This is a genomic window from Shewanella sp. P1-14-1, from assembly GCF_001401775.1.
GTDB classification, from domain to species: domain Bacteria; phylum Pseudomonadota; class Gammaproteobacteria; order Enterobacterales; family Shewanellaceae; genus Shewanella; species Shewanella japonica.
On sequence record NZ_LKTL01000033.1, the window covers coordinates 1 to 44,542 of the forward strand.

The following is a 44,542-nucleotide window of genomic DNA, read 5'->3' on the forward strand; positions in this document are numbered from 1 at the left end:
GACCCCGCCCATACTTGGCTTCGTGATGAACTAGTGACGATATCCAATAAAATCGCCCATTATCTTCAAGATAATTTTCCGAAGTAAGCATCAGCAGATTACCAGCAAGGCAACGATTTCCTGCGCCTATCGGTAAACAACTAGATCACTAATAAGCTGAATCAACAAAGTTCAATCTATTATCAATTGTTACTTTCTTGCTCACCGCCTTCCTCTCGATACTCAAGCTTCTTCAAGTCGGCATCATACATGGCCGTTAATAGCGGCTCCCCATTGCTGTTAACTCGAAACTCACCGTAATCAGCGGCTTCATATACACTGGCGTGACCTTCTTGAAAGAAGAAAGCGTTGGTGGCAAATTTGATTTGCCCTTGCCTCACTCGATACTGTATCCGTAGCGGATTTGAACTCAGAGTTTGCTCGATATCTTCAGCACTGCTTATACCGCTGCTTTTTGCATTACTCTTGCCGTCATCTGGAGCATCTGCAATAGCCTGAAAATGGGCGATATGATTTTCATCGATTTTGACAATGACATAACCATCACTATTGGGGAGTGATTGCCACTGTTCACTTGTTATCTCAATGTTTTGCTCTTCACTGCTAGTGACTGAATGACTTTGTGTATCTGAAACGCCTTGATTGGATTTCGCAGCTTCAATTGATTGCGCTTGAGCACGCTTTAATGCTGCACGAATATCATCTGCGATTTTAAACCGCAGCGCCATGTAGTCACCCTGCATAAGTGAGCGAGGATCAACAGGAGCTAACTCAAGATAGACTTTGGTGCCATGAGCAAGATGTTGCTCTTTTTGATAAATTTGCCAATTCACTAACCCTAATATGATGACTAAGGTGCCAAATAACAGGGTTTTGTGTAAGCGTGTCTGATGATGACTCAACAATTGGATTAACTTATTCACTCACCGACTCCTTGACAACATTATTGATACTCGCCTCAGCACCGTTTAGCCAACTGGATTTAAGTAAAAACCAACGTATACCTAGCAGGACTAATCCCATCACGATGAGGGTTATCGACTTTTCAAAAAGGGTGTAGTGTAAAAAGTAATAGTAAGCAGATATAAAGCTCAGTAGAGCGGTAATCCCTACTCCCATTAATAAGTAATTACTGGCTGAAAAACCTAAAATGAGCAACAAGATACCAACGTTAATTCCTGGCGCTTCAAACGATAGCACCGAAATAATAACGATAACGGCGAATATCCAGTAACGCAGTTTTTGGGATAATTCAGGATGACGACTCAGTATCGTTTGCGCCACATACAGTGACACGAATGCCAATAGTACATTCCCCATCCAAGGAGCGGTGTAAAACCCTTGACTGACCGAAGCGCCGATATCCTTATACCAATGGTATTGAAATGCCATTAAGCTAGACTGCAAAACTTGTGATAATAACAAGCCATATGCAATGGGACGTTTATGACGTGATAACCCGGCAAACATTGGTTTTTTTGATAGATTGAACTCATTTAATAATAACCAGCACGCAACCATCAGCACCACACCGCCACCAATAAACGGCAGGTGAAACAAGGCTAACGTCACCATCAAACAGCATCCTGCAATAAATGCTGAGCAAAAACGATGAATATCATTCGGCATCATGAACAGTAAACTAAGCTGTAACACTGTGGCCATTAACCAACTAACATCATCGTTAGTATGTTGAATAAAGCCATATACCAATAATATTTGCCCGCAAAAACTCAACGCTAATGCAAGATGCTCTAAAAACTCATTTCGAATTTTTAAAAGTAATACATAGGCCACCAGCACCAACACGGCTCCCATTATGTAAGGGCCTGAATCTTCATCGAAGATAAACTCTAACCCCAATGCGACAAACCCTAAAAAGAATGATGCTGCAAACCAGCCCGCTATTGCGAGTAATAACTTCACAAACCAAGGTGATGTAATTTCAGGTTTTTCTGGCGCTTCCCCCATAACCAATTGATGCTGTATGAGTAATTGCCAAAGCCCATGGATTGGCTTATTAGTATTAGAGAGTGACTGCTTCATGATTGCCACTCCTTATTGATATTTCGTAGCCACATTGCCGACCCCGCCGCCATTCCAATCGTGGTGAACGACATCAACAAAAAGCCCAACTCATGAATATCATTTAGTAGGTGCGTCGTTAAAAAGCTGATAATAATGATGTTGGCCGATAACAAGGTGCCAGCTAGCATAAATAAATCCTGCCGAAAGCGTCGATAGGCGATGTACATTAAGCCAACCCATATTGGCCACACAATCACAGGAACGAGATTTTCACCACTCAAGTCATAGCGACTTACACCTATATAATTGGCATCTACGATAACCAATAATGTCAGCCAAGTAATACTGTAACCACTGACTGACGCTAATACTCTTGGTGCCCAGCGAACAGTTAACCAAGTATATCGGCGGCTCATAAGCTCCCAACACAATAATGCTATGGCATTGATACTAAAGACGCTCCAGAGCGCATTTAAGTCTTGATGCCCAAAAAGTCCTACCCCGCCAAACTCAAGAAAATAAAGTAGTACTGCTAAATTGAGTAAGCCTACCCATACCATCCACAATGCACTTAAGCGACCTATGATGACCCAAGGAATAATCAGCAATGCCCAATTAAAAAATAACTGCCAAGGATCGGCACCTGTTTGATATGTCTGCCCAAACAACGCCAGTAATACCCCGAAGAAAATCGACGCCATTAACAAAGGGATTTTGGCAACAGTATCGCTGACTTTAAATTGGCTTACGATTGAAAAAGGTGCCTTGGAGGGTTCTGAGAAAGCGGAGCCTTCAGTTTGCTGAGTTTTTCGCGCTTTTTTATCTAAAAAGTAATAACCAATAACAGATAAAACAATCAGCACTTCAACAAGCATGAATTTGGCGAATCTACCCATTTCATGCCAGTTATAGGCAATAAAAAACAGCACAGAAAACATCAATGCTAACCCGCCAAACCAAGCGAGTAATTGATTCACGAATTGAAACCAGCGTTGAGTGTTAGGCGTTACACCACTTAGCTGCAACGCCTGATTGAGATGATTTTCAGCTATTTTGTCTTGCTCGATTAGCTCAATCATTTGAGTACGATTTGAGGTCATATTGAGTCCATTCTTATTTCAATAGCGGCAAATTTGACTAATCAGCCCACACTTCAGGAATGAGGGTCATTCTTCTGATGCTAGGATTATGATTACAAATATGTTGCGTTGGGTTTTCAAGAAAAGCCTTTACAGCATTTGTCTCACATCGCCATTGTATACCTTGTCCAAACTGACTTGGTTTGTGATGAATAACAGTGCCTGACTCAAATTGCGAATCTAGCACTAATACAATTCCTTTCTGGCTCGAAATAAAAGCATCTCTGACACCAATTTCAGACTTTAATCTATTTAACATTGTACTGGCTTCTTTATTACTTTCTGGAAAACGATGATTTTGATAATAAAATCTATCAACATCTCTTCTAGCGCTTAACACTTGACGATTTAGGCTTTGAAATAATGACTTCAGTGCCGCTTGTTCAGAATTCAGCTTGATTGTTTTGGTTTGGGCTGCAATTTGCTTTTGCATGTTTTCAAGAATGCTAGCTTTATGCTTTTCCTGCTCGCTCATTCTTTGCTGAATCTCGATTTCCAGCTTTTTATTCACCTGCTTTGCTTTCAAACCGTTCGTCAAAATATGCACAGTGACGGCAAAAAGTATCAATAAACTAGAAATAATAAGCAATTTGTAAATAGAAAAGCCTTTAGTGAAGTCTTTTAAGAAAACAGAAAATGATCGGTGCTCTTGATGTTGCCAAATATCTTTCTGTCTTGCTTGAAGCTGTTGTTGTGGTGAGAGCTGAGGGGTAGGCCCTCTTTTATGTGCCGCGATCACTTCTTTGGCAATACGCTCAATTTCTAGTCTATCGAGCTTGGTAACACCATCTAATACTTCAAGGTAATCAATTCCAAGAGGTGGAATATTTCGCCTTTTTATACCATAGAGCTCAAAGTCTCGAGCCAAGACTTTAGCCTTGATCTCATTAATAATGACATCACTTGAGTTACTCCAATAGTTTCCATACCCACTCATATACTTTCATCCTTGACACACAACTTAATCAACCCAATTAAGCTGAAATGCTGTTACAACACCATTTTGTATTCAATCACATTCAAATCCTTAAATGTGATTGAATACAATAGCATTTATTCTTTATATGCACATTAGTTTAGCGATTTAAGATTATCAATTAGCTACAGCTCAGCTCGATAAGGAATACCACGTTGAGCGCCATGCCTAGTCACCGCAATCGCCGATGCTTGATTGGCAAAACTCACCGCTTCAATCATGCTTAGCCCTTCATCTAATGCCACCATTAACGCGCCATTAAAAGTGTCACCTGCAGCGACGGTATCAATTGCAGTGACAGGAAAAGCGGCTATTAGTCGATTGTATCGCTCAGAATCAGTTTGCACACTGACATAAGCGCCCTGACTCCCTAGAGTGATAATGACCGTGCCAATGCCATACTGATGCAACTTGTTCGCCGCAAGAGCGGCAGAATGTGTATCAGTAACCGTAATACCCGTAAGCGCTTGTGCTTCAGTTTCATTAGGCGTAATGATGTCTACCAAACTCAGTAATTCTGATGGTAAAGTCGCTGCAGGCGCAGGATTGAGTATGGTGGTGCAATCGTGCTGTTTAGCAAGCCTTAACGCTGTCGCCACAGTATCTATTGGAGTTTCAAGCTGAATGAGTAAATAACTGGCAAGGTCAAACAGTCTTTGTTGCTGCACAATATGCGCAGGCGTTAAGCAAGCATTTGCTCCAGCAACCACACCAATACTATTTTCACCTTTCTCACTGACAAAAATCATTGCTGTACCAGTATTTTGTCCAGCAATATCATAACAGCCAGATAATATCACGCCGTCACTTTGCCAAGCATCTCGCATCAACCTTGCATTACCGTCATCACCCAGCGCACAGATAAATTCGACCTGCTGCTTTGGTGTTTTTAATCTAGCTGCAGCAACAGCTTGATTAGCCCCTTTACCGCCAAGTTCTAATCGATATTGCTGGCTCATCAAAGTCTCGCCAGGTTTGGGTAGCGTACTAAACGCTAATACATGATCGGCATTAGCACTGCCCACAACTAATAATGTGTTCATCAAAAGGTTTCCTCAGTGATTGACATGGCAAGTCACTGATCATTGATAAAAAATAGTGACAATACCTTGCCTATTTTTAAGAATATTTACTTAGGCAATTGATAATAAAATCTACAAATGCAAGTCGGTCAATATCAAACATCACTTTAGCATTGTGTGGATTACTGGTTAAGTGGTAGCGATCAACCACAGTCATTCCTTGGGTGTACTCGCCTTTAGTTTCAATGCCGACCCAACAGTCAGTCGCTGTAAATAATTCAGGTTGTAACATCCAAGCAATGGTACAAGGGTCATGAAGTGGCGCCCCAGTAAACCCCCATTTAGGATCACGGTGGTAAATCATAAAGAAATCTAATAATTCGGCCACGCATTGAGATATCGGGTTACCAATGTCACGTATACGTTCAATATCTTCATCCATGATTTGTGCTTTATGAGTCACATCTAACCCACACATCACGACAGGAACGCCAGCTTTAAATACAATATCAGCCGCTTCAGGATCAACAAAAATATTGAACTCGGCTGCAGGCGTCCAATTGCCTTCGCTAGCAGCCCCGCCCATTAATACAATCTCTTTTATGTTTGTGTGCAGCTCTGGGTGCGCCGTTAAAAAAATGGCAATATTGGTCAGAGGACCTGTTGGTACTAAAGTCACTGGCGTTGCTGATTGACGGACTTTTTCAGCCATCAATTCAATGGCGGTTTGCTCAACGGGAGCAAAACTAGGATCGGGTAATACTGGCCCATCTAGCCCTGACTCACCATGAACATTGTCAGCAATAATGAGATTGCGCGCCAATGGCTTAGGTGAACCTGAGGCAACAGGAATATCTTGGCGTCCTAACAAGGTTAAAATGCGTAAGGTATTATTGAGCGTTTTGGCTTGAGTTTGATTACCAGCACTGGTTGTCACTGCGAGCACATCTAATTGGTCAGAACTTAATGCAAGGATCAGCGAGATGGCATCATCATGACCAGGATCGCAATCGAGAATGACGGGACGTTTCATGGGGGGACTCCTCTTTAAGATGTGCTCAAAATTAGCATGAAATAAAAAGAGGATAGGTGACGACTCTCTAAAAACGATAAAGATACTGATGCTAATGAGCCGAGCTAATCTGCACCCTAAAAAACAAAAGGCCTCACATTGCTGTGAGGCCTTTAGTTAAATTAGGTGAGTTGGCCGATAAGCCGGGTCCTGTCGTGGACAGTTATTCATCTAGGCCTGCAATCGCTCACAGGCTCAAGCGACCTACCCGGTCCCAACGCGAGCAGCGCCATACGGGACCCTATTTGGTCTTGCTTCGGATAGAGTTTACCTTGCAACCAACTGTTACCAGTGGCCCGGTGCGCTCTTACCGCACCCTTTCACCCTTACCAACCGAAGTTGGCGGTCTTCTCTCTGCTGCACTTGTCGTCGGTTTACACCGCCCAGGCGTTACCTGGTATCCTGCTCTTTGAAGCCCGGACTTTCCTCCCCGTTCTTGCGAACGCAGCAACTGTCTGGCCAACTCGGCGCGGATTATAGCCTAAGCATAAACAACACACCAACTAAAAATGGCTGTGTTAACCCATTTGATTAACAGCAGCCATTTTTAAGCAAGTTTTATAAAGTAGCTTTCGTTATAAACCGATTTCTAAACCATGCTTATAAAGAGCGTTTTTCTTAATGTCATAAATTTGCCCTGTTAATGCCGCCGCTTTTTTTAAGGGCAATTCTTGGCAAAGAATTTTAAGGGTATTTATGACAGTGGTTGAAAACTCTGACTCGGCTTCTGTGCGATGGCCATGACACATTAATACAATTTCACCGCGCTGCTGATTAGGATCATCTTTGACGTTCTGCAACACATCGGCTGCTGGGCCGGATAAAAATGTTTCGAATGTTTTAGTGACTTCACGTGCCATCACAATTTCACGCTCGCCGCCTAATGCTGTCACGATTGATTCCAAGCTGTGCACAATACGATGCGGTGATTCGTAAAAAATTAATGTACGCGGATCTTCTTTGAGCGCTGCCAGTTTATCTAATCGCCCCTTTTCTTTTGATGGTAAAAAACCTTCAAATGAAAATCGATCTGACGGAAGTCCTGATGCACTTAATGCAGTTATCGCAGCACAAGGACCTGGAAGTGGGATCACATTAAAACCTGCCTCTCGCACTTGTTTAACTAAGTGGTAACCAGGATCGGATATGAGCGGTGTGCCAGCGTCAGAAATTAATGCAACGGCCTCGCCGTTACCTAATTTTTGAATAATCCACTGAGCTCGGTCACGTTCGTTATGGTCATGCAAGGCTGTTTTACGTGTTTCTATGCCAAAGTGACTTAATAGTTTTCCGCTGTGGCGTGTGTCTTCACAGGCGATTAATGAGACATGATTTAATACCTCAATCGCGCGGTTGCTAATATCCCCTAAGTTACCAATAGGAGTGGGAACGATATAAAGTGCGACCGATAGGTCCATAACTACCTCTGTATTGAATCTCATCTGGACTTTCGCCAAGTGAAAGAGCAGGTTAAACTAGAGACAGCATCTTACCAGAGTGAAGCCCTGTGTTAAAAAGACTGATTACAACAAAATTCGTTTTCGCAGCTATTTTATCAAGTGTATTATTTGGCTGTGCGACTCAAACTACTGAAAATAAACAAGCTATTGATAGTTCGTTAGCAACAGTAACGCAAACGGCTAATACCTATTTATCTGAGGCAAGTAATAGTCAGCAGCCTCAAGAGCGAGATAGGTATTTGCTTTTAGCAGCTCACGCTTACATTAATGACTCTAATGTAAGTGCTGCTGATAAGCTTTTGACTTCAATGAAGCCCAATTTACAACCTGAGCCAACACTTCAGGCTGAGTGGCTTTACTTGTCTGCAAGAGTGGCTGAGCTGAATCGCTCAGATGCTGATGCACTAGCAATATTGAACTACCCTGAACAATGGCAATTACCGAACTGGCAACGTGTTACTTATCATCAATATAAAGCACGCTTATTTAATCAAACTAAACAACCGATTGATGAATTACGCCAGCTTAGCTCTCTGAGCCTTTATCTTCCGAAACAGCAAGCCTTTGAAGTTAATGACACCATTTGGCGTACGTTGCAGCCTTTGCATGAAGAAACCATTAAAAGCTTTATGCGAGATGGTAAAAATCCAACCTTCTCGGGTTGGTTACAACTTGCCTATATCGCTAAACATTATGCGATCGATCCATCCCAGTTAGTGCGTTATTTAGGCCAATGGCAGCAATCTAACCCAAATCACCCTGGGGCGGCAAAATTACCTTCAGATTTAGAAAAAGCGTTGAATGCTCAACCTTATAAACCGCAAAATATTGCAGTGTTACTGCCATTAACCGGGCGCCGCGCCGCAGTTGCCGAGCCAATCAGGCAAGGCATACTTGCAAGTTACATGGCCGCTTATGACGATCAAATCACGCTACACTTTTTTGATACTAACTTAGGGGTTGAACAAGCTTATCAAGAGGCTGTTGCCGCCGGTGCAGAATTTGTGATTGGGCCACTGCTACCCAATGCTGTTGAAGAAATGCAGGCATTAAACGAGCAAGGTTTGATGACGATTCCACAACTGTATTTGAATCAAACAGAAACCTTTACACCGAATAACGACCAATTTTATTTTGCGTTGTCGCCAGCCCAAGAAGCCAGTGATGCCGCACAACGCCTATTTGATGACGGAGTTAGCTTACCTTTATTACTGGTAAGCAACGATTCAACGGGTAAGCGAATGGCTGCAAGCTTCAATGAAAAGTGGTTAGCGCTAACGGAAGAGAACGCCGAAATCCATTACTATGATGGCGGCGATCAAATGAAAGTCACCGTGCAAGAAGCCTTAGGCGTTAAAGATAGCCAAGCTCGTATAGCAAGAATGAAAGAGCTCATTGGTAATACCTTAGAAGCGGATTTTCGTTCGCGTCGTGATATTGATGCCATTTATATGATTTCGGCAGCTAAAGACTTAGCCCTACTTAAGCCCTTCTTAGATGTTAACTTCAGCGTCTTTGCTGATCCTGTTGCCTTGTATACCACCAGCCGAAGTCGGCTCAGTGGTAATTCGACTCAATCAGCACAAGAACTCAATAATTTAATGATCAGCGATATTCCTTGGTTAATGAGCTCAAATGCTGAAACCACTATGGTTAACACATTATGGAGCCAGTGGAATAATGGTCAAAAGCGTTTATATATCATGGGCTATGACTCATTGGATTTGGTTAATCGTTTAGCCCAAATGCGCGCTTTTCCTGGGTATCAGTTTAATGGTCGAAGTGGCGCATTATCTGTCGACAAAGACGGCGTCATAGAACGTAAATTAAGCTGGGGCAAATACCAGCGAGGAAAGCTACGTCCGCTATGATATCGATGAAAAAACAATGACATTCATCAATCCAGGTCAGCATGCAGAAACACAAGCGCGAACTTACCTTGAGCAACAAGGTCTACAGTTTGTGACTCAAAATCAGCGCTATCGTTTTGGCGAAATTGATTTAATTATGCGTGATAACCAATATTGGGTGTTTATTGAAGTGAAATACCGTTCATCCACTCAGTTTGGAGGTGCTTTAAATGCTGTATCTACAGCTCAAATATCACGCATTAGAAAAGCTGCTGAACAATATTTACAAACACATAAAATCAATGCGCCATGCCGCTTTGATGTGATTGCCATCAATGGAGCCGATATCCAATGGCTCCAAGGGTGTTTTTAACTTATTAAATTTAGCTATAATGCTGCCAGAATCGAGATTATATGTAAGCAGCATCACATTACCGAGTAAGGATTTATCATGTTAGAGCGTATTAAAGACAGTTTCACCGAATCAATTCAAACTAAAATTGATGCAGCTGAAGCCTTACCAGAGTCGATTGAGAAAGCGGCTGAAATGATGGTTCAATGCTTATTAAGCGGTAATAAAATTTTAGCATGTGGTAACGGTGGTAGTGCTGGCGATGCACAACATTTTTCTGCGGAACTATTAAACCGCTACGAAATTGAACGTCCTCCTTTACCGGCAATTGCACTAAGTTGTGACACTTCAACCATCACAGCAATCGCTAATGATTATAGCTATGATGAAATTTACTCAAAGCAGATTATGGCATTAGGCCAACCTGGTGATATTTTATTAGCCATTTCAACAAGTGGTAACTCAGGTAACGTCATTAAAGCCATGGAAGCTGCACTTAGCCGTGATATGACGATTGTTGCACTAACAGGTAAAGATGGTGGTGCAATGGCCGGCTTAATGAGTGCTGGTGATGTAGAAGTACGTGTACCATCTAACGTTACTGCTCGTATTCAAGAAGTGCATTTATTAGTCATTCACTGCCTATGTGACAATATCGACCGCACTCTGTTCCCGCAGGACGAGCAAGCATGATAAAAGCAGTTCTTATCATAGCAACATTATTCCTGCTTCAAGGTTGTGCTGGTGTTGTTATGGTTGGTGCTGTCGGTGGAGCCAAGATGGCCAATGATGAGCGTAGTATGTCTACGCAAATCAGTGATACCAATGCCGACTTTGAAATCACAAGTGCATTAGCTAAGCATCAAGATATTCATAAACAAACCAATATTACTGGCGTAGTATTGAACAGTAATGTATTGATGATTGGCCAGTCACCTAACTCTATGTTGCGTGATAAAGCGGTTAAAGTCGTTCAAGAGCTTGAAATTGGCGGTAAGTTACATAATCAAATTCGGATTGGTAACCCAACCTCATTCACAACTCGCAGCAATGACACTTGGATCACCACCAAGGTAAAAACTCGTATGTTAAATGAAAAAACATTAGACATGACGAGAGTAAAAGTCGTCACAGAAAATGGGGAGGTATTTCTATTGGGCATCATTCCCCGAGATCAAGCTGATCTTGCAGTGGAAATCACCCGCAATACTTCTGGTGTAAGGAAAGTGATTAAGGTTTTCGAATATATCGACCCTTAAATATGAATTGACTCCTAGAACGACAGAGCACAATAAAATCACCGCAAATACGTTGCGGTGATTTTTTATCTATAGGGTAAACCCATTCGATTAATATTGGTTAATTTAATACAGATACCGACTTACGTTGCTGCCTACGAACACAGGCAAGTATTAAAGGTAATAGTACTGTCGGTAGTACAATTAAACTGGCCCCCAGCCAACTCATCCCATCGAGCCATTCATCAAACCATAACCAGCCAAATAGCACGCAAAATAGTAACCCTGAGTATTCAGCTACGGCAATATCACTCGCTTTCGCACTACGGTAAGCAACAATACAGCAAAAGTGATACGCCAATAAAAAGCTGTTACTAATCAGCGACAAGCCAATTAATGCCATCGTCACGTCCCCAAAGCCGATACAGGCTCCCGCCACACACAATACTGGAATACTCAATAAATTATAAAGCAGTAATGTCACTAATGGTGATTCTTGCTTTGGTAGCTTTCTTAATGCAATTTGATTCATTGAAAACGTCACTGCAGCAACGAGAACTAGCAGGCCTGCCCATTCGATATTTGATGGCCGTAACAAAATCAGCACGCCAACAAATCCCAGTAAAGTAATCCACCATTGGGTCAAACTGATCTGCTCTTTAAGCCAAACATAGCCTAGTACAGTAATCATAATCGGCGCTGAAAAAAATAATGAACTGACGGTAGCTAATGGCAATGAAACTAAGCCAACCACTAAGGTAATTGACGTTATAACCCCTAAGTGAGAACGCACTAACTGTAATTTAAAGTGGCCTGTAACAGGCTTTCTCGCCATGAACCATATTGGCAATAACATCAATACGCTGCCGCATTGTCGTAATAATAAAAAGGTAATGATATCTGCATTATCTGGTAACCACTTGATGGATACGTCATATAACGCGCTAAAAATATTGCCAAGCACCAGTATGATTAGTGCAAAAATGACTGGAGACTTCATCGTCACCTCACCGCTTCTCAAAATGGCATAATAACTAGACCTTTACATGATTAAAAATGATGAATACTAAACAATAATGAATTAAGGTAATAAATAAGATTCAATTTTCTAGCTAAGTAAATGAGAAAACTACCACCATTACGTTCATTGCAAGTGTTTGAATCTGCTGCTCGATTACAACACTTTTCCCGTGCAGCAGAAGAGCTTTGCATCAGTCAAAGTGCGGTATCTCATCAAATTAAACAGTTAGAATCTTATTATGGTGAGCAATTATTCTTACGCAGTACAAGGCAATTACAGCTAACAGACAAAGGAGCCCAATTATCACTACAATTGGAAAGCACCTTTAATGCTCTTGAAGAGGTCAGCTTACAAATTACAGGTGACGGTAACCAGCAGTTACGATTAGCCGTTTACAGCTCGTTTGCCATTAAGTGGCTTATTCCTAGACTGAGTGAATTCCGTCAGCAGCACCCGCATATTCAAATCCGTTTGGATATGATCACCAGCGACCCACAACTCAGTGATAATGTCGCCGATATGTTTATTACTGGGCAATCAAATCAAAATGGCTATATGCACCTTACCTTGCATAAAGAGCGATTAATTGCTGTAGCCAGTCCTGATTACCTGCAACAATGGCTAAATAAACCCAATGCATCACCTCAAGAGTTAATCGCCGCTTTACCTTCAGCAACCTTACTCACCGTCGATGAAGGAGAATTAGGCATTGATTGGCAGCGCTGGCATACCGTCAATAAAGCCGACGACAGCGACAAAAAACAACAACATATTTTTAGCCACGTTTTGATGGCCATTGAAGCTGCGATTGCTCATCAAGGAATCGCACTTGCCTCTGACTTTATGGTTAAAGGAGATATTGCAGCAGGAAGGCTTGTTGCATTGGATTTACCAGACATTTTAACGGGTTTTAATTTTAACTTTAGCTGTAAACAACGCAGACAACACGAACCAGCTTTAGCAAGCTTTATTCAATGGCTAAAAAGGCAATCTCACTCTGGTGGCTAACCAATAAAAAAGCCAGCATTAAGCTGGCTTTTTTATTAATCGATTGAACGTTACACAATCATTCCGATTTTTTCGTAAACTTTTTTGATTGTTTCTTCAGCTCGAGCCTGCGCTTTTTCAGCTCCCGCTTTAAAGACTGCATTTAGGTAGTCTTCATCCGCTCTGATTTCACGAAAACGTGCTTGAATAGGTTCTAGCATAGCAACAACAGCTTCACCTGTTGCAACTTTCAAGTGTCCATACATTTTGTCTTCAAAGTCTTTTTCAATTAACTCGATTGACTGACCGTTACAACCTGACATCAAGCTCAATAAGTTTGATACACCTGGCTTTTCTTCAACGTCAAAACGAACAACAGGCGGCTCTTCACTATCTGTCATCGCTTTTTTCACTTTCTTCATAATCGCTTTAGGATCATCAAGTAAACCAATCACGTTATTACGGTTTTCGTCTGACTTAGACATTTTTTTCGTTGGCTCTTGCAGCGACATGACACGAGCGCCGGTTTCAGGAATAAATGGCTCAGGCACAACAAATGTGTCGCCATAAGCATTATTGAAACGCGTTGCAATATCACGTGTTAGCTCTAAATGTTGCTTTTGATCTTGGCCTACAGGCACTTCATTTGCTTGATAAAGCAAGATATCTGCCGCCATTAATACTGGGTAGTCAAACAAACCAACATTAATGTTATTAGCATGCTTTTGCGATTTATCTTTAAACTGTGTCATGCGGTTAAGCTCACCCATTTGGGTGTAACAGTTTAATGCCCAGCTCAACTGCGTATGTTGTGGTACTTGAGATTGTAAAAAGACGGTACTTTTTTCAGGGTCGATACCACAAGCGAGATAAATGGCTAGTGTGTCTAAGCATGCCGCTCGTAACTTTTCAGGATCTTGGCGAACGGTAATCGCATGTAAATCAACAACACAATAAATACAATCGTGGCTGTCTTGCATACCAACCCATTGACGTAGCGCGCCCATGTAATTACCAATACTTAGCTCGCCTGATGGTTGAGCGCCACTAAACACGATAGGTTTTGCAGTCATTTGTTTTATTGCTCCATTGATTTAGCTGTGAATTCTGCCGAATTAGTTAATAAGGCTAAAATTTCATTGAATTGTTCGCATACCGCAGTGGGTCCGCTCAGACCAATATCTTCACCGTAGTTGTACCCATAGGTCAAGCCTATTGAGGTTACGCCTGCGGCTTTCGCTGCTAATATGTCATTTTTTGAATCCCCTACCATCAACAGCTGTTGTGGTTCGAGCTGCCATTTGTGCAAAATATGCGTTAAAGGCAAAGGATCGGGTTTCATTTTATCCAGCGAGTCGCCACCTAACACCAGACCAAATAAGTCGGCTATACCAAATGCTTCTAACAACGGGATAGTAAACCGATAAGGTTTATTTGTCACAATCGCCAGTGGGTAGCCTGCAGCATTAAGTTTGCTGAGCACGGTTAATACTCCAGCATATAACTTACTGTGTTTTTGTAGGTGTAATTCGTAATGCTTCATAAAAATAGGCATGACATTTTCAAGTTGTACACCTATGTCACACCCTTTTTGTTGCTCAGCATTGAGTAACGCACGCTGCATTAATACTTGAGCACCATTGCCAACCCAGTTTCTCACTTGCTGCTCGGTGCAACTTGGCAATGCTAACTCAGCAAGTGTCGCTTGGGTCGCGGCGGCTAAATCGGGCACACTATCAATTAGCGTGCCGTCTAAGTCAAACGCAATGGCTTTTATGCTAGAAAAATCAGCCATACTACGCGTCTACTTTTGCAAGCTCGGTACGCATTTCATCAACCACGGTTTTATAATCAGGCTGATTAAAAATAGCAGAACCTGCGACAAACATATCTGCGCCTGCCGCTGCAATTTCGGCAATATTATCCACTTTTACGCCACCGTCCACTTCAAGACGAATATCAAATCCACTGGCATCAATTTTTTCGCGAACTTGTTTAAGTTTATCTAACGTAGATGGGATAAATGATTGACCGCCAAAGCCAGGATTGACTGACATAAGCAGAATCACATCTAATTTATCCATTACATGGTCAAGATAATGTAATGGCGTTCCAGGGTTAAATACTAAGCCAGCCTTACAGCCTGATTCTTTAATTAATTGCAAACTACGATCAAGATGTTCCGTCGCTTCTGGATGAAAAGTAATAATTGAAGCACCTGCTTTAGCAAAATCTGGAATGATACGATCTACAGGCTTAACCATTAAGTGCACATCAATATCAGCGGTAATGCCATAATCACGAAGCGCCTGACAAACCATAGGACCGATTGTTAAATTTGGTACATAGTGGTTATCCATTACATCAAAATGAACAACGTCAGCACCGGCATCTAAAACGGCTTTAACATCATCACCTAAACGGGCGAAATCGGCAGATAAAATAGATGGGGCAATCAAAAATGGACGCATAGTCTTCTCGAAGCAATTAAAAGTGACCGTATTTTACCCCCTGAAGCTTATTCGCTCTAGTCGCAAAGCGTAATAAAAGGTTGTTATTGTCAATAAACGTAAATTTTCATAATCTGTAAGTATTAAATTGATCCAGATCACATGAGAGTGATGTTCATTAACTATACAAATTTGCTATAATGCGACCTACGTCACTGTGTTTTTCGCGATGTTATAGTTATAAAGCGACTACCAAGTCAGTTGCTAAGTCTCTATTAGAACGTCACTAAACATTTTTTATTGTGTTAATTCTGAAAGTATAAGACAAGGATAGCCCTTATGATGTGCAGTCAGTCAAAAATGAGCACCCACCAAACAGGTAAGGTGACGCTAAAACCTGTAGTAAGCTTATTTTCAACCAGCGCATTAATGTTAGTTGCCTATTTTGTCATGTCGGATAATAGCAATCCATTGTTGGCTGACAACTGTGCTTGTACAGAAAACGTTACCTACAATTCCAGCCTACCTAGCAGCCACCCTAATAATCGTTGTGCTGTCGAGTCTGACAATGTGAGTTGGGGAGATTGGGTTACGGGTAAGAGTCGCTCAAGCCAGTTTCATTTTTTAGATTTACTCGAGTTACTACACAACAGCGACAAGAGTAAACCGATTAGCGACATGCCCACTAATAATCCGAATAGCATTTAATGTCTTTTTGGCGGGTATTTTCGAGTACTGTTGCAGCTTTCTTTGGAGTGCAGACAGAAGATAATCGCCAGCGAGACTTTCAACAAAGTAATTCACCATTACCTTTTATTTTTATGGGAATTGCTCTGGCGATCATTATGATTCTATCTTTGATTTTTATCGTGAACCAAGTATTAGCTTAATCCTATTCCAATTACCCTTCATGTCCTTTCTATAGCAATACCATTCCCATGCTTTTCATGAATCAATAGCAGAATAATTAATACAATACTTAATCAATCACTTCTTGGTAGTGGTGATCGTACAAGGCCATAATTTCATCCACTTTCTTTCTGCCATTGCCCTTTTGGCTTATATTACGCTGCACCGCAATAGAGGCCAGTTTGGCACCGCGGTATAATTCGCGTGTTAGCGGAATATCATGGTTACTGATTAAAACAGGAATGTCTCTTTCAAGTGCGGTATGACGCGACTCTCTTGCAAGTAAGGCTTGATCATCTAAGCTGAAACCTGGCCCTGCATATGTAGTAAAGCTTGCCGTTGTTGATAATGGCGCATAGGGAGGGTCACAATAAATCACGTCCCCAACAGTCGACATCTCAAAAGCTTTTTCATAACTTACACAATGAAAACTCGCTTTTTGCGCCTTCATTGAAAAATGCCTAAGTTCATCTTCAGGAAAGTATGGTTTTTTATATGAACCAAAAGGTACATTAAAGCCGCCTTTGCGGTTGTAACGACATAAGCCATTAAAACCATGGCGATTCATATACAAAAAATATACTGAACGCTTGAAGGGATCGTTAGTTTGATTGAATTCAGTGCGAATACGGTAATATTGCTCTTTTACATTCATCTCTGGCACAAACATCGCTTTAGCTGCTGCGATATAAGTATCAGGATCATTTTTGACAATATTGTATAAATTAATCAAGTCTTGGTTTATGTCGCAGAGTAAATACTCATCATAATCAGTATTAAGAAATACTGATCCAGCACCGACGAAAGGTTCGACTAATCTATTACCTTGAGGTAAGTGTTTTGCAAGCTCGTCAACGAGTTTAAATTTTCCACCCGCCCACTTAAGAAAGGCTCTATGCTTTTTAGTCATGAATACCGTTTGCTAGCAAAATTAAAGCAGATGATTGTACTCTTTTTATTGGTAATAATCATCGTTTGAATTATCGAATCTAATGGCTTTTTAAGCGGTTAATCTATTTTGAGTTCATATCCAGTCAAATCACTCCATTTGCGCACCCAGGGCGCGGATAAACCTAGTGACTGTTGTAATTCATCAGCTTGCTGCTGTGCCTGACTTACTGTGTCATATTGCCCAAATAACACAATATGGCGCTGTTTATAACGAGCTTGTTGGGCATAAGCTAAGTCTGTTTGAATCCGTTCTAGTTTAGATAATATTTGAGTGAGTGACTTAGCCTCTCGGACACTGGCAATTTGCAATGTATAACCAGGTTTATCTAACAGTGATAAACTCGCCGTATTATCATTGTTAGATAAACCTTCAGCGACTAATTTGTCGCTCTCGACAATCGGCTTGCCTTCTGACACTTCAGATAGCTGGACATCTTGATTTATGTCTTGAGAGCCTGCTTCGGGTGATTGATGAGTCATTGGGTCAGCGGCTAATTCATCTTCACTTATTTCAACGTTTTGCTCATCTTCTGTCTGTGGGATGTTGCTGTTTACATTGTGCTCATCAGTCATCTTACTGTTATTACCTGCACTGTTTCGTAGCATAATATCCACAAAATTGAATTCGGTAAGAGTAGGCTTGAGCGCATCTAGCCTTAAACCAGCCTCAGCCTGATTCAAGCCAGCCGTGTCGTTAATGACTGGTTGCAGTAATAATTCAGCGTAATTATAAATAGCCCACTGCGCAGGCGTTTCTGGTGGCGAATAAATATTATTAAACTGTACCTTATCTGCTGGCACTTCTGCAGTTTCTTTAAGCATAAACCAGCTGGCTAAAACAAGAGTTAATAACAACACAACAGACCCCATGACCCAAGGCAAAAATTTAGGCCACTTTTTGACGTCTTCAGGTTGGTCCTCTAATGCTTTATTCAATAAATTGATCACTTCGGTAGGCGTGCCAGATTGTTTTTCAATTTGAGCTTGAATAATTTCACGCGGAATAAACGGGGTTTTATTACTTCTCACCAAAAGTGTGCGATATAAGCCTTCTCGCTCAGCCAAGGATAAAGGCTCTAACTCAACATGTAGCAGCAAAGCTTGCATTGAGTCTGTGAGCTCGTGAGTCAGTTCGGCAAGTGAATCAGTTTCGATGGTAAACGTCATCGAAATGGGCTTACCCGCACATTGCAACTGAGTCAAAATCAAGCATTCTGCCCAAAGCTCTTTTGGCATGTATTGCGCGTCATCAATAATGATGTGTAAAGGCTTAGTTAAGCTAGATTGTATTCGAAGTAACGTATCAGCTAATGGAAGCGCATCATCAAAGATAGGAGATGAAATGAGTTGAACAAGGATTTTACGTCGAATTTCTGCGCTATCTGCATGCATTGGGCAGATTACGAGTGCAGAATTATAACTATCCAGTTCACTTGCAAGGGCTGTAACTAAGGTTGTTTTGCCAGCTCCTTTAGCACCGGACAAGAGTACCAATTGCTCGCTGTAGCTAGCAATGTGCTGTAATCGCTGTACTAGAGATTCTTGAGAAGGTAACAATAGCGTTTGTTGAATGTCCACAAGCCCACCATTAGACTCACACGTTACTTAGACTTGGCTAATCACTTCTGCCAATAATGAAGTTTCAACATCTGAAAAAACGTCAGCGGAGCCAATTGACGTGGGTAACACTAACCTAATTTGACCAGCAAGGACTTTTTTATCTCGCTGCATATGCGCAATGAATTGATCAAATGTCATTGAATCTGGTGATGCAACTGGCAAATCAAATGCTTGCAGTAAAGCAACGACCCTATCGAAATCTTGTTGTGAGATTAAATTGAGTTTTAATGACGTGAGTGCCGCCATAACTGTACCAGCAGATACCGCTTCACCATGAAGCCATACGCCATAACCCATTTCAGCTTCAATGGCATGTCCGAAGGTGTGGCCTAAATTAAGCAAAGCTCGTACGCCACGCTCTGTTTCATCTTGTGCAACCACATCAGCCTTAATTTGGCAGCATCGAGCTATAGCATAAGTTAATGCATCATTATCAAGCCCTTTAAGTGACTCTACATTTTGCTCTAACCAACTAAAAAACTCAGCGTCCCAGATAATGCCATACTTAATCACTTCAGCCATACCAGCAGCAAACTCTTTAGCCGGTAAAGTTGATAAGCAATCGGTATCGATGATCACGGCTTGAGGCTGATAAAATGCCCCAATCATGTTTTTCCCTAACGGATGATTGACTGCTGTTTTGCCACCTACAGAAGAGTCAACTTGCGAAAGCAGTGTGGTTGGAATTTGTATAAACTCAACACCTCGCTGGTAGCAAGATGCAGCAAAGCCAGCCATGTCACCAATGACACCGCCACCTAATGCAACTATGACACAATCGCGGGCATAGTTATTTTCAAGCAAAGCTGAAAATATCAAATCCAGATGTGTGAGATCTTTATATTTCTCACCATCAGGAAGCACAACAACACCCACGTCAGCACAACTCGCCATCGCTTGTTGTGCCGTTGTAAGGTACAAGGGAGCGATAGTGTCATTGGTGACTATGAGTGCTTTTTTACCGGAAAGGTAATCGGAAAGGTAAGCATTTTGCTGCAATAAATTCTGGCCAATAAAAATGGGATAACTTCTTATACCTAATTCAACCTGAACTTGTTGCATAAACCTACCTAGAATCCGAGTTGCTCAATAATTTGATTTGCGACTATTTTAGCGCTTTGCTCATCTGTCTTAACAATCACGTCAGCAATCTCTTCGTATAAAGGATTACGAACATCAGCAAGATTCTCTAGCACTTCGCGCGGGTCATCAACCTGCAAAAGAGGTCGACGCTTATCGCGTTGAGTACGAGCGACTTGCTTATCGATTGTCGTCTCAAGGTATACAACGATACCGCGAGCTGACAAATGATTACGTATGTCTTTACTTTGTACAGATCCGCCGCCAGTAGCAAGGACAATACCTTGCTTTTCCGAAAGGTCAGCGATGACCTGAGCTTCGCGACGACGGAAACCTTCTTCGCCTTCAACGTCAAACACCCAGGCAATATCTGCACCTGTGCGTTGCTCAATCTCATGATCTGAATCGTGGAAATCTAAATGCAGCATTTGGGCCAAATGGCGACCAATTGTGCTTTTGCCTGCGCCCATTGGGCCTACCAGAAAAATATTGCGTTTTTCAGCCATTTTATATACGTCTGAATCTTATATGAAAAGTATGCCTTATCGACTTAAACTCAAGCCGACCTATAATTTAACCTTGCTCTAATGAGACTTGACGGAGGATTATCTCAGTTATGCACCAGTTGTTGCAAGTCATGTTGACGAATTAAGCTGAGTTTCTTAAAAATAAATTCTACTTCTCCTTATTAATCAGAATAACGTTTCCTGAACTCTAGTGCAGAAGCTTTATTTTTATAGCATGAAATTAATAACTTAATTGAAGTTAACCTAAAGAACAGGCAAAAAAATACCAGCGAGAACGCTGGTATTTTTGATTCGCAATTTTTTACAACTGCTCAGTCACAATCTTAGGTGTAACGAAAATCAGTAACTCTTGACGCTCATTACTATCAGATGTGTTTCTGAACAAGAAGCCAACTAACGGAATATCACCTAAAACCGGCACCTTACTCACACGGCTAATTAAGTTTTGCTGATAAATACCACCTAACACAATGGTTTCACCATTATCCACAAGTACTTGAGTGCCGATACGCTGAGTATCAATAGACACTGCTTCACCTGTACCAGTTTGAACTGTTTCACCACGGGTATCTTGAGTTATTTCTAAATCAAGAATCACACGATCATCCGGCGTAATTTGCGGTGTAACCTTTAAAGAAAGAACCGCTTTCTTAAATGAAACAGTTGTTGCACCACTTGATGCAGACTCAACATAAGGAATTTCTACACCTTGCTCAATATAAGCAGACTTTTGATTAGAGGTGGTAATGCGCGGGCTGGCAATAATCTCACCTTTATTCTCTTGCTCAAGTGCACTTAACTCTAAATCAAGTACGGTACCATCGGCCATTTTAGCGACACTAAATGCAATACTAGCAGCGTTAGTTGCCGAAGAAGGCAAATTAACATTTAAGCGATCACTTAATGCAGGTACAACACCAGCAACGATATCATTTGCGCCTTCAAGCGAACCAGAGGTTCCTTTATCGCCTTGTTGATCTGTTATGCCCCAGCGAATACCTAAATCTTCAGATACGTTGTCCTTGACTGTCACCATTCGCGCTTCAATCAACACTTGTTTAATTGGAATATCGAGTATTTCAACTAAGCGATGAATTGTTTCTAACGACTCTGCAGTATCTTTTACAAGCAATGTATTCGTCCGTTCATCAACAGCAACACTACCCCGAGTTGATAACAAACTAGAATCTGCACTTTTCATTAACTCAGCAATATCTGCAGCTTTAGCATAATTAATTTGAATGTACTCAGAATATAGCGGAGCTAACTCCTTCACTTCTTTTTGATTCTCTAAATCTTGCCTTTCACGTGTAGCCAACTCTTCACTAGGCGCCACCATTAAGATATTACCTTCAATACGCTTATCAAGCCCTTTAGTTTGCAAAATAAGATCAAGTGCTTGATCCCAAGGTACATCATCTAAACGTAACGTGATATTGCCTTCAACAGTATCACTCGTTACAAGGTTGAAATCATTGTAATCGGCAATAATTTGCAGCACAGTTCTGACTGAAATATTCTGGAAGTTCAATGAAAGTGAGCGTCCATTGTATTTCTTTTCTTCAGCAGCAACGGCAACACGCTCAACTTTATTAATACTAACCTTAAAAACGTTACCTTCTTGCTTATAGTTATAATCGTAGTTGCCATCAACATCGACCATAATGCGTGAAGTTAAATCATCCTTAAAAGTTTCAAAACTTGTCACAGGTGTATTAAAGTCCTGCACATCCATAACATATAACAGCTCATTATTAATTGCTGTGTTATAAAGCTTAACTTCTAATTTTGAGCCAACCTGAGCCACATTTGCCGCAACAGAGCGGTTATTCAAATGAATCAGTAAATCACCACCACCAGTTTTATTGCGTCTAAAGTCAATAGTATCAATACCATTAACAAACGGGTTACTGGCATTATCAGGCCCAGACATTGTGTCATTCACAGTTAAGCGATAGGTATTACCCACAACTTTACCTTGATAAGGCTTAACCTCTGCAAGATCGACAACAATATTTAAAGCGCCATCAACCTGTGTGGTTTTAAGCCCTTCAACACCTACACGATCAATCGTAATGTTCTCTTTTTCAAGGTTTGAAATACTGTCTTCAAAACTTAAAATTATTTGCGCAGGAGAACCTGACAAATCAACTTCAGGCTTATCTAGCGCGGATTCGAATACCAGTTCGAGTTCTAATTGATGATCGACAACAGAATGGTATTTAACATCCATTAACTTATTGGCGGCGAAAGCACTTGGAAGTGCGCCCAACATTAAAACAACACCCAATACCGTTTTAATTAGTGAGACTTTTTTTGTCGATGTTTGCATCGCGGCAGAAGATTTCATTATTCCCTCATCCTTCGCACATTAGTTACCAGATAGTTCTAAGTTGCTTGCTCTTTCAGCCCAGCAACCAGAACCATCTGGAATTAATTCTATTATTTCAATATATTGCGGTGTCACTTTACCTATTTTCCCATGGTAAAGACCGAGATACTCACCGACCCCTAAACGATATACATTGGCATCAGAAGACTCGACCAAAGCCCAAATAGTGTCATCTTCTGTTAATGTACCGCGCATTCTTAAATTGTCTAAAGCATATGTTTCTAAACGACCTTTACGACGCTTTAAGTCAGGCTGTAGACAATTTCTACTTGTATCAACCACTTCTTCTGTAAGCTCGCGTGAAGGTGGTACAAAAGGACTGCGCATTAATTCTGCTTGATAAGCAAAATGTTCAAACTTAGGAGTTTCTTTTAACGGAGGAATACGAGCAATGTGCTGCGCTTTAGTTGTCGTTACAAACAACTCTAAATCACTGCGATCACCAATACAGCCAGTTAACATTAACACCATCATTAATACAGGGAGGAATCTCATTACTTATTCCCCTTATTCTCAGCAGGCAGCTGTGCACCTTCTTTAAATCGATAGGTTTTTGCTAAAATGTCCATCGACAAACTACCGCTATCATCTCGTGTAATAACAAAATCATGTAAGCTAACAATACGAGGTAATTTTGCTACACCACTGACCATATTACCGAGTTGATGATAATCACCCACTACAGCAATTTTAATTGGGAATTCTAAATAGAAGTCACGCTCAATCTCAGTATCCCAATCTAAGCTATTTATTCTTAAACCTGCGTCAGTTGCTACAAATGTAGTGTCGTCTAATAAGCCCGGCATTTCATTTTCAGAAGGCAACATTTTAAGTAACTCAGCAAATTGCGCTTCCATAACAACCAGCTGTTCACGATATAGCTTTAAGTTTGCGGCTAAACGATATTTAGATTGAAAATCTTCTCGTAAAGTTATTTCTTTTCTTTCTTCATTATTTAAAACGTCAATTGCATCGGAGACAAATAAATAATAACTTGCCCCCATAACACAGATTGAAAGAAATACTGCGAAAACAACCTTAACTAAAGCAGGCCAACTACCGATATTTTCAAAATCAATATCATTAAACTGATCTAAGTCTAAATTCATTATTGACCTCCTTCAGTTGCTTCAACTGACTCAACATCAGAAATCGTCACTTTTAATCTAAACTTTTGAAGTTGTCGTAAGTTCTCATTTTGGCTAATAATGGACTGCATACTTGGATCATTTAAGTATTGTGATGTTTTCACCTTACGCATCATATTAGCCACGTTATTATTCGATTCACTGCGGCCTTCAATCCAGAGTAAGCTACCTTTTTTCTCAATACTTGAAAGGTATATTCCTGGCGGAACAATTCGCACTAATTCATCTAAAACATGTGTCGGCAAGTTTCGAGATTGCTGAAGGTTTAATATAATCTTAGTACGTCTTTCAATATCTTTCTTTCGAGCTGTGATTTTTCTTATTTCGGCAATTTGTGCATCTAATAGTGATATTTCATTTTGAAGATAAGCATTTCGTTGGCGTTGATCATCAGTAACAACCTCAATAAAGCTGAGTGTTAAAAATACAGCTAAACAGGTCACTAAAAAAACCAATGCTAATATGCCAATATAATCTCGTTTTTGTTTTTCTCTGGCCTCTTCACGCCAAGGAAGTAAATTTATGTTCGCCATTGAGCGTAACTCCTAAGCGCTAAACCACATGCCACCATATATTTACTAATACTTGGCTTAAGCTGGTTTTTAATATCGTCCTCAGCATGCAAACAACCTTGGAACGGGTCTGCGACAATAGAATGTACACCCAATTCATTAGTTAATAATGCAGTCATGCCTTCAAGTTTTGCGGTACCACCACAGAGCACAATATAATCAACTTTATCTTTACCACTGGCAGTACAATAAATTTGAAGTGTACGTTTAATCTGCTGTAATAATTGTGTTTGAAACGGTGATAACACCTCAAACATATAATTACGCGGTAACTCGCCTGTTATTTTGGCGTTCTCAGCTTCGTCATATGGCATGCCATAAAACGATAAAATAGATTGAGTAAATAACTCGCCACCAAACGCTTGCTCACGAATAAAGGTTGTTTCTCCATGCTCAACTACGGCAAATGTCGTCATATTGGCACCGATATCAACCAATACTACAGATTTCTCATTTGCACCTTCGGGTAATTGTGCAAGGATTAATTCTGATGACCGCCCTAGTGCATAAGCTTCAACATCCACCACTTTGGTATCGAGCTCAATCGCATCTAAAGAATCCATACGAGTATCAATATTATCTGTGCGACAAGCACTTAACAGCACATCAACTTTTGTCGGGTCAGTTGTGTTTGCCTGAAGAGTTTCAAAATCGATACTCACTTCATCTAGTGAATAAGGGATAAGGTTATCTGCTTCAATCTCAATTTGTGCTTCCATTTCTTCTTCATTTAATGAAGCGTCCATGTAAATGACTTTTGTCATGACAGCAGAGCCAGAAACCGCGACAGCTGCAGACTTAATACTCTTAGGCAGTCCTCGCTTAATATGTCTTAAAGATTCAATAACAGCTTCTGAATCGCGGATTTCGTGATCGACAACCGCACCTTTACGTAGAGGTGCAGATATATAGTTTTGAATTTTATATCCATCAGCGGTCTTACTTAGCAAAATGGCCTTAATCTCATGAGAACCAATATCGATCCCGACCATTTGCGGAGCTTGACGCTTCCAAAATTTAGAAAGCATATTCCATCATCGCATTTATTTTTTTATATTTTAAAATAGATTAGCACAAAATCAACTCGTTATAAGTATTTGTATTAAATGTTTCTAAATTTTACAACTTGTTTTTTTCTGTTTTCATGTTTTTACTTCACCAAAAACCTTCCCCCTTATATACTAGCGAGCATATTTTTGATTTTTGGAATATTTCGGTGAAGTGGTTTAAACGAATACTTATTGCTACATTTAGCTTAACTTTATTAGGAATCGGCACTATTGTCGCAGCCTATTATTATGTTTTGCCAGATTTACCGGATGTAAATTCCTTAAAAACGGTAAAATTACAAACCCCATTGCGAATATACAGCGATGACGGTTTATTGATTTCTCAATTTGGTGAAAAAAGACGAGTACCCATTGAATACCAAGATGTACCCGAACAATTAATTAATGCAGTTTTAGATACAGAGGATGCTCGTTTCTTTGAACATAAAGGCATTGATCCTATCGGTATTGTGCGTGCTGCTATTATTTTGGTTACCACTGGTAAAAAAAGCCAAGGTGCAAGTACCATCACTCAACAAGTCGCTCGCGGCTTTTTCCTTTCACGTGAAAAAACCTATATTCGTAAAACAAAAGAAATCTTTTTAGCACTCAAAATCGAAAAAGCGCTTTCAAAAGAAGAAATTTTAACTCTTTATCTAAACCGTTCTTTCTTGGGGAATCGTGCCTATGGCGTAGGTGCTGCTGCACAAGTTTATTATGGTAAAGATTTAGAACAACTGAGCCTGCCTGAAATGGCAATGATTGCTGGTTTGCCGCAAGCTCCATCCGCCGCAAATCCGATAAGAAACCCAGAACGTGCCAAAACCCGCCGTAACTGGGTATTAAGCCGGATGCTAGAAAAACGCAATATCACAGAAGCACAATACCAAGAAGCCATTAACGCCCCGATTACTGCAAGATATCATGGAGCAGAAATTGATCTATATGCACCATATATTTCTGAAATGGCGCGTGAATACATGGTCAATAAATACGGCGAAGAAGAAGCCTATACTAATGGCTATAACGTCTACACCACGATTTCATCTGACTTACAGTTAAAGGCACAAAGCGCCTTACGCGATAATGTTTTTGCTTACGACCAACGTCATGGTTACCGCGGGCCAATTGCCGAATTATGGACAGATGCCCCCATGTCCACCAGCGATATTATCACTAACTTAAAAAGCACTTCTTCGGTACAAGGTATTATGCCAGCAGCTGTACTTGCCATTGAAGAGCAACAAGCTACGGTGATGAATGCTAGAGGGGAAGAAATCACCTTAGAATGGAACGGGCTAAAATGGGCTCGTAAATTTATCACCGATCGCCGTCAAGGCACACCGCCCAAGAAAGCTGAAGATATTTTAGCTGTTGGCCAGAAAGTGTGGATAAGAAACAACGGCGAATATTGGCAACTTTCTCAAATTCCGCAAGTATCAAGTGCCACAGTATCACTTGAGCCAAGTGATGGCGCAATTCGTACGCTCGTTGGTGGTTTTAGCTTTACCCAAAGCCAATACAACCGTGTGACCCAGGCAAAGCGCCAGCTGGGGTCAAATATCAAACCATTTATATATTCAGCAGCGCTTGAAAAAGACTATACATTGGCAACACTAATTAATAACGCGCCAATTAATAAGCCAGATACTCGACAAGGCACCGCTTGGAGACCTAAAAACTCTCCAGATATCTACGGAGGACCGACGCGTCTTCGTATGGGCTTAGCGCAATCTGTGAACGTCATGTCAGTTCGCGCGATGAGGCACATTGGGTTAGATAACACTATCGATAAACTTGTGGAGTTCGGGTTTGATCCAAATGATCTACCTCGAAATGAATCAGTGGCACTCGGCTCTCCTTCTGTAACACCTTTGCAAGTTGTTACTGCGTTTAATGTGTTCACCAACGGTGGTTACTTAGTGGAGCCTTACTTTATCAAGCAAGTCACCGACTCTTATGACAATGTAATTGAAGAAGCCAACCCTCTTTTAGCGTGTACGCCATCAGAAAATGATAATAATGGAACTGATGACAATCTAAGTGATACAGAATTAACGTCTAATTCAGACGCAAATGACCCATTTGCAGCAATGGCAGCTGAATTTGCTAGCTCACAACAAGCTGAAGTTAACCAAGCAAATGACACGACTGCTCAATCAAGTGCTATTAGTCAATGTGGCGATGAGAATAGTCGTTATGCACCAAGAATTATCACTGAGCAAACCGCTTTCCTTATCTCTGAGGCATTAAAAAGTGTTATTTGGGGTGGCGGTAATTGGAGTAAAGGCACTGGTTGGAACGGGACGGCATGGCGAGCTTCTCGCCTAATCAAGCGTCATGATATTGCTGGTAAAACAGGAACAACCAATGAATCTCGTGATACCTGGTTTAGTGGGTTCAATCCAACATTAACGTCAACATTCTGGGTCGGCTTTGATGATCACAGCCGCCGTTTAGGTCGTACAAGCTGGGTAGCTGATGGACCTGAAAATCAGATATCAGGGGCAGAAGCAGGCGCCAAGACAGCTGGGCCTGGTTGGAATGATTTTATGAATCAAGCGCTCAAAGGCACAGAAGAAAAGACCACCATTCCGCCTAAAGGCATTATCTCTGCGCGTATTGATTTAGCTACGGGTTTATTAACGCGTAAAACTGATCACACAACTTCTTTTGAGTACTTTGTCGAAGGAACTGAACCGACTGAATATGCGACAGAAGAAACCATTGATGACGATATATTTATTGAAAATCCAACAGATGATTTATTTCAATAAACCCTAAAATGCATCTATAAAATGTGAATGCTAAAAAGCCCTGAGTTAACTTAACTTAACTCAGGGCTTTTTGTTATTACAGTCAAGGCTCAAACAATAAAGTAAGTGGCTACTTACCTTGCTTTGCAGCTAATGCTTGTTTAACTTGCGCTAATGATGTGCCACCTAACGCTTCACGCTTTTCTAAACATGACTCAATAGTCAAACACTCATAAACATCATCACTGATAATTGGGCTAAATTGCTGTAACTCTGAGATAACCAAATCTTCTAATGGTGTTTGTTTAGCAATCGCGGCGACGACAACTTCACCGACGACATGATGGGCTTCTCTAAATGGCATACCTTTAGCCACTAGATAATCAGCTAGCTCTGTAGAATTAGCATAACCTTGCTGGGCAGCTGCGAGTGTTCTTTCACGGTTAACTTGTAAACCGCTAAGAACTAATGCGGCCATTTCAAGACAAATTGACCAGCTATCCATCACATCAAATAAGCCTTCTTTGTCTTCCTGCATATCTTTGTTGTACGCCAAAGGTAGTGCTTTCATTGTGGTTAAAATGCCCATCAAGCTGCCATAAACGCGGCCAGTTTTACCACGGATCAGTTCCAATGCATCTGGGTTCTTCTTTTGTGGCATTAATGATGAACCCGAAGTCACTTCATCATCTAAGTCAATAAACCCAGCTTCACCACTATTGAAGAAAATCAAATCTTCCGCCATACGGCTTAAATGCATCATACTAATCGATGCATCACTACAAAGTTCAATCACATGATCACGATCAGATACAGTATCTAGACTGTTTAACGTTGGAGCTGAAAAACCTAAAGACTCTGCAATTGCATGCCTATCCATTGGATAAGCGGTTCCCGCTAATGCACCACAACCCAACGGACAAGTATCTGCACGTTTCAATGCATCTTCAAGGCGACTAATATCACGCTCAAACATTTCAACATAAGCCAAACACCAATGACCAAACAACACGGGTTGTGCTCTTTGTAAATGAGTATAACCAGGCATCACAGCATCAATTTCACGCTCAGCCAAATCAATGAGGGCGTTCTTTAACTTGCGCAGTAATGTAAGTGATTGCTCACCCTCTTTTTTACACCATAACTTGAGATCTGTTGCGACTTGATCGTTACGTGAACGACCAGTGTGTAACTTCTTACCTAAATCACCGACTTTGGCAATTAATGACTGCTCAACAAAGCTATGAATATCTTCTGCTCCTGACGCAATGATAGCCTCAGGTTTATCGGCGACTTCAGCCAACAATTCATTTAACGCGCCATGCAGCTGTTCACATTCTTGTTGCGTTAAAATACCGACAGAAGTAATAGCGCTAGCCCATGCAATTGAGCCCACAATGTCTTCTTCAATTAAGCGATAATCTACTGGTAATGAATCATTAAATAATTTGAATAATGCACTGCTTTCTTGACTGAATCTTCCGCCCCATAACGCCATGTCGATACCCTCTTTCAATTCTTATCTGTTTACAAAAACGGGGCTTGCTGCCCCGTTTATTTTTCATATTAATTAACAGGTCTACTTACTATTAAGTGCTCTGATGCGACTTGATAAAGAATAAAGACGGATAAAGCCTTCTGCATCTTTTTGATCATAAACATCATCATCACCAAATGTGGCAAATTCTTCAGAATATAGGCTGTTTGGAGAACGCTTTTTCACGACACTCGCTTGACCTTTGTATAACTTAACGACCACTTCACCATTCACTAATTCCGCTAAAGATTCAGATGCAGCTAAAAGTGAATTACATAAAGGGGTAAACCAACGGCCGTCATACACAAGGTGAGCCATTTGAGCGCCAACTTGCTCTCTCCATTCACGACTAGTTTTATCTAATACCAACTCTTCTATCGCACGAAGACCAGCAAACATCACTGTTCCACCTGGCGTTTCATAACAACCACGAGATTTCATGCCCACTAAACGGTTTTCGGTTATATCAATACGACCCACACCGTGTGCCGCCGCAACCTCGTTTAATTGCATTAATGCTGCGTATGGCGATAACGCAACACCGTCAACGTGAGTCACACGACCATTCTCAATATTTAGTGCAACGTATTCTGGCGTATTAGGCGCATCTTCTGGCGCAACAGTCATAGTCCATACTTCTTTACTTGGCTCGTTCCAAGGATCTTCTAACTCACCACCTTCATGTGAAATGTGCCAAGCATTAGCATCACGGCTATAAATTTTAGTTGCAGAAGCTGTTGTCTCAATATTTCTTTCAGCTAAGTAATCAAGCAAATCTTCACGACTTACCATTGACCATTCACGCCACGGCGCTATCACTTTTAAGTCTGGTGCCAGCGCAGCAAAACAACCTTCAAAACGAACTTGGTCATTGCCTTTACCAGTACAGCCATGACATACCGCGTCAGCGCCCACTTTACGTGCAACTTCAACTTGTGCCTTAGCAATAATAGGACGTGCCATTGACGTGCCTAATAGGTAAGTTCCTTCATAAATCGCCCCTGTTGCAATAGTAGGGTAGATATAGTCGGCCACCAGCTCTTCTTTTAAATCAACGATGTAACATTCAGAAGCGCCTGACGCGATGGCTTTTTCATGTAGGCCTTCAAGCTCTGCATCGCCTTGACCAACGTCGGCACAAAAGGCAACAATTTCACAATTATCATAGGTTTCTTTTAACCAAGGGATAATGGCCGATGTGTCCAATCCACCTGAATACGCTAATACGACTTTTTTAATACTTGGTTGCTGTTCAATAGACATCTTTAATATTTCCTAACATAAACTGGGTAAAGCCGATTCACTTACTGTATTAAAGCCAATCGACGAAGTATTTTTTTAACCTAATAGCGTTACCAGTACTGCATTTTGTGCATGCATTCTGTTTTCTGCTTGTTGCAAAATAAGTGAACCTTCACCGTCAACGATTTCTGCGGTCGCTTCCACTTCTCTATATGCAGGTAAACAATGCATGAAGTAATTAGCACCAACTTGGGTCATTAATGCTGTATTGACTTGGTAAGGTTTAAATTTGGCTTCAATCTCTTCCATTGAAGTGTTATCTCCCATAGAGATCCAAGTGTCGGTGTAAACCGCATCTTGCGGGCCCATTTCATTAATATCTGAGGTTAAAATAAGCTTACCGCCATGCTTTGCGGCTAACGCTTGTGCTTCACACACCACTTGTCCATCAGGGAAATGACCCGGCGGGCAAACCACAGTCATAGTGGCACCTAAAATTGCAGCGCCATACATCAATGAATGAGTCACATTATTACCATCACCTAAGTAAGCTAATTTCACGTTACTGATATCATCAAACTTTTCAGATAATGTCAGAAAATCAGCTAAGCCTTGGCATGGGTGGTATAAGTTACATAATGCATTAATCACTGGCACTGAAGCATGCTTAGCTAACCCTGCGATAGTCGTATGAGAAAATGTTCTGGCAACAATCGCATCAGCCCAACAAGAAATATTAGTAGCAAAATCAGAAACCGGCTCACGTTTACCTAAGGCCCCATTTTGCTGATCTAAATAAACTGAATGGCCACCTAATTTATTAATGCCGATATCAAAACTCACTCTGGTACGTAAAGAAGGTTTCTCAAACAACATCACCACGCTTTTACCTGCCAAGGCTTGGTTATAATCAGCTGGATTTGCTTTAATCTTCTTAGCAAGCGCTAATAAATCAAGTAACTCTGTTTGCGATAAATCTTTTATAGATAATAAATGTTCCATTAGTGTGTTACTCCTATGGCTGAATTTGGGTGCCAACGGATTGTCCGTTTGATAAGGCAATTAATTGTTGAGGCTGTTTCCAAGATGCAACTTGCACCGGCTTCCCCATCCACTGAGCAACTTCTAATGCCGCTTCGACTTTGACTTTCATTCCTTTTTCTATCACGCCTTGCTGAACTAAATCTGAAATTTGTTGTTGATTTAATTGATCAATTAACTCGCCATTACCATCTAATACACCCGGTACATCAGATAGAAGCACTAACTGACCTGCCACTAACTTTGCTAAGGCCGTTGCTGCTTGATCTGCATTAACGTTAAGCATGTCACCTTGTGCTGACACAGCAATTGAACTACAAATTGGCAGCCAGCCTTGTGATAATAAATAAGTTAAGTAACTCGCATCTTTCGGTGTCACCTCACCCACTAGGCCTAAATTTTCATTTTTAACTACTGCATCAACGGTATTACCATCGGCTAAACTCATACCAACGGCCACAATACCCGCCTTAATTGCAGCGGCCTGTAATAACTTGTTTGACGTTCCCGCCAATGCACCTACGACAATCGGAATTTGGTCACTGGGAGTCACTCTTAAACCATCCAGTTTAATGGTTTCTTTACCATTGGCAGTTAATTGCTCATCGACTAAACATCCACCGCCGTGAACAAAAATAACTTTCTGGCCGTCAGACATCATGTTTGCAACAACGCCCATGAGTTCAGCCATTCCTGATTCTGATTGTAATAATGCACCGCCAACTTTTAGTACAATAACTGGGTTACTCTGTGACATGATGATTCCCCGTTATAGGCCAAAGTGAATTTTAATGCACTGCAGGCCTTGGCTTGCAGCACCTTTCATTAAGTTATCAATCGCACTCGCAACCACCAAGTAATTGCTTTGAGAATCATACTTCCAACCGACAATGCAGTTAGGTGTATTCACAACATCGTCCACCTTAGGGAATTGGTTTTGTAAAACGCTAACTAACGGACTGTCATTGTAAACTTGATAAGCTTTAGCAATATCAGCTTCTGTAGTGCCTTTCGCTAACTGAACCGTAATCGTGGCTAAAATGCCCCGTTTAAAGTTACCTAGGTGTGGAGTAAAGATAACTTCTTGCCCTAAATGAGTGGCAATTTCAGGCTGGTGACGATGACCTAATACGCCATACGGCGTTAAGCTGACTTCACAAAAGCTAGTATGAAGCTGGGCTTTTCTGCCCGCTCCAGTAACGCCACTAACAGCATTAATGACAGGGTAAGCATCAGTTAGGTATGGCGTTAAAGGTTTCAGTGCAGTTAATGACGCTGTTGGATAACAGCCCGGAACAGCAATCATTTTACTGCCAGCGATTTGTTGATGATTCCACTCTGCTAAGCCATAAACGGCTTCAGCAAGAACATCTTGCTGGGTATGCTCAAACCCATACCATTTAGGGTACTGCTCGATATCAGCAAAACGGTAAGCACCACTTAAATCAAAAACTGCTAAACCTTGCTTATAAAAATAAGCAGCTAATTCTAAACTTACTGCATGATCAGTCGCGAGCACGACGCCATCAGCTTCCTCTACAATTGATTGCTTAGCTTCTGCCGTTAGCGGGGATAACGATAACTTAATTTGCTGGTATGCAGGATATAGCTCAGCAAGCGCCTTTCCTTTATCAAGACTGTTTTCTGATACATAAAGGCCTTGAATAGAAAGCGATGTATCATTATCAATTAAAGCGGTGATTTGTGCACCGGTATAGCCACTAGCGCCAATTATTGCGATGTTTTTCATTATATTGTCGTCTTTAGGTCAGTAAACTAGAGAAATAATTCGGTATATGAGCAGGGTGCTCGAGATTAAAACTATCGTCGAAGATAGTTTACCTTGGGATCTGTTACAGTGAATTGAATCGCAATTAAATACATATTTATAATCTTTAATCTAATCAAGTTATGGTGAATGCCTTAGCTGTTTGCTAGACTAACACAATAAATTAATTATGCAATAATAATGAATACATATTTATTGCAAGCACTATAAAGGTTGCTATGAATTCATTACCAGATTTAAAAAATGCATTTAAACAGCTAATTGCACTCCCTTCGATCAGTGCATTAGAAGCTGAGCAAGATATGAGTAATCATGCAGTTATTGAGTTACTTCAATCTTGGTTTTCAGATATGGGTTTTAACTGCACTGTTCATACCGTGGCTGACAGCCGAGGCAAACAGAACTTAATCGCAACTATTGGCTCAGGCAGTGGCGGCCTGTTATTGGCTGGACACACTGACACCGTTCCTTTTGATGAAGGACGTTGGAGTCAGAGCCCTTTTGAGTTAACAGAAAAAGATAACCGTTGGTATGGGTTAGGTACCTGCGATATGAAGGGCTTCTTTGCTTTAGTTATGGAAGCGCTGAAATCGTTACCGCTTGATGAAATAAAACGTCCATTACATATTTTTGCTAGCGCTGATGAAGAAACCACAATGAATGGTGCTAAAGCGTTTGCAGATTCAAAAAGTATCGCCCCTGACTATGCAATCATCGGTGAACCCACCAGCTTAAAACCGGTATATATGCATAAAGGCCATTTAGCACAAGGTATCAGAGTGATTGGTAGAAGTGGTCATTCTTCTGACCCCGCTCGTGGCTTAAACGCGATTGAAATTATGCATCAAGTCATCGGTCAACTGATGAAACTCAAGCAGCATTTAAGTGAAAACTACCGTGAAGATGCATTTAGTGTTCCATACCCCACAATGAACTTTGGCCATGTTCATGGCGGCGATGCAGCAAACCGTATTTGTGGCTGTTGTGATTTACATCTTGATATTCGCCCGTTACCTGGCATTGAGCTTGCTGATTTAGAGTTGATGGTGATTAATTATCTTGCAGACATCAACAAACAATACCCAGGCAGTATTGAGATATCCACGCTTTACCCAGGATCAGAGTCATTTGCAGGTAAACTTGATGATTATTGGACAAAAATGGTTGCAGATATCGCTAATACCGAGCCTGAGGTTGTTAATTACGCAACTGAAGCCCCTTATATAAAACAATTGGGCTGCCAAACCTTAGTAATGGGCCCTGGTAGTATCAATCAAGCTCATCAGCCAGATGAATACATAGGATTAGAATATTTAACCCCCACTGTTGAGTTAATGAAAAAGCTTATTTATCAGGCTTGTATTAAATAGTTGTAATAAGTTTCACTATCAGTAGCCAATAATCATGGTGCATGATTAATTATTAAAATAACCCATTGACCAACCCCCTCACAGCTAGCTATTGTGCTAGCTGTAGCCCATTAATGGTAGCGACTAATTAAGTTAAACTTATGGAGTAATTATGGCAGAGCAAACCGCCGACATGTACGCTTCTTTACGTTCTAATGTGAGTAGCTTAGGGCAAATTTTAGGTGATACGATGCGCGATCACCTTGGTGATGCATTTCTTGAAAAAGTAGAGCAAATTCGTATTCTGGCCAAAGAGTCTCGCCAAGGCGATGCCGAATCAAGACAACAAATGCTAGCTCTGCTCAATTCATTACCTGACAATGAACTGGTGCCATTTGCTAAAGCGTTTAATCAATTTTTAAACTTGGCCAATATTGCAGAGCAATTTCATACCATAAGTCGCAACTGTGATGAACTTGTCTGTGTACCAGATCCTGTCGAGCAGTTACTGGGACGAATGCTAAACAGTAATGCCAATGAACAAGAAGTCATCGACTGCTTAAAAACCCTCGATATTGATTTAGTCCTTACTGCTCATCCAACAGAAATATCTCGTCGTACTCTCATTCAAAAATACTCTGCTGTTGTCGACTGTTTAACAGAGCAAGAAAACCAGCAACTCACTGATCGAGAAAAAGGCCAAACACACCTTAGATTACGTCAACTTATTGCACAGATTTGGCACACCAACGAGATCAGAAATGAACGCCCAACTCCCGTAGATGAAGCACGTTGGGGACTAAGCACCATTGAAGCCTCATTATGGCAAGCCGTTCCAGACTTTTTAAGACAACTCAATGACCATGTTGAGTCAAAAACGGGTCAACAAATTCCCGCTGATATTTGTCCTGTTAGATTTTCTAGTTGGATGGGCGGGGATCGAGACGGTAACCCATTTGTGACTTCAAAAGTCACCGAGGAAGTATTACTCCGTAATCGCCATGCAGCAGCCAGATTATATTTAAAAGATATCGTTTCTTTGGTGAATGAATTATCCATGGAAGAAGCTAATGCTGAACTTAAAGCGCAGCTGCCAGACAGTAAAGAACCCTATAGAGACATACTAAGACAACTTCGTCATAAACTACGCAATACAATTGATTACCTAAATGCCCGCCTAGAAGGTCAGCAAATTGACCTGAACTATGACGATGTTGTATGGCAATTAGATGATTTAAAACAACCTCTTGAATTATTATACCGAAGCTTATCAGAATCTGGCATGCGCTTAATTGCTAATGGACTGCTGCTCGATATCTTACGTCGTTTAGCATGCTTTGGCATTCATATGCTACGTCTCGACATTCGCCAAGATGCTGAACGACATAGCGATGTGATTGCCGAATTAACTCGTTACCTCGGTATGGGCGATTATGATCATTGGGATGAAAGCGAAAAACAAGCTTTCCTATTAAGAGAGCTTACCAGTCGTCGGCCGCTTATCCCTGCTGATTGGCAACCGTCAGCCGACGTGGAAGAAGTCATCAATACCTGTAAATTAGTCGCCTCTCAACCTGCTACTGCACTAGGTTCTTACGTTATCTCAATGGCCAGTAAGCCATCGGATGTACTTGCAGTGTTACTATTACTCAAAGAAACTGGCTGCCAACACCCAATGCGTGTTGTGCCACTATTTGAGACTTTGAGTGATTTAAATACCGCTGCTGACTGTATGACACAACTGCTCAATATCGACTGGTACCGTGGATATACAAAAGGTATGCAGGAAGTCATGATTGGCTATTCAGATTCTGCTAAAGATGCTGGCGTAATGGCTGCCGCATGGGCGCAATATCACGCCCAAGAGCAACTCGTTGCCGTTTGTAAGAATGCAGACGTCAAATTAATGCTTTTCCACGGTCGTGGTGGCTCAATTGGCCGTGGCGGCGGGCCAGCTCATAAGGCTATTTTATCGCAGCCACCAGGCTCAGTAGATGGTCGGATTCGAGTCACTGAACAAGGTGAGATGATTCGATTTAAGTTTGGCCTTCCAAAAGTAGCGGTTCAGAGTTTAGCTCTATATACCTCTGCAGTTATGGAAGCGACTTTATTGCCACCTCCAGAGCCTAAACAAGCTTGGCGAGATTGCATGCAACGTATCGCTGATGATTCAGTAAAAGCGTATCGTGGTATCGTGCGTGAAGAACCAGACTTCGTCGCGTACTTTAGAGCAGCAACTCCAGAGGTGGAGTTAGGCAAACTTCCACTGGGCAGCCGTCCAGCTAAAAGACGTGTCGATGGTGGCATCGAAAGTCTCCGTGCCATTCCGTGGATTTTTGCATGGTCACAAAACCGTTTAATGCTACCAGCTTGGCTTGGCTCAGGAGAGGCACTTAAAGCTGCCAATGAACGTGGGGAGTCAGCACTGCTGAAGGAAATGGAACAAGAATGGCCATTCTTTGAAACCCGTATCTCTATGCTTGAAATGGTATACATGAAAGCCGAACCTAATCTTGCTCGATACTATGAAAGCACCTTAGTGCCAGAAAACTTGCATCATTTAGGTAAAAAGCTGCGTGAAAGTCTACAATTAGGCACAGAAGCGGTATTGTCGCTTACTGAATCAGAAGAGCTAATGTCCCACACTCCGTGGAACAGAGAGTCAGTCAAGCTACGTAATCCGTATATTGACCCACTGAACTTTCTACAAGCGGAACTTCTGAGTCGTACACGTAATGAGGAGCAAGCATCGAAACAAGTTGAGCTTGCGCTAATGCTGACAATTGCGGGTGTTGCCGCAGGGATGAGAAACACAGGATAATGCCATTATTTAAAATATGTTTATCTTGCTTAATGCTGCTTCTGACTGGCTGTGCTAGTCAGTACAGCATCTCTGAATCTGAAGTTGAAGATTACCTCAATAATGAAATGCATTATGAGGTTTCACAAGGGAATCAAGTTTTTGGATTGCAGTTAAAGCTCAACGATATGGAAGTTGAGTTAGGTCGTAAGCCTAACACTATTTCCGTAACTGCAATTACCAAAATGGCGGTTAAAAACCCCTTTAAATCAATTGCTGCTGATATGGAAACCACATTTGAGGCTGAGCCTTGGTACGATGTAGAGACCAAAAGTATCTTTTTAAAGAAGCTTGACTTGGTCAGTGTGAAATCCGAACCCGCAGATATTGAGCAAATGCTAAAACCCATTACGCCACAATTGATGATGTTTCTAAGAACCTTTTTAGAGTCCCAACCTGTTTATGTGCTGGACACCAAGGATAGTAATCAAGCATTGATGGCATCGATGACTAAAGCAATTGAAGTTGAAAGAGGCAAGATAGTCATAAAATTTTAAACAAAAAAGCGCCGCAAGGCGCTTTTTTATTAGCGTTACCGATTGCCATTAAAAGTTCTTAACGGGCTCTACAATCAAGGTGTTACTATGCACTGGGTTTTCAGACTGCATATATAAATCACGCACTAACTTAAAATCTAACTCTAATTCAGTAACGTAAAATCCATCCACAGGATAGGTCTTAATGACTTTCGCACCTTTTATTACTCCAGAGACTTTGATTTTAGTCGCAATACTATTAAGGCTTGCTCCTTGCACTGACGTGTTGGAATTCAACTGTAACCCATAGACTTGTTCAGCTAACTCTCGATAAGCCAAAATTTTTGAAGCTTCCATCGCCATTAAAATTTGTTCTGACTTTAACTCTGCTGGTTGTTGATCAATTGGGGCATAACCAACAGCGTTTAAAACTGGAAATTCTGTGGGCTGATAAGGTTCATAATTACTTTGCAAAACCTCACAGCCTGCTAATATCCAGCACAACAAAACAATTAATAATTTCATTCAATACTCATTGGGTAAGATTTAAAATGGATTTGATTTTTTAACAGCCTATAAATAACGCTAAAGGGAATGACCAACCTCACTTTCAGTCAATTCGTCATTATTATTAGAAAGTAAATCGCCAACATCAGTAATATTCATTTCAGGATTACTTTCAGTAAAATATTCCATTGCTAATTTTATTGCTGTCGAACCTACGCCAACATAATCTGAATATAATAAACTACCTGCCAAGGTTGAAGCTGGGCTTATTTTATCGCCCGTTGTTTCTTGGTATATATAAGATAAAATTGGTGTGTGATGTAGAATATTAATAGAATCTATTACATCTTTACTATCAAAACCATCCTCACCAAATGAATAGTAATACACATCATCCACAAGGCTTTCATTTTCTGATGATTGAGCACCAACAATATTATCAGTGGAAGTATTAATTGCTACTCCATCTTCAATATTAACCGAATTTGCACTGATAGCTTGTGTTAGAGCGCTTTCAACAATACTTGTTTGCAGTGATGATAATAAACCCTGTTGCATTTCGCTTACCATGTCATCAGACATACTCAACGAAAGTATCGTCTCATTATCTAAACCTGTACTAGCAAGCATCTGTTGCTGAAGGGTGTCTAGTGAAAACGTTTCAGAAGCCTTTGTTAGCGAAGTTGCTGCAGCAGAGGTATCACTAATTTGGTTCGCCTCATTTAAAATACGACTAAACTGATTCTGCTCACTATTACCATTGAGCTGAAAAATGCTCGTATCGACTTTATTGCCTAGCTTGTCGATAGCCTCATTAACAGTAAGAGCAGATTGACTTTCAGTCATATGTTATAATCCGAATGAGTTGAGAGTAAATAATATATTTATCTGTTGAGCTTATTATAGTCCCATGGCTTATTGTAAAGTACAAATAAAAATATCCTTGCAAATATAATTAAGCATTTTTTAAAACAAAGATAATGCCATTTAAAATTAACAGCATTTATTTTTCACCCTTTGATACGTAAATGGAATAAATATATCGCCCTATAAAAATTGACACCACCAATTAAAACAACAACAAGTTCCAAATAAAGTAATAATAAAAACAAGCTAAAAACTTTACCAATACAATATATAACAATTATTAAAAACAAATAATACGTAATTAGGTAAAATTTCGTAAAGAGAGTGAAGAAACTGTGCAGGCCATAGATCTATATAGGATATTAAAGATACAATTTAAATAACTACTAAATAAATTTAGATTTTTAAAAATGAAAGTTCTCCTGCTTATTGTTTTATTTTTATTCACTATTTCAGGCTGCACGACAACTGAAGTAGCTGAAATAAAAATCCCTAACAAAGAAAACACGACTGTAAATGTTGTTGAACCTTCTGATGAAGTGATGAAAGGCGATCCAAATTACCGCCCTGTTAGGAACAACAACATTCAACAAGCTCAGCAGATAACAGGTTCAATTTTTAATCCTGATAATGTCTACAATATTTATCAAAACAACAATCGTTACGAAATTGGCGACATGATTTTGATAAGGCTCAATGAAGAGCTAACGTCCAAAAAATCCATCAGCTACAAGCGTGATAGCTCTAATGAGTTTGATCTGTCACCCAATATCACTGCTGGTAATATCAATATCAATGAAGACAACCTCAGCGCGGATTATTCGCAAGATAAAAGCTTTGATAGTTCATCTGCAAGTAACCACAATAACTCACTCACTGGAACGATTACCGTTGCAGTAAGGGAGAAACTTGCCAATGGAAACTTAATCGTTGCCGGAGAAAAGTGGATAAAATTGAATAAAGGCGATGAATATGTGCGTTTTTCAGGTGAAATTAGGGTGACTGATATTGCGTCAGATCATTCAATTAACTCCAGTATGGTTGGAAACACTGTTATTGAAGTTAGCGGTAAAGGTGAGCAACAAGATAACCAAGATCCTTCTTTGATTAGCAAGCTACTTAACGTATTCGGATAGTCGATGAAACGGTTTTTATGGCTATGTTTACTGGCAGTATTCCCTTCTGTCAGTATGGCACAGTGGTACGTTGGACAAGCATCGTATCCCATAGGTAACGATGATTATAATGATGTGCGCAAATTCGTTGTTGAAAAAGCAATTGAGAATGCGTCATTACAAGCAAGTAGTTTCATCAGCATTGAAAATACCGTTAGGGATGGCATTTTAACGAGCAGTCAAAGCAACGTTCTGTCACAACACCACATTAGTGAAATTGTCATTCTTAATGAATCTATAGAAGGAGGTAAGCTCACCATCAATCTAAAAGTCAGTTTAGAGTCAAAATCTAACTGCATTGAAGATCGTTACCTCAAACAGCTCATTGTTGCTCAATTTCCATTACTCACACCTTCACAGGCCTCAGCTGGCGATATTTCAAATCTCCCCTTTCATATTGGTTCGAGGTTTAAAAATGAATTAACCCATCAACCAAACGTATTCGTCGAAGAAATGATCCCACAAATGGTATATAAGCCAATTACAACGATGGATACAATTAATTTAGAAACCATACAAGGTATCTCTGAAGCCTTAAATAGCCAATATCAAAGCCAATATTTAGTATTTGGTTATATTCGAGATATCAGTTTATACAACGAAAAAAAATCCAACTTACTTGTCGATACTGTTTACCCCAAGCGTAACTTCACGATAAAAGTATTTATGTATGACAGGATCAGTAACAGTATATTACTTGAAGAAGAATATCACGGTGAAGGTGGTTGGAGCTTTGACTCATACAGTCGCGTAGATTTGGCGAACAGCTTATTTTGGCGCAGTGAATATGGGAAAACAATCGTCAATACCTTGTTCAAAGTCTCACAAGAGATTAATCAAACTCTAAAATGCGAGGCGACTAAAGCCATTGTCATTAATCGAGATGATGCCTATATCACCATCAATATTGGAAAATTACATGGTGTTGCTAAAGGAGATATCTTTCAGCATATTAAGCTCAAAAATATCACCTTGGCCAACTCTGTTTTATCGACATTGATGCCACCAGATGAACCTATTCATCTGGAAGTGGTACAAGTTAGTAACAAAATTAGCTTACTAAAAGTACCTAAACATTTAGACAAAAACGGTATGAATCAACATCAAATAGATTTATATGACGTAGTGACAACAGTAGAGTTTTAGTAATTTAAATGCTAACAAAGTAAGCCAGTCTCAGTAAAACTAGCTCACTTGACTATTTTAATTACTTAGCAAATCTGGTTATCGAAGGATAATCAACGATTACAGCTTCACCTAGCAATGCTCTACGTAGCATATCATAGGCTATAGCGGCACTAAGACTTCGTACTAACTGTCTTGATCGGTTAGGGATTTTAACCATTTGACTATACACAACATGTTTAGTCGCTAATGCAATCGCTACGGTACCTACAGGCTTATCTTCAGTACCACCATCTGGACCTGCAATACCACTTGTTGAAAGTGCAAAATCACTATCTAATATTTCACGTGCGCCTCTGGCCATAGCTTCAACAGTAGCAATAGAAACCGCGCCATGATCATCGAGGATCTGTGGATTCACCCCTAATACTTTTACCTTAGATTCGTTACTATAAGTCACTAAACCATGATGTAGATACGACGAGCTACCAGGAAAATCGATTAGCTGACTTGTTAACATTCCCCCAGTGCACGACTCTGCCAAGCTTAAGCTAAAACCAGATTGGAAAAGTCGATGATGTATCTCAGCAGCAAGTGTTGGACGATCTTCAGCTACAATCGCAATCCCTAAAATTGACTTAATTGCTTTCGTCACTTCAGCCAATTGATTAATTGCCTTGTCACCGCGAGCAAATATCTTAATTTCTATATGTGGCATTGACGAACGGTAGCCTAGGGTAATCCCTGCTGGTAATGTTAATTCTGCTAAATTATCAGCTAAAGAAGACTCCCCATGACCAATGGTCAGTAACTTCTTCAATGCAGTATTTTCACTAATTCCGAACTCAGATTTAATGAAAGGAATAAACTGCTCTTTAATCATGTGCTTTAGTTCAAACGGCACACCAGGCGTAAAAAACAACCAAGCTTTATTAAGCTTTACACGAAAACCACACGCTGTACCTACTGGGTTATCAACCATAACAGCCGATTCAGGTAATAAAGCTTGTTTTAAATTACTCTTAGCCATCTGACGGTTATTTTTACTAAACCAGCTAATCAGTCGATCTCGCCACTCCTCGTTCTCAATCAACGACTCGCCCTTAGCTAGCGCCATCGCTTCAGCAGACATATCGTCACTTGTTGGGCCTAGCCCACCATTAACGATAATCACATCGGCATGGTGACTTCTTTCAATAAAGGCATCCCTAAGATCTTCTAAACGATCGCCCACAGTAATCCGATGATGTGTTTCAATACCTAACTCCATTAGCGTGTTGGCTACCCACGCTGCATTAGTATCAATAATCTGGCCAGATAACACCTCTTCACCAGTACATATCATTTCTAATTTCATTTGTGTCCCTAGAAGCATTTAGTAATGTGTTGTTAAACATTCCATTATCAATTGCCTATCAAGATAACTGACTAGCGATAAACATCAATCACTAAATGGTATTAGTCTTATCAAAGCAATCATCAATGAGCTAAATAACAAACCTCAAACTCAAAAAACCAATAAGGTTAATCCCGATTGTGTAAACAACTCTAACTCATCTATAAAATGAAGGTCTATTTATCGCTAATGCCTTCACCGATGAATTTTTATGGAAAACCAAACCAATTCTAATCAATTTATAAGCCTTATAAGACCAACCGCTTTATACCTGTAGGTCAGTTTCGACAATCTTTTGTTATTAAATAATCATGTGGATTTCCTGTTGCACGTGAGCATATCGTCCACATTGTCCGCAGTTGATGTGTCTAAATTTGTTTTAGCTTCGTCTCTGAACATGTTTATCTTAAATTACAGACACAAAAAAGCCCGAGACTTGAGTAACGGGCTATCTGCTCTCTTAAAAGAGAAATTAGGCGCTTGGCAATGACCTACTTTCACATGGGCATATCGTCCACACTGTCTTTCGCTGTACTAAATTTTGACTAACTATGTACGAAAAAAGCCCTGACTATTAAG

General features: G+C 40.6%; 41 protein-coding genes and 1 other RNA gene. 13 read left to right on the top strand and 29 right to left on the bottom strand.

Features of this window, described 5'->3' with window-relative positions; all coding sequences use genetic code 11:
• Positions 1-182: 182 nt before the first annotated feature.
• The 8 genes from AN944_RS18910 to rsmI form a co-directional block, all read right to left on the bottom strand.
• Positions 183-923 (bottom strand): GDYXXLXY domain-containing protein, encoded by a 741-nt coding sequence (locus AN944_RS18910; RefSeq protein ID WP_055026207.1) that lies wholly within the window; start codon positions 921-923, stop codon positions 183-185.
• Complete coding sequence (locus AN944_RS18915; protein ID WP_055026208.1) at positions 916-2,046, bottom strand: DUF4401 domain-containing protein; 1,131 nt, start codon at positions 2,044-2,046, stop codon at positions 916-918. Before AN944_RS18915 ends, AN944_RS18910 begins: the two co-directional genes overlap by 8 nt.
• Positions 2,043-3,128 (bottom strand): DUF2157 domain-containing protein, encoded by a 1,086-nt coding sequence (locus AN944_RS18920; RefSeq protein ID WP_055026209.1) that lies wholly within the window; start codon positions 3,126-3,128, stop codon positions 2,043-2,045. Before AN944_RS18920 ends, AN944_RS18915 begins: the two co-directional genes overlap by 4 nt.
• Before the next feature lie 37 nt (positions 3,129-3,165).
• Entirely contained in the window at positions 3,166-4,104 is a 939-nt protein-coding gene (locus tag AN944_RS18925; RefSeq protein WP_055026210.1) for a hypothetical protein, read from the bottom strand.
• Positions 4,105-4,268: 164 nt separating this feature from the next.
• Positions 4,269-5,186: a ribokinase gene (rbsK, locus tag AN944_RS18930; RefSeq protein WP_055026211.1), complete on the bottom strand. Its 918-nt coding sequence runs from the start codon at positions 5,184-5,186 to the stop codon at positions 4,269-4,271.
• Positions 5,187-5,262: 76 nt separating this feature from the next.
• Positions 5,263-6,198, bottom strand: a complete 936-nt coding sequence (gene rihA / locus AN944_RS18935; RefSeq protein ID WP_055026212.1) for a pyrimidine-specific ribonucleoside hydrolase RihA — start codon at positions 6,196-6,198, stop codon at positions 5,263-5,265.
• A gap of 162 nt (positions 6,199-6,360) precedes the next feature.
• Positions 6,361-6,704, bottom strand: an RNA gene (gene rnpB / locus AN944_RS19115) — RNase P RNA component class A.
• 108 nt (positions 6,705-6,812) lie between these two features.
• Positions 6,813-7,655, bottom strand: coding sequence for a 16S rRNA (cytidine(1402)-2'-O)-methyltransferase (gene rsmI / locus AN944_RS18940; protein WP_055026213.1), 843 nt, complete (start codon positions 7,653-7,655; stop codon positions 6,813-6,815).
• 89 nt (positions 7,656-7,744) lie between these two features.
• Between rsmI and AN944_RS18945 the strand changes: the two genes are divergently transcribed.
• The 4 genes from AN944_RS18945 (at position 7,745) to AN944_RS18960 (ending at position 11,158) form a co-directional block, all read left to right on the top strand.
• On the top strand, positions 7,745-9,568 hold the full coding sequence (locus tag AN944_RS18945) for a penicillin-binding protein activator (protein WP_055026214.1): 1,824 nt from the start codon (positions 7,745-7,747) through the stop codon (positions 9,566-9,568).
• 25 nt (positions 9,569-9,593) lie between these two features.
• A complete protein-coding gene (locus tag AN944_RS18950) occupies positions 9,594-9,920 on the top strand; it encodes a YraN family protein (protein ID WP_144430229.1) in 327 nt (108 codons plus the stop codon).
• A gap of 78 nt (positions 9,921-9,998) precedes the next feature.
• The gene (locus AN944_RS18955; RefSeq protein ID WP_055026216.1) at positions 9,999-10,592 is read left to right on the top strand and encodes a phosphoheptose isomerase; all 594 of its coding nucleotides are present in this window, start codon (positions 9,999-10,001) and stop codon (positions 10,590-10,592) included.
• A complete protein-coding gene (locus AN944_RS18960; protein ID WP_055026217.1) occupies positions 10,589-11,158 on the top strand; it encodes a BON domain-containing protein in 570 nt (189 codons plus the stop codon). The genes AN944_RS18955 and AN944_RS18960 overlap by 4 nt, the downstream gene beginning before the upstream one ends.
• A 100-nt stretch (positions 11,159-11,258) precedes the next feature.
• Here AN944_RS18960 and AN944_RS18965 read toward each other — a convergent pair whose 3' ends face one another.
• Positions 11,259-12,137, bottom strand: coding sequence for a DMT family transporter (locus AN944_RS18965; RefSeq protein WP_055026218.1), 879 nt, complete (start codon positions 12,135-12,137; stop codon positions 11,259-11,261).
• Positions 12,138-12,257: 120 nt separating this feature from the next.
• Between AN944_RS18965 and AN944_RS18970 the strand changes: the two genes are divergently transcribed.
• On the top strand, positions 12,258-13,166 hold the full coding sequence (locus AN944_RS18970; protein ID WP_055026219.1) for a LysR substrate-binding domain-containing protein: 909 nt from the start codon (positions 12,258-12,260) through the stop codon (positions 13,164-13,166).
• A gap of 50 nt (positions 13,167-13,216) precedes the next feature.
• Here the strand turns inward: AN944_RS18970 and trpS are convergent, their stop codons facing one another.
• The 3 genes from trpS to rpe are packed head-to-tail and all read right to left on the bottom strand — an operon-like array spanning position 13,217 to position 15,616.
• On the bottom strand, positions 13,217-14,218 hold the full coding sequence (gene trpS, locus AN944_RS18975; protein WP_055026220.1) for a tryptophan--tRNA ligase: 1,002 nt from the start codon (positions 14,216-14,218) through the stop codon (positions 13,217-13,219).
• 5 nt (positions 14,219-14,223) lie between these two features.
• Positions 14,224-14,940 carry a phosphoglycolate phosphatase gene (locus tag AN944_RS18980; protein WP_055026221.1) on the bottom strand — a complete coding sequence of 239 codons (717 nt, stop codon included), beginning with the start codon at positions 14,938-14,940 and terminating at the stop codon, positions 14,224-14,226.
• A 1-nt stretch (position 14,941) separates the two neighbouring features.
• Entirely contained in the window at positions 14,942-15,616 is a 675-nt protein-coding gene (gene rpe, locus AN944_RS18985; protein ID WP_055026222.1) for a ribulose-phosphate 3-epimerase, read from the bottom strand.
• A 318-nt stretch (positions 15,617-15,934) separates the two neighbouring features.
• On the opposite strand from rpe, the gene AN944_RS18990 reads away from it, so the two are divergent.
• Together AN944_RS18990 and AN944_RS18995 are read left to right on the top strand one after the other, a co-directional pair.
• Entirely contained in the window at positions 15,935-16,303 is a 369-nt protein-coding gene (locus AN944_RS18990) for a hypothetical protein (protein WP_055026223.1), read from the top strand.
• Entirely contained in the window at positions 16,303-16,485 is a 183-nt protein-coding gene (locus AN944_RS18995) for a DUF2970 domain-containing protein (protein ID WP_055026224.1), read from the top strand. Before AN944_RS18990 ends, AN944_RS18995 begins: the two co-directional genes overlap by 1 nt.
• A gap of 89 nt (positions 16,486-16,574) precedes the next feature.
• On the opposite strand, the gene AN944_RS19000 is transcribed toward AN944_RS18995, so the two are convergent.
• The 9 genes from AN944_RS19000 to AN944_RS19040 form a co-directional block, all read right to left on the bottom strand.
• Positions 16,575-17,414 carry a Dam family site-specific DNA-(adenine-N6)-methyltransferase gene (locus AN944_RS19000; protein WP_055026225.1) on the bottom strand — a complete coding sequence of 280 codons (840 nt, stop codon included), beginning with the start codon at positions 17,412-17,414 and terminating at the stop codon, positions 16,575-16,577.
• 98 nt (positions 17,415-17,512) lie between these two features.
• A complete protein-coding gene (locus AN944_RS19005; protein WP_055026226.1) occupies positions 17,513-19,033 on the bottom strand; it encodes an AAA family ATPase in 1,521 nt (506 codons plus the stop codon).
• Between the two features lie 27 nt (positions 19,034-19,060).
• Positions 19,061-20,137, bottom strand: coding sequence for a 3-dehydroquinate synthase (gene aroB, locus AN944_RS19010; protein ID WP_055026227.1), 1,077 nt, complete (start codon positions 20,135-20,137; stop codon positions 19,061-19,063).
• 8 nt (positions 20,138-20,145) lie between these two features.
• On the bottom strand, positions 20,146-20,661 hold the full coding sequence (gene aroK, locus AN944_RS19015) for a shikimate kinase AroK (RefSeq protein ID WP_055026228.1): 516 nt from the start codon (positions 20,659-20,661) through the stop codon (positions 20,146-20,148).
• 322 nt (positions 20,662-20,983) lie between these two features.
• Positions 20,984-23,032, bottom strand: coding sequence for a type IV pilus secretin PilQ (locus AN944_RS19020; protein ID WP_055026229.1), 2,049 nt, complete (start codon positions 23,030-23,032; stop codon positions 20,984-20,986).
• Positions 23,033-23,053: 21 nt separating this feature from the next.
• Positions 23,054-23,569, bottom strand: coding sequence for a pilus assembly protein PilP (locus AN944_RS19025; protein WP_055026230.1), 516 nt, complete (start codon positions 23,567-23,569; stop codon positions 23,054-23,056).
• A complete protein-coding gene (locus tag AN944_RS19030) occupies positions 23,569-24,183 on the bottom strand; it encodes a type 4a pilus biogenesis protein PilO (protein WP_055026231.1) in 615 nt (204 codons plus the stop codon). The genes AN944_RS19025 and AN944_RS19030 overlap by 1 nt, the downstream gene beginning before the upstream one ends.
• On the bottom strand, positions 24,183-24,755 hold the full coding sequence (locus tag AN944_RS19035; RefSeq protein ID WP_055026232.1) for a PilN domain-containing protein: 573 nt from the start codon (positions 24,753-24,755) through the stop codon (positions 24,183-24,185). The genes AN944_RS19030 and AN944_RS19035 overlap by 1 nt, the downstream gene beginning before the upstream one ends.
• Positions 24,743-25,822: a pilus assembly protein PilM gene (locus AN944_RS19040; protein WP_055026233.1), complete on the bottom strand. Its 1,080-nt coding sequence runs from the start codon at positions 25,820-25,822 to the stop codon at positions 24,743-24,745. The genes AN944_RS19035 and AN944_RS19040 overlap by 13 nt, the downstream gene beginning before the upstream one ends.
• A 188-nt stretch (positions 25,823-26,010) precedes the next feature.
• Between AN944_RS19040 and AN944_RS19045 the strand changes: the two genes are divergently transcribed.
• A complete protein-coding gene (locus AN944_RS19045; protein ID WP_055026234.1) occupies positions 26,011-28,620 on the top strand; it encodes a penicillin-binding protein 1A in 2,610 nt (869 codons plus the stop codon).
• Positions 28,621-28,729: 109 nt separating this feature from the next.
• Here the strand turns inward: AN944_RS19045 and argH are convergent, their stop codons facing one another.
• From argH to argC, 5 genes are all read right to left on the bottom strand, one after another.
• Positions 28,730-30,097, bottom strand: coding sequence for an argininosuccinate lyase (gene argH / locus AN944_RS19050; protein WP_055026235.1), 1,368 nt, complete (start codon positions 30,095-30,097; stop codon positions 28,730-28,732).
• A gap of 81 nt (positions 30,098-30,178) precedes the next feature.
• Entirely contained in the window at positions 30,179-31,399 is a 1,221-nt protein-coding gene (locus AN944_RS19055; protein ID WP_055026236.1) for an argininosuccinate synthase, read from the bottom strand.
• Positions 31,400-31,474: 75 nt separating this feature from the next.
• Positions 31,475-32,380: an ornithine carbamoyltransferase gene (locus AN944_RS19060; RefSeq protein WP_055026237.1), complete on the bottom strand. Its 906-nt coding sequence runs from the start codon at positions 32,378-32,380 to the stop codon at positions 31,475-31,477.
• 13 nt (positions 32,381-32,393) lie between these two features.
• Entirely contained in the window at positions 32,394-33,176 is a 783-nt protein-coding gene (gene argB / locus AN944_RS19065) for an acetylglutamate kinase (RefSeq protein WP_055026238.1), read from the bottom strand.
• Between the two features lie 12 nt (positions 33,177-33,188).
• The gene (argC, locus tag AN944_RS19070) at positions 33,189-34,169 is read right to left on the bottom strand and encodes an N-acetyl-gamma-glutamyl-phosphate reductase (RefSeq protein WP_055026239.1); all 981 of its coding nucleotides are present in this window, start codon (positions 34,167-34,169) and stop codon (positions 33,189-33,191) included.
• 257 nt (positions 34,170-34,426) lie between these two features.
• Between argC and argE the strand changes: the two genes are divergently transcribed.
• The 3 genes from argE (at position 34,427) to AN944_RS19085 (ending at position 38,914) form a co-directional block, all read left to right on the top strand.
• Positions 34,427-35,578: an acetylornithine deacetylase gene (argE, locus tag AN944_RS19075; protein ID WP_055026240.1), complete on the top strand. Its 1,152-nt coding sequence runs from the start codon at positions 34,427-34,429 to the stop codon at positions 35,576-35,578.
• Between the two features lie 151 nt (positions 35,579-35,729).
• The gene (gene ppc, locus AN944_RS19080) at positions 35,730-38,378 is read left to right on the top strand and encodes a phosphoenolpyruvate carboxylase (protein ID WP_055026241.1); all 2,649 of its coding nucleotides are present in this window, start codon (positions 35,730-35,732) and stop codon (positions 38,376-38,378) included.
• A complete protein-coding gene (locus AN944_RS19085) occupies positions 38,378-38,914 on the top strand; it encodes a DUF1439 domain-containing protein (protein ID WP_055026242.1) in 537 nt (178 codons plus the stop codon). The genes ppc and AN944_RS19085 overlap by 1 nt, the downstream gene beginning before the upstream one ends.
• 48 nt (positions 38,915-38,962) lie before the next feature.
• Here the strand turns inward: AN944_RS19085 and AN944_RS19090 are convergent, their stop codons facing one another.
• Entirely contained in the window at positions 38,963-39,418 is a 456-nt protein-coding gene (locus AN944_RS19090; RefSeq protein WP_055026243.1) for an LPP20 family lipoprotein, read from the bottom strand.
• Positions 39,419-39,478: 60 nt separating this feature from the next.
• On the bottom strand, positions 39,479-40,246 hold the full coding sequence (locus AN944_RS19095; RefSeq protein WP_055026244.1) for a hypothetical protein: 768 nt from the start codon (positions 40,244-40,246) through the stop codon (positions 39,479-39,481).
• A gap of 431 nt (positions 40,247-40,677) precedes the next feature.
• Between AN944_RS19095 and AN944_RS19100 the strand changes: the two genes are divergently transcribed.
• A complete protein-coding gene (locus AN944_RS19100) occupies positions 40,678-41,403 on the top strand; it encodes a flagellar basal body L-ring protein FlgH (protein WP_082420064.1) in 726 nt (241 codons plus the stop codon).
• A gap of 3 nt (positions 41,404-41,406) precedes the next feature.
• On the top strand, positions 41,407-42,588 hold the full coding sequence (locus AN944_RS19105; RefSeq protein ID WP_055026245.1) for a flagella assembly protein FlgT middle domain-containing protein: 1,182 nt from the start codon (positions 41,407-41,409) through the stop codon (positions 42,586-42,588).
• Positions 42,589-42,649: 61 nt separating this feature from the next.
• Here the strand turns inward: AN944_RS19105 and AN944_RS19110 are convergent, their stop codons facing one another.
• Positions 42,650-43,924, bottom strand: coding sequence for a CinA family nicotinamide mononucleotide deamidase-related protein (locus tag AN944_RS19110; protein ID WP_055026246.1), 1,275 nt, complete (start codon positions 43,922-43,924; stop codon positions 42,650-42,652).
• Positions 43,925-44,542: the final 618 nt, after the last annotated feature.

Coding starts and splice junctions, on each gene's coding strand:
- AN944_RS18915 (WP_055026208.1), bottom strand. CDS start 2,046: ATGAAGCAGTCACTCTCTAATACTAATAAGCCAATCCATGGGCTTTGG.
- AN944_RS18920 (WP_055026209.1), bottom strand. CDS start 3,128: ATGACCTCAAATCGTACTCAAATGATTGAGCTAATCGAGCAAGACAAA.
- AN944_RS18925 (WP_055026210.1), bottom strand. CDS start 4,104: ATGAGTGGGTATGGAAACTATTGGAGTAACTCAAGTGATGTCATTATT.
- rbsK (WP_055026211.1), bottom strand. CDS start 5,186: ATGAACACATTATTAGTTGTGGGCAGTGCTAATGCCGATCATGTATTA.
- rihA (WP_055026212.1), bottom strand. CDS start 6,198: ATGAAACGTCCCGTCATTCTCGATTGCGATCCTGGTCATGATGATGCC.
- rsmI (WP_055026213.1), bottom strand. CDS start 7,655: ATGGACCTATCGGTCGCACTTTATATCGTTCCCACTCCTATTGGTAAC.
- AN944_RS18955 (WP_055026216.1), top strand. CDS start 9,999: ATGTTAGAGCGTATTAAAGACAGTTTCACCGAATCAATTCAAACTAAA.
- AN944_RS18960 (WP_055026217.1), top strand. CDS start 10,589: ATGATAAAAGCAGTTCTTATCATAGCAACATTATTCCTGCTTCAAGGT.
- AN944_RS18965 (WP_055026218.1), bottom strand. CDS start 12,137: ATGAAGTCTCCAGTCATTTTTGCACTAATCATACTGGTGCTTGGCAAT.
- AN944_RS18970 (WP_055026219.1), top strand. CDS start 12,258: ATGAGAAAACTACCACCATTACGTTCATTGCAAGTGTTTGAATCTGCT.
- trpS (WP_055026220.1), bottom strand. CDS start 14,218: ATGACTGCAAAACCTATCGTGTTTAGTGGCGCTCAACCATCAGGCGAG.
- AN944_RS18980 (WP_055026221.1), bottom strand. CDS start 14,940: ATGGCTGATTTTTCTAGCATAAAAGCCATTGCGTTTGACTTAGACGGC.
- rpe (WP_055026222.1), bottom strand. CDS start 15,616: ATGCGTCCATTTTTGATTGCCCCATCTATTTTATCTGCCGATTTCGCC.
- AN944_RS18990 (WP_055026223.1), top strand. CDS start 15,935: ATGATGTGCAGTCAGTCAAAAATGAGCACCCACCAAACAGGTAAGGTG.
- AN944_RS18995 (WP_055026224.1), top strand. CDS start 16,303: ATGTCTTTTTGGCGGGTATTTTCGAGTACTGTTGCAGCTTTCTTTGGA.
- AN944_RS19000 (WP_055026225.1), bottom strand. CDS start 17,414: ATGACTAAAAAGCATAGAGCCTTTCTTAAGTGGGCGGGTGGAAAATTT.
- aroB (WP_055026227.1), bottom strand. CDS start 20,137: ATGCAACAAGTTCAGGTTGAATTAGGTATAAGAAGTTATCCCATTTTT.
- aroK (WP_055026228.1), bottom strand. CDS start 20,661: ATGGCTGAAAAACGCAATATTTTTCTGGTAGGCCCAATGGGCGCAGGC.
- AN944_RS19020 (WP_055026229.1), bottom strand. CDS start 23,032: ATGAAATCTTCTGCCGCGATGCAAACATCGACAAAAAAAGTCTCACTA.
- AN944_RS19025 (WP_055026230.1), bottom strand. CDS start 23,569: ATGAGATTCCTCCCTGTATTAATGATGGTGTTAATGTTAACTGGCTGT.
- AN944_RS19030 (WP_055026231.1), bottom strand. CDS start 24,183: ATGAATTTAGACTTAGATCAGTTTAATGATATTGATTTTGAAAATATC.
- AN944_RS19035 (WP_055026232.1), bottom strand. CDS start 24,755: ATGGCGAACATAAATTTACTTCCTTGGCGTGAAGAGGCCAGAGAAAAA.
- AN944_RS19040 (WP_055026233.1), bottom strand. CDS start 25,822: ATGCTTTCTAAATTTTGGAAGCGTCAAGCTCCGCAAATGGTCGGGATC.
- argH (WP_055026235.1), bottom strand. CDS start 30,097: ATGGCGTTATGGGGCGGAAGATTCAGTCAAGAAAGCAGTGCATTATTC.
- AN944_RS19055 (WP_055026236.1), bottom strand. CDS start 31,399: ATGTCTATTGAACAGCAACCAAGTATTAAAAAAGTCGTATTAGCGTAT.
- AN944_RS19060 (WP_055026237.1), bottom strand. CDS start 32,380: ATGGAACATTTATTATCTATAAAAGATTTATCGCAAACAGAGTTACTT.
- argB (WP_055026238.1), bottom strand. CDS start 33,176: ATGTCACAGAGTAACCCAGTTATTGTACTAAAAGTTGGCGGTGCATTA.
- argC (WP_055026239.1), bottom strand. CDS start 34,169: ATGAAAAACATCGCAATAATTGGCGCTAGTGGCTATACCGGTGCACAA.
- argE (WP_055026240.1), top strand. CDS start 34,427: ATGAATTCATTACCAGATTTAAAAAATGCATTTAAACAGCTAATTGCA.
- ppc (WP_055026241.1), top strand. CDS start 35,730: ATGGCAGAGCAAACCGCCGACATGTACGCTTCTTTACGTTCTAATGTG.
- AN944_RS19085 (WP_055026242.1), top strand. CDS start 38,378: ATGCCATTATTTAAAATATGTTTATCTTGCTTAATGCTGCTTCTGACT.
- AN944_RS19090 (WP_055026243.1), bottom strand. CDS start 39,418: ATGAAATTATTAATTGTTTTGTTGTGCTGGATATTAGCAGGCTGTGAG.
- AN944_RS19095 (WP_055026244.1), bottom strand. CDS start 40,246: ATGACTGAAAGTCAATCTGCTCTTACTGTTAATGAGGCTATCGACAAG.
- AN944_RS19100 (WP_082420064.1), top strand. CDS start 40,678: ATGAAAGTTCTCCTGCTTATTGTTTTATTTTTATTCACTATTTCAGGC.
- AN944_RS19105 (WP_055026245.1), top strand. CDS start 41,407: ATGAAACGGTTTTTATGGCTATGTTTACTGGCAGTATTCCCTTCTGTC.
- AN944_RS19110 (WP_055026246.1), bottom strand. CDS start 43,924: ATGAAATTAGAAATGATATGTACTGGTGAAGAGGTGTTATCTGGCCAG.